The following is a 56,384-nucleotide window of genomic DNA, read 5'->3' on the forward strand; positions in this document are numbered from 1 at the left end:
AAGCGCCGCATCATGATCGGCACCTATGTGCTGTCGGCCGGCTATTACGACGCCTACTATCTGCAGGCGCAGAAGGTGCGCAATCTGATCAAGCGGGATTTCGAGACTGTCTTCGCCGCCGGCGTCGATGTCATCCTGACCCCGGCAACGCCGTCCGCCGCCTTCGGCATCGCCGACGAGGACATGGCTGCCGATCCGGTCAAGATGTACCTGAACGACATCTTCACCGTCACTGTGAACATGGCGGGCCTGCCGGGCATCGCTGTGCCCGCCGGGCTCGACGCCAAGGGCCTGCCGCTCGGCCTGCAGCTGATCGGCCGGCCGTTCGATGAGGAAACCCTGTTCCAGACCGCTGCCGTCATCGAGCAGGCCGCAGGCACGTTCCAGCCGGAGAAGTGGTGGTAGGGACGTCGCTCGTCTAGCGCATGCCCTGAAAGTCGAATCGATTTTCGGAAGGATCCTGCGCAAAATCAAAGTGTTAGCGTCCTTTGAGCGCGCACGCCCGCGCGGCGCTGCAATGGGGTGAGCGATGTTCTTCTACCTGTCCAAGATCTTTTGGTTCTTCATCCAGCCGCTGAACCTGGCGATCTTTCTGCTGCTGGCGGGATTGCTCGCGGCCATGATCGGGCGCCGGCGGCTGGCGGCTACCGGCAGCGTGCTGGCATTTCTGGTCCTTGCGCTGTCAGCGTGGACGTCGCTCGGCGCCATGATGCTCAATCCGCTGGAAGAGCGCTTCGCGCGCCCGCCGCTGCCGGCAAAGGTCGACGGCATCGTCGTGCTCGGCGGCGGCTTCGAGGGCGCCATCAATCTGGCGCGCGGCGGCTATGAGTTGAACAGCAGCGGAGATCGGATGGTCGAGACCGCAGTTCTGGCCCGGCGCTTTCCTACCGCCAAGGTGGTCGTCTCCGGCGGCACCGGCGCGTTGTTTCTCGATGGCGAGGGCGATGCCGCAACCGCGCCGCGCCTGCTCACCGCGCTTGGCGTGGCCGCCGATCGTCTGATCCTGGAGAACAAGTCCCGCAACACCTATGAGAACGCGGTCTTCACCAAGGAGTTGCTAACGCCGAAGCCCGGCGAGACCTGGCTGCTGGTGACTTCGGCCTTCCATATGCCGCGCGCCAAGGCGCTGTTCGACAAGGCCGGCTTTGCGACTGTTCCCTGGCCGGTCGACTATCGCACCTCGGGCAAAGAAGGCATCGGCCTGTTCCGCGACAATCCAGCCGATTCGCTGCAGGCCGCCACCATGGCCATCCGCGAATGGATCGGGCTTTTTGCCTACTGGCTGTCAGGCCGGATCGATCAGCCTTTTCCAGGCGGCTGACCGATCACCGCCTGCCTGGCGGCCGAGAAGAACTGGCGCCGCACCAGAACGGCCAGCAGCAACAGCGTCGACAACACGAACACCATTGGGTCGACGAACCAGCCGAGATAACCGATCGAGAAGAACACGCCGCGCAGGCCGGAGTTGAAGTGCTTTCCGGCCAGCATGTTCATTTGCGCCGCACGCCACACCGCCGTTTCGGTGACCGGATTGCGTGAGGCTTCGCCATGCGGGATCGGCACGGCGCCGATCAGGATCGTGCAATAGTTGAACAGCCGGTACGCCCAGCCGAATTTGAAGAACGAAAACGCCAGGATCAGCACCAGCCCGAACACCTTTATCTGGAAGGCCGCGCGCGACGGCGCGCCACCCAGGGGCAGGTCGCTGAGCACTTCAAGAACCCGGTCGGATGCGCCGAGCAGGGCAAAACAGCCGCCGATGGCGATCAGCGAGCTGGAGGCGAAGAAGGCGGTGCCTTGCTGCAGCCCGCTCATGATGGCGGTATCGACGATGCGGATCTCGCGCTCGGCCATGGTCCGCATCCAGGCTTGCCGCTGTGCATTCATCGCCGTCGTCAGTGACATGCGGCTGACCAGCTTGCCGTCGGAGGCGAACGTGTGCAGCAGCCACGCGACGAGGAAGAAGGCCAGCGCCGCGAGATCGGCTGTCGAAAGATCGAGGGAATCGCCCATGCCTGAATTTAGCACATTCAGCGCGATCGCTTCGATGTCCGCCTACAGCGATAAGGCACCAATGTCGCTGCCGGAGCAAACAAGGTCGGCGGGTGCAGCGCCGCGATTTCCAAAAGAGCGGAAACATCGTGGGAATTCCTATATGTAGTCATCGACCTGACGCCAGGAGACAACGCCGCGTGTTCCTTTCGGTTTTCGACCTGTTCAAGATCGGCATAGGACCCTCGAGTTCGCACACGATGGGGCCGATGACAGCCGCTGCGCGGTTTCTCGACGAGGTCGCGGGAAATGACTGGCCGCGTCCGGCGGGCGTCAAGGTCGATCGGCTTGGCGCAAGTCTGCACGGGTCACTCGCCTACACCGGTATTGGCCACGGCAGTGATCGCGCCGTCATGCTCGGCCTTGCCGGCCTGACGCCGCAGACGGTCGATCCCGACCAGGCCGATGGCATTGCCAGCCGCATCGCCGCCGAAAAGCGCATTTCGCCGCCCGGCCATCCCGCCTATCGCTTCGATCCGGCCACCGATCTGGTGCTGGACCGCAAAACGCCGCTCACCGGTCACGCCAACGGCATGGCGTTCTACGCCTATGATTCCGGCGGCCGCCTGCTGCTCAAGCGCATCTATTATTCGATCGGCGGCGGCTTCGTGGTTTCCGAAGAAGAACTGCAGCGGATGAAAGCCAAAGGTTCGGTGACAACCGAAGGCAAGAAAGTGCCTTATCCGTTCAAGAATGCGGTCGAGATGCTGGCCATGGCCGGCAAAAGCGGCCTTTCCATCGCCGACATGAAACGCGTCAACGAGGAGACGCAGATGACGCGCGAGGAGCTCGACGCCGGCCTCGACGGAATCTGGAGCGCCATGAAGGGCTGCATCGACCGTGGCCTGTCGCAGGATGGCATCATGCCGGGTGGGCTGAAGGTGCGCCGCCGTGCCCGCATGCTGCACGATAAGCTGCAGGAGCAGTGGCAGCAGAACAAGCCCAATCCTTTGCTCGCCAATGACTGGCTGTCGATCTACGCCATGGCCGTGAACGAGGAAAATGCCGCCGGCGGCCGCGTCGTCACCGCGCCGACCAATGGCGCTGCCGGCACGCTGCCGGCGGTGCTGCGCTACTGGCTGCATTTCCATCCCGAGGCGGACCAGCCGAGCATTCGTGATTTCCTGCTGACGGCTGCCGCCGTTGGCGGCATCATCAAGACCAACGCGTCGATCTCGGGCGCCGAGGTCGGCTGTCAGGGCGAGGTCGGCTCGGCATCGGCGATGGCGGCGGCCGGCCTGTGCGCCGTCATGGGCGGCACGCCCGAGCAGGTCGAGAATGCCGCCGAGATCGCGCTCGAACATCATCTCGGCATGACCTGCGATCCGGTCGGCGGGCTGGTGCAGGTGCCGTGCATCGAACGCAATGCGCTGGGCGCGGTCAAGGCGGTGACGGCAGCGTCACTGGCCATCAAGGGCGACGGCATCCATTTCGTACCGCTCGATGCGGCGATCGAGACCATGCGCCAGACCGGCCTCGACATGAACGAGAAGTACAAGGAAACCAGCCTTGGCGGGCTTGCAGTCAACGTCGTGGAGTGCTGAAGGCTGGCCTAAACCGCCACTGTGGAGAAGTCGATCCGGTCGTTGACGCGTTCGCGTGCAGGACTAACCTTAAGCGATGTCTCTCAATCTCATAAAACTCTGTGTCGGCTGCGACAGCGTCGAGGATCTCGAAGAGTGGATCGCCTTCCGCCTCGACGAGCGGCGGCGCGCCGGTGAGCCGGTCGAGCAGTATCACACCACCCGTATGATGCCGACGCGCGGCGCCGAGGTTACCGATGGCGGTTCGCTCTATTGGGTGATCAAAGGCAATGTGCAGTGCCGCCAGTTGATCACCGAAATCCGGCCGTTCACCGACAGTGAAGGCATAGGCCGTTGCCATCTGATACTCGACCCCGAGGTTGTACGCACCGACTGGCAGCCACGCCGGGCTTTTCAGGGCTGGCGCTACCTGAAGCCGGCGGACGCGCCGCTCGATCTGGGTAAGGGCAAGGCCGGATTGATCGAGATGCCGCCGAAACTCAGGCGCGAGCTGGCCGATCTCGGTCTGCTCTGACCCCAGGTGGCATCACCGCCTGGCCCTTTGCACTGCCCGATGTGGGGCTTGCAAGCGATGTGGCAACGCCACATCTTGTTTTTCATGAGCGATAAGAAGCAGCCTGTGCCAGCGGGGACCAATCCTGCGCCGATCAAGCCTCAATCCAACGCCGGCGAGATCGACGCCTTCATTCGTCAGGCGAGGACACTTGCCGCGTCGGCGACCGATTCGGGCAGGCTGATCCTTGCTCTCGACGCAACAATGAGCCGCCAGCCGACCTGGGATCTGGCTTGTGAGCTGCAGGGCCAGATGTTCGACGCTGTCGGCAAGGCCGGAACCCTCAGCGTGCAACTGGTTTATTTTCGTGGTCTCGGCGAGTGCCGTTCGTCCGCTTTCGTGAGCGACACCAATGCCTTGAAGCAGCTGATGACGCGGATCGAATGCCGCAGCGGCCACACCCAGATCGGCAAGGTCCTGACGCATGCGTTGAAACAGACGGCGGCCGCCAAGGTCAATGCGCTGGTCTACATCGGCGACGCGATGGAAGAGAATATCGACGATCTGGCCGAAAAGGCCGGCAGCCTCGGCCTTCATGGCGTTCCCGTCTTCGTGTTTCAGGAAAGCCATGATTCCGGCGCAGAAAAGGCGTTCAAAGAGATTGCGCGGCTGTCCAAGGGGGCTTGGTTTAGATTTGATCGGCGGGCTGCCGCGACCCTGGCAGGACTGCTTTCGGCCGTCGCCGTGTTTGCGACCGGCGGGTTGAAGGCGCTCGAAGCCAGGGGCAGGCCGGAAGACCGGCTGATGATCGAGTATCTGCGGGGCGGCGGAAAATAATGGGCGCGATCATCGCTTTTGGAGCGTTGCTTCTGCTGCTCCTCGGCGCGGTGACGATCTTTCTGCGTGCCGAGCCGGCGAAACTGGCGAGCACGCTGCGAACGCTCGGGCCGGCTCTTCTGGCACTTGTCGGCGTCGCCGTGCTTGTGGTCGGCCGGGAAGGCATCGGCGGCATGATTCTCACCGGCGCAATTGCCTGGTATGGTTCCATGCGCATGAAACGCCAGCCGGCCGGGCTTGCACCGGGCAAACGCTCGACGGTGCGCACAGCGGCATTGGAAATGGAACTCGATCACGATACCGGCGGCCTCGAAGGACTGGTCCTGGCTGGCCGCCACGAAGGCAAGATGCTTGGCGCGATGGGGCTGGCGGAATTGCAACACCTCTACCGCGAACTCTCCGGCGATCCGGAGAGCCGACAGCTGCTAGAGACGTATCTTGACGGCAGATTTCCCGTCTGGCGCAAAAACGCTGAGACGAACGGTGGCGAAGGGCTGGGTGTTGCGCCAGGTCCGGGCGCCATGACTAAGGAGGAGGCCTACAAGGTCCTTGGTCTTGAAGCGGGGGCCGCCGCGGCGGATGTCCGCAAGGCGCACCGCCGCCTGATGCAGCGCCTGCACCCCGATGTCGGCGGCACGTCTTTCCTGGCGGCGCGGATTAACGAAGCCAAGGACGTCTTGCTCTCCAATCACAACTAGTCTCCTTCGACGCAGAATTTTTCCGGGAGATGGCTTGCACGCCGTCCTACTGCTGGACGGCGTAGCACTCGATGTTCTTCTTCTTCAAAGCGGTACAGGCCTTCCAGGCGGCGGTCTTCGAACCGAAGCCACCGAAGCGGGCGCGGTAGTAGGTGACGCCATCCTTGTCGAAGGCGACAGTGAAACCGGAAGCGTCCTCCAGCACCTTGGGCGCCTGCTTGGTGGTCTTGTCGAGAAAGGCCTGGGCCTCGGACTGCTTGGGCGACGAGGCGACCTGAATGGCCCAACCCGAAGGCACCGACGCGGTGTTGACCGGGTCGACAGCCGCCGGCGTCGGCTCGGCATAGGCCGCTACAACCTGGGCCGTCGCGACTTGGGGGGCTGAAACGATGACGGTCTTGACCTTTCTGGTCTTGACGACGGGGGCTGCTTCTCCGGCCTGCGCGGTATCGTCTTCCGCGACCGTGGCGTCCTCGGCAACGGTGACATCGTCCTGCGCTATGACAGGCTTGTCGTCCGGTGTCGGAGCGTCATGCTTGGGCAGGAGAACCTTGGCAAGGGCGGTGATCGGGTTGTTGCCACCGGCCTTGGCGACCAGATCGCCACCACCGCGAGTCGACGCCCTCGGCAGATAGGTGTTGATCAAGCTGGCCATCTGATTGTCGCGGCTGCCGCCCGAGGTGCCGCCCATGACCACGCCGACGATGCGGCGATTGCCATCGGAAACCGATGAGACGAGGTTGAAGCCGGAGGCGCGGGTGTAGCCAGTCTTGATGCCGTCGACGCCCTTGATGCGTCCAAGCAGACGGTTGTGGCCGTTGATGCGCTGGCGCCCATAGAGAAAGGAGCGCTGCGAGAAATAGCCGTAATACTGGGGAAAATGCTCGCGCAGCGCGATGCCGAGCGTCGCCATGTCGCGCGCGGTGGTGAACTGGCCGGGGTCGGGCAGGCCATTGGCGTTGCGGAACACGGTGCCGTTCATCCCCAGCGCACGCGCCTTGGCGGTCATCATGCGGGCAAAAGTGGTTTCATTGCCGCCGAGCATTTCGCCGAGCGCGGTGGCCGAGTCATTCGCCGACTTGGTGACGATCGACAGGATCGCGGTCTCGACCGTGACGGAACCGCCCGGCTTCACGCCAAGTTTCGTCGGCGCCTCGGCGGAGGCCTTGGCGGAAAACACCACTGGCGTGTTCCTGCTGATCTTGCCCTTCGCCATCGCTTCGAAGGTCAGATACAGCGTCATCATCTTGGTCAGCGAAGCCGGATAGCGCCTGCCGTTGGCGTCGGCGGAGTAGAGCACTTTGCCGGTCTTGGCATCCACGACGATGGCCGCCTGCCTGGCCGCCAGCGACGAGGCAACGTCGCCAAAAACGAATGTCATCGCCAGGGCGATGATCATCATCGTTTTGAGAGGGGAGGTAGATTTGGAAACGATGCCCAACAACGCCTTACGCACTGGTACTTCCCTTGGATTTCTTCGTTGCGTTGGAGGCGGCAAAGGGTCCTGCCTCGCTTCCGGCCAAGCTACCGGCGCAGCGTTACCAATCCGTTTATGGTAACCGCCGCGTTCACCATTTTCTTCGGGCTTGTGGCTCTCTTTATTCGATTTTTAGCCATTGGCTGCGCAGGCGGGTCCGCAAGCCCGCGAAATCTTGACTTTTGTGCGGTGCACAATATATTATCTTGCATTGCACAAGGGCGCCCCGAAGAAGGACGCTTCAACCGTCAAGGGAATCGTGAAATGACCCAGACCTATGAGGACTTCAGCAAATACGGCAAAGAGTTCGCCGACACCGGATTGAAGAGCTTTGCGTCGCTGTCCAAGGGCGCGCAGGCGATTGCCACCGAAGCTGGTGAATACACCAAGAAGAGTTTTGAAACCGGCAGCGCCACGGTGGAGAAGCTGTTTTCAGCCAAGTCGCTGGAAAAGGCGATCGAGATCCAGTCGGATTACGCCAAGCAGTCCTATGAGGCGTTCGTCGCCGAGGCCACCAAGATCGGCGATCTCTATGCCGAACTCGCCAAGGAAGCTTACAAGCCATTCGAATCGATCGTTGCCAAGGCAAAGTAATTTTGCCCGGGCGAACTGATTTCGCCTGACGTGACCCCAGATTCAGCCTTTGAACCCGAGAAAAAGCCCGGCCACGGAAACGCGGCCCGGCTTTTTCGTGTCAATTTCCGTTCCAGAGCCTCGCGCCCCTTCACGATTGCGAAAATCGTCCAAGTTTGGTGACCTAGCCATATTGTCAGCTAACCAGAAGGGCTTAAAATCGTACATCGAACACCTACATGTCGAACTCGCATGGGGAATCGAAAGAGGCAGGAATACGTGACGATCGGTTTGACTGCCACGAGACGAGTGGTGCGGATGCAAGACGGCGACGGTAACGGCAATGGGGCCGGCCGTGGGACGGCCGTCATCACGCGCACCAAAACCAAGACCAAGAAGCCCAGCCTTTATCGGGTCCTCATCCTCAACGACGACTACACTCCGATGGAGTTCGTGGTTCACGTGCTGGAGCGTTTTTTCCAGAAGGATCGCGAAGCCGCCACACGCATCATGCTTCATGTTCACAATCATGGAGTGGGCGAGTGCGGGGTCTATACATTCGAGGTGGCCGAGACCAAAGTGTCCCAGGTCATGGATTTCGCCCGACAGAATCAGCATCCGCTGCAATGCGTGATGGAGAAGAAGTGAGGTAACATGCCGGCTTTCTCCCAAGGCCTGGAAAAGGCGCTTCACCAGGCGCTGACGCTCGCCAATGAGCGGCACCATGAATATGCAACCCTAGAACATCTGCTGCTCGCGCTCATCGACGACACCGAGGCGGCCGCCGTCATGCGCGCCTGCAATGTCGATCTCGATGAGCTCAAGCACACGGTTCTCACCTATATCGACACCGAGCTCGACAACCTCGTCACCGGTTACGACGAGGACTCCAAGCCGACCGCCGGTTTCCAGCGCGTCATCCAGCGCGCGGTGATCCATGTGCAGTCGTCTGGCCGCGAGGAGGTTTCGGGCGCTAACGTCCTCGTCGCCATCTTCGCCGAGCGCGAGAGCCATGCCGCCTATTTCCTGCAGGAACAGCAGATGACCCGCTACGACGCGGTCAACTACATCTCGCACGGCATTGCCAAGCGTCCGGGCGCATCGGAGACACGCTCGCCGCGCGGTGCCGATGACGAGCAGGGCGGCCAGAACGGCGCCGAGCCACAAGAGGAAGGCGGCAAGAAGAAGCAGCAGCAGGATGCGCTGACGGCTTATTGCGTCAATCTCAACAACAAGGCCAAGGCCGGCAAGATCGACCCGCTGATCGGCCGCGAGTCCGAGATCAACCGCACCATTCAGGTGCTGTGCCGCCGCTCGAAGAACAACCCGCTCTATGTCGGTGATCCCGGCGTCGGCAAGACGGCGATCGCCGAGGGTCTGGCCAAGCGCATCGTCGAGGGCGACGTTCCCGAAGTGCTGCACAACGCCACCATCTTCGCGCTCGACATGGGCACGCTGCTCGCCGGCACGCGCTATCGCGGCGATTTCGAGGAACGGCTGAAGCAGGTCGTCAAGGAACTCGAGGACTATCCCGGTGCCGTGCTGTTCATCGACGAGATCCATACGGTCATCGGCGCAGGGGCTACTTCAGGCGGCGCCATGGATGCGTCCAACCTGTTGAAGCCGGCGCTGTCATCGGGTGCGATCCGCTGCATCGGCTCGACCACCTACAAGGAATTCCGCCAGTTCTTCGAGAAGGACCGTGCTTTGGTGCGGCGCTTCCAGAAGATCGACGTCAACGAACCGACCATCGCGGACGCCATCGAGATCATGAAGGGCCTCAAGCCCTATTATGAGGAGTTCCACAAGGTGAAGTTCACCAACGAGGCGATCAAGGCCTCGGTGGAGCTGTCGGCACGTTACATCAACGACCGCAAGCTGCCGGACAAGGCGATCGACGTGATCGACGAGACCGGCGCCTCGCAGATGCTGGTTCCGGAAGCCAAGCGCAAGAAGACGATCGGCATCAAGGAGATCGAGGCGACGATCGCCACCATGGCCCGCATCCCGCCGAAGACGGTTTCGGCCGATGACGAGAAGGTGCTGCAGGGTCTCGATATCGAGCTGAAGCGCGTCGTTTATGGCCAGGACACCGCGATCACCGCGTTGACCTCGGCGATCAAGCTGGCGCGTGCCGGCCTGCGCGAACCGGAGAAGCCGATCGGCTCCTACCTGTTCTCCGGCCCGACCGGCGTCGGCAAGACCGAAGTGGCCAAGCAGTTGGCCGCGTCGCTCGGCGTCGAGCTGATCCGCTTCGACATGTCGGAATATATGGAACGCCACACCGTCTCGCGGCTGATCGGCGCTCCTCCCGGCTATGTCGGCTTCGACCAGGGCGGTCTTCTGACGGACGGCGTCGACCAGCATCCGCATTGCGTGCTGTTGCTCGATGAGGTCGAGAAGGCGCATCCGGACCTGTTCAACATCCTGTTGCAGGTTATGGACCATGGCAAGCTGACCGACCACAATGGCAAGCAGATCGACTTCCGCAATGTGATCCTGATCATGACCACCAATGCGGGCGCGTCGGATGCGCAGCGCGCGGCGATCGGCTTCGGCTCGACCAAGCGCGAAGGCGACGATGTCGAGGCGATCAACCGGCTGTTCACGCCGGAATTCCGCAACCGTCTCGATGCGATCATCCCGTTCGGCTCGTTGCCGGTGCCGGTCATTCATCAGGTGGTGCAGAAGTTCGTCATGCAGCTCGAGGCCCAGCTTTCCGAGCGTGGCGTCACCTTCGACCTGTCGGCGGATGCGATCGCCTGGCTCGCCGACAAGGGCTATGATGAGCGCATGGGAGCGCGGCCGCTCGGCCGTGTGATCCAGGAGCACATCAAAAAGCCGTTGGCCGACGAGGTGCTGTTCGGCAAGCTCAAGAAGGGCGGCACGGTGCGTGTCACCGTCGAGAAGAAGGAAACCGGCGAGACCGGCCTGAAGCTCGAATCACTCGCCGACGAGGCGCCGGTGAAGCCGAAGAAGGAAGAGCCGGAAGAAACAACGAAGCCCAGAAAGGCCGTGACGAAAAAGCCCGCGGCCAAGAAGCTGGTGGCGCAGAAGCCCGAAGCCAAGGGCAAGGACGGCGGCAAGCGCAGCCTCGTGCCGCAACTGCCCCGAAAGAACTGACCTTGACGAAAGTCGAAAAAAGCCCCGGAAATGAACTGACCCCATAAAGTTGGACGGTTCATTGAGTTGGTAGGTTTAAGGGCTGGTTCCTGTATTGCACAGGGGCCAGCCCTTTCAGTTTCAGTTTGATGCGGCGGTGGTTGTAATAGTCGATGTAGTCCGTGATGGCGTCGTCCAGGCTTTGAACGGTGTCGAAGGTTCCGGGATGGAAGAGCTCGGATTTGAGGATGGCAAAGAAGCTCTCCATTGGGGCGTTGTCGAGGCAATTGCCTTTGCGTGACATGCTCTGTTGGAGGCCTCTGGCTTCCAGCCTGCGTTGGAATGCCGACATCTGATACTGCCATCCCTGATCGGAATGCAGGATCGGCCTTTCGTTCTCACCAAGCCGGGCGAGGGCTTTGGTCAGCATATTGTCCACCATTTTGAAGCGTGGCCGCCGCGCCGTCTCGAACGCGACGATCTCGCCATTGTAGAGATCCATGACCGGGGACAGATAGAGCTTGTCGCCGGCCAGGCTGAACTCCGTCACGTCGGTCACCCATTTGCGGTTGGCGCGGTCGGCGCCGAACTTGCGCTGCAACAGATCGGGAGCGGTCCGCCCAGCCTCGCCCCTGTAGGAGCGATACTTCTTCGGCCTGACCAGCGACTTCAATCCCATCCCGGCCATCAGGCTCTGGACGGTCTTGTGGTTGACGCGCCGGCCCAACCGGTGCAGTTGCGCAGTCACCCGGCGATAGCCGTAGCGACCCTTGTGGCTGTCGAAGATGGCCTTGATCGCCGCCTTCAGCGCCGCATGGCGGTCCGAGCGCTTCGCTGCTTTCTGTCTGTAATAGAACGTGCTGCGCGCAAGCTTCGCCAGCTCGAGCAGCCCCTCAAGCGAATGCAACGGCCTTAACGCCTGGACGGCTTGCGCTTTTTGAGCGCATGTCCCTGCGTTAAGGCCTCTAGTTTTTTTAGGTAGTCGTTCTCCATCCGCAGATGCTTCAGCTCAGCCAGCAGTTCTTCGCGGCTTTTGGCCTCGTCACTGGCTGCAACAGGCACTGCGGGGGACGGCGGCTTTGACATGGGTCGTCCTCTGGGACGTGGGCCGAGCGCCTCTATCCCGCCCGCATGATAGCGCTTCTCCCAGCCCGTCAGGCAACTGGCATTGCGGATATTGAACAATGCAGCCGTCTGCCGATACGACAGACCTTCCTCCCACATTCGCTCAAGCACCGACAGCCTGAACGCCGCGTCGTAACGACCGTACTTACCAGATAGCCCGGCATCGCCATGCGCCTGGTACAACGCAACCCACTTGCGAACAGTGGCCGCATCAACGCCATGCATCGACGCCGCACTCGCGCAGCTCTCATCCCCGCCTAAATAGCTATCGACAACCGAGCGCTTGAAACTCTCGCTGTATTTGGACATGCAAAACCCCCGAAGGTTGTGTCCAACTTTCGGGGGGTCAGTTCAAAACGGGGCTTTTTTCATTGGAGCGGGAGGACGCATGGCCGGGCAGATCATTATCCTGAACGGCGCGCCGCGATCGGGAAAATCAAGCATCGCGAGGGCTATTCAGGAGAGCTTCGACGGCGTCTGGCTCAATCTCGGCGTCGACGTCTACGAGCAGGCCACGCCGGCACGCTATCGGCCTGGGATTGCGGCCTGGCGGCGAGCGTCCGGACCTTGAGGCCCTCGTGCCCGGATTATACGCCGCGCTCTACGAATCGATAGCCGCTCATAGCCGGTTGGAGCTGAATGTCGTTGCGGATGTCGGCCATCACGATGCCTATTCGAAACCGCTCCACATCCTGGCCGATTGCGCTCGCCGTCTCGCCGGTCTGCCGGTGCTGCTTGTCGGTGTTCGCTGTCCGATCGAAATCATCATGGAGAGGCGAGCGGTGAGCGCGACGGACAAGAGATATGTGACCGGCTCGCCCGACGATCCCGTGCCATTGCCCGTGCGTCTGTGGCAGGAAGAGGTTCACCGGCCAGGCATATACGATCTGGAGGTCGACACCTCGCTTCTGAACCCTGTGCAATGCGCGGATGCGATCCGCCTGTGGCTTTCTTCGGGGCGGCGGAGTTGACGGCGTTTCAAAGGCTTTCGGACCCGTCCTTGTTATGGCATCGGTCGTCCTGGGTCAGAATTGCCATCCGACGGCTTTTTTCACTCCAAATTAACGCCATCCGGCCATTTTTCGACAATGGTCTTACTTCCCGCAGAACGGACGATCCTGACTGTCGCGTTGGCGCTGGTTGCCGTTTGCATGTTCCTTGCCTGGGACAAGAACGTTACCCTCGCGCTTGACAGTTATGGTTTTTCCGTCGGCTTTGCGGTTGTGATGATTGCCATTGGCCAATTCTACCGTCGTGTTCGCAAGGCTGAGCGGATCGCGCTCTCCACACACGTTCTGGCCCTGTTTGTTTTCTATTCAGTGCCGGCCGCGCTTTTCAACCTTCTGCTCTTGCCGCGGCCTTTCGCGCCGATCGACGCTACGCTCGTGCGGATGGATGCTTGGCTCGGCTATTCCTGGCCTGATGCCTGTGCATGGATTTCCCGCTATCCACGCCTCTCGGACATTCTCAGGCAGGTCTATACCCTGACGCTGGCCCAGATCCTGTTTGCCTTTCTCTTCCTGGGTATGGCCAACGATCGGCGGCGCTGCACGCGGCAGCCTTGGCGACGGTATTCGGATCTCTGGCCACCATCTTTTGCTGGGCGCTGTTTCCGTCCAGCGGGGCGTCCGCCTATTGGACCTTGGCGCCTGAAATCGACCGGATCGTTCGGCCGGTGGTCAATTCAGCTTACGGTTCGGAATTGAATCGGCTGCTGGTTGAGGGCGTCACAGACATTTCGGAGTTGCAGGTGACGGGGCTTGTGGGATTCCCTTCATTTCACACGGTGATGGCGCTGATGTCTCTAATCGCAATCTGGCCGTACAGGCTTGCGCGTCTCGCGCTGATTCTCGTCAACACCGCTTTGCTGCCGGCTATTCTGATCCATGGCGGGCACAATCTCATGGATGTGCTCGGCGGAACCGTGATCACGGTGATATCCTGGTGGCTCGGGCTGCGGGTGTTCGAAGCACAAGATCGCCGTCTGCCTCGGCTTGGATACGCCGTGCCGGCGATCGAGACCTGACGTCAATTCGTCGTCAGCGCCGCCCGTATCTCACCGGCGTTTTCGGCCAACACCTCCGGCTTCTCCATCTCGCCCGTGTGCGGCTTCAGCGGGACGCCGTTGAAGCGCGGGATCACATGCACATGCAGGTGGTACACGGTCTGCCCCGAGGCCGGCTCGTTGAACTGCATGACGGTGACGCCGTCGGCACTGAAGGCCTTTTTTACCGCCTGTGCTATCCTCTGAACGACCGTGAAAAGCGGACCGAAAATCGACGGATCGGCGTCAAGCAGGTTGCGCGACGGCACCTTCGGCACCACGAGCGTATGGCCTGGCCCCTGCGGCATCACATCCATGAAGGCTATGAACGCATCGTCCTCGTAGACGCGGTGCGAGGGAATTTCGCCGCGCAGGATTTTCGCGAAAATGTTGTCGGTGTCATAGGCGGTTTCAGCCATGGCAATGCTCCGGATTGTGACTTTCGTGTAGCGAAGCCGTCGAAAGTCGGCAAGGCGATCGTCGACCCTGCCCCTCCGGGCAGCCGGTCGCTACTCTTCTAAATCCTTGCGGAACGGGGTGTGCCCCTCGAGATATTCGCTCATCCGCTCCACCTCGTGGCGTTCACGCTTGAGATAATCGGCGACGGCATTGCGCAGGCCTGGGTGTGCAATGTAGTGCGCGGAATGCATGGTCACCGGCCGGTAGCCGCGCGCCAGCTTGTGCTCGCCCTGCGCGCCCGCCTCCACCACCTTCAGCTTGCGCTCGATGGCGAAGTCGATCGCTTGGTGATAGCAGACCTCGAAATGCAGGAAGGGATGGTCCTCGATACAGCCCCAGTTGCGGCCATAGAGTGCGTCGGAGCCGATGAAATTGATGGCCCCGGCAATGTATCGCCCGTTGCGCCTCGCCATCACCAGCAGGATGTCGTCGGCCATGCGTTCGCCGATCAGCGAAAAGAATTGACGGTTGAGATAGGGCCGACCCCATTTGCGGCTGCCGGTGTCCATGTAGAAGGCGAAGAAATCGTCCCAGGCCTTCTCCGTGAGGTCCTTGCCGGTCAGCCGGTCGATCGAAATGCCTGGGGCAAGCGCTTCACGCCTTTCCTTCTTCATCGCCTTTCGCTTGCGCGAGGCAAGGGTGGCGAGGAAGTCGTCATAGGTCGAAAAGCCTTCGTTGAAGAAATGGAATTGCTGGTCGGTGCGGTGCAGGAAGCCTGCCGCTTCCAGCACCTCCACATCGCTCTCTTGCGCGAAGGTGACATGCGCGGAAGAGACGCCGAGTTTTTGCGTCACCGCCTTCAGGCCCGCCACGAGACCGGCCTTTACTTTGGCGCTGTCCTCGCCTTTGCTGACCAGCAGGCGAGGGCCGGTGACCGGGGAGAACGGCACGGCACTTTGCAGTTTGGGGTAGTAACGGCCGCCGGCGCGCTCGAAGGCATCCGACCAGCCATGATCGAACACATATTCGCCCTGGCTGTGCGATTTGAGATAACAGGGCACCGCGCCCAGCAATCTGCCTTGCCCGTCCTCCAGCCTGAGGTGATGGCCCTGCCAGCCGGTACGCCGCACGGCGCATCCAGAATCTTCGAGCGCACTTAGAAAAGCGAAGGAAACCAAAGGATTGTAACTGGTTTCTGAATCTCCGCGCGCAGTTCCGGCAAAGCCGTTCCATTCATCACAGGTGAAGGCGCCGATGCCCGCGGCGACGCGGATCGAATAGTCCGCATTGGCCGTTTGTCCGTCACCCTCGTCGCCCTGATCCATGAGGCTTATTTAAGCTCCGTCCGGCCTGGTACAAGTCACGTTTCAGACACTCAGGCGACTTTGACCAGATCGGGTTCGAACCCTTCGAACGTCATCTGGTCGGCATATCTGAAGGTCAGGTCGACCGCCGGCTGGTCATGCACCGTCCAGGTGATAACAGGCATTTTCAGCCTTTCACGCACGAAGCTGACAAATGGGTTCGGCAGGTCGCCGGCGGCGTAGGAGGTGAAGGCGATCTCATGCGCCAGCATGGCGAAATGCGCCTCGATCAACCCGACGTCCTTGCCGTAGGCGGTGAGCCCCCCTGGGATACCCGGCGCGTCCTTCGGAAAATCGCGGACCAGCCAGTGGTCGAACGACATGATCGCCGCTTTGCCCTTGTAGCGCTTGAGCATCTTGCCGACGCTTGCCACCAGGCCTTCGTCATAGCCGGGCGTGCCTTTCAACTCGACCACCAATGGCACGCGGCCGTTCACCAGGTCGAGCGCTTCCTGCAGCGTCGGCACATGGTCCGCCGTGCCACCGACCCTGAGCGCCGCGAGTTCAGCTGCGGTACGCTGCCAGACGAAACCATCCTGGCCGGTCAGGCGCTTGAGATCGCCGTCATGGATGATGACGGGAACACGGTCGGACGACAGGTGCACGTCGCATTCGATGGCATAGCCGCGCTCGGCGGCCGCGGCGAAGGCCGACAGCGTGTTTTCCCAGCGCGTCTTGTTCATGTCGTGGAAGCCGCGATGGGCGACGGGCCGGGCGGTCAGCCAGGATAGGTCGGTCATATCTATCCCCTGGCTCATTCGATTTCGAAGACGGCTTCGATTTCCACTGCGGCATTAAGCGGCAGGCAGGCGGTGCCGACGGCGGAGCGCGCATGCTTGCCACGTTCGCCAAGGGCCGCCACCAGGAAATCGGAGGCGCCGTTGGCAACCAGATGCTGCTCGACGAACTCAGGTGCCGAGGCGACGAAAACGGTGATCTTCACCAGACGGCTAATCTTCTCGAGGTCGCCGAGTGCTGCCTTGGCCTGCGCCAGGATGTTGATCGCGCAGTATTTTGCCGCGTCCTTGCCGCCTGCCGTATCCAGATCGCGACCTAACAGCCCGCTCGCCTGCAGCTTGCCGTCCTTGAGCGGCAATTGCCCGGCGGTGAACAGCAGATTGCCGGTCCGGCAATAGGGCACGTAGTTGGCGGCGGGCGCGGCGGCGACGGGAAGCGTCACACCCAGATCACTTAGCCGCTTTTCGATTGTTTCACTCATGGTATTTCCCTATTGCTTGGTGACGCCGCGCCGGCCGGGCCGAAATTGCTATTTTTGCCTCGCTTCCGCCACGACTTTTTTTAAGCTGGACCATCTTTCCCTGCGGCCTGCCATCAGTCGCGACGATCGGAGTACCTCATGCGCGCAACGCGCCTCGCATTCCATGCCGTCCTGTTGTCGGGAGCCCTCTCGATAGGCCCTGCCTTTGCCGCGCCGGCGCTGCAAGCCCACCGCGCCGTCTACGATCTTACCCTGAAAAAGGCTTCCGATCAGTCCGGCATCACGGGCATATCCGGCCGCATGGTCTATGAGTTCAATGGCTCGGCCTGCGAAGGCTATACGGTGAAATTCCGCTTCGTCACCCAGATCGTCACCGCCGACAACACCAGGTTGACCGACCAGCAGACGACCACTTTCGAGGACGCCGAAGGCAAGACTTTTTCGTTCGTGACAAAATCCTTCGTCGACCAGAATCTCGACAAGGAGGTCAAGGGCATCGCCACGAAAGAGACCAAGGGCCTGAAGGTCGACATCGACAAGCCTGAAAAGAACAGCGTCGAGCTGGCGACAACCCAATTTCCGACCCAGCACCTGGTCGAGCTGATCGGCAAGGCCGAAAAAGGCGAGAATTTTTACGAAACGAACCTGTTCGACGGTTCCGAAGACGCCAACAAGGTGATGACCACCACTGTCGTGGTCGGCAAGAAAACCGATGCCGACAAGGCCGACCCGGAAGCTTCGGCACTGGCAAAGCTCGCCACGGACAAATACTGGCCGGTCGACATCGCCTATTTCGACGACACCAACAAGACGGGCGAAGAGGTGCCGGAATACCGTATCAGCTTCAAGCTGCATGAGAACGGCATCACCCGCGATCTCGTCATGGACTATGGCGACTTCTCGATGACCGGCAAGCTGGTCAACCTGTCGCTGTTCGACCAGACGAAACCCTGCCCCGCCAAATAGTGCCGGTCTAGGCAGTTGATTTACCACGACACGGCGTGGTCGTTGCGATCGACTTGAACGTGCCGCAATCGTCTCTCAACCTCTCCCAGCGTCCAGGCGCGAGGGGGATCAGCTTGAGCAGGATCGATACATTCGTCGCGCCGCGGCCCAACCCGGCACTGATCAGGGCCATGACATCCGTCAACCGGATCGTCATGCTGCGCGGCATTCCCGGATTTCGGGATCTGTTGCCGTTCAATCGCCTGGCCGGTCTTCGCGGCGTCGCCAATGTCCGCCATATCGACTTTCCCGACGCCGATCTTGAGCGGCTGAAGGCCAGTTGCGGGGCAGGGAAGGCGACCTTCATCACGCCCAATCATCCCGAGTTCTTCACCGACTGGATGATCGACAAGGAGATTGTGTCGCAGGTCAGCCCGCTCACGGCCTCATGGGCAACCAACGGTGTCGTCAACGGCCTTGGCCGGCTGATGCAGAAGTTCTGGCTGGCCAACAATCTGATCGCCCAGATTCCGGGCAACAGCGGGGCAGCCAAGGAACACTCGATCGCCTGGGCCTTGAAAGGCCATGGCGTGCTGCTGCATCCCGAAGGCGGCGTCGGCTGGCATGCCAATGTCGTTGGGCCTTTGCTGCCGGGTGCCGTCGAGATGGGGCTCGAGGCCCTCAAGCGCGGCCGGGCCACGGATCCGGATTTCAAGGTCTGGATCGCGCCAGTCGTCTGGAAGCTGGCCTTCACCGGGAATGTCGAAGCGGCGCTGGCGAAGGAATGCGCCTATGTCGAGAAAAGCCTGAAAATAGAACGCCTTGCGACCGACACGCTGCCGCAGCGCATCCACCATGTCTATTCGACGCTGCTGGCCCGCGATGAAGCAGCATCGGGCATGCCATCCGACGAAGGCGCAACCTATACCGAGCGTCAGCAGGCATTGGTTGCTGAACTCGGCCGCCGACTCGGCGAAAGCATCTCGCCCGACACTGATGTCACCGACGCAACCGAACTTCTGCGGCGGGCGCGTCGTTGGCAGCGCGAAAACAGTGGCGATGCGGAAGGCCGAAAGCAGGTCCGCGCGCTCGCCGACACGATTCAGAGGCTGCAACGCGTCGGGCCCTGGGCCGCGGCCAACCCGCGCATCAGCCTGGAAGAGATCGCCGAACATCTGAAGCGGGTCCGCAACGACTATTGCCGGGGCGGACTGCGTGACACGATCAACCGGTTCATTCCGCAGCCGGCCGGACCGCGTTGCGCCCATATCCGGGCGCCGGAGGCGCTGGGCCTGCATGAGTATGCCGGCTCGATCGACGATGCGGTTGCCGAGTTGCATCGTCGCATGCAGGACACAATGACCAGCACCGTGGCTGAAGTCGAGGCCGGCGGCGGCTTCATTTTCTATCCGAATCCCTTCTATCATCGCTAGACGAGTGCCTGTCGGCGCAAGATGAAGGAATACGGCAAGCCTCATGGCAGTCTATGTCGACGCAGCGATCTGGAACTGGGCCGGCCATCGCTGGTGCCATCTGTTGGCCGACGACACCGACGAGTTGCATCGCTTTGCCGCCCGGCTCGGCGTCAAGCGTTCATCGTACCAGGGACCGCCCAAGACTTCGGCGCCGCATTATGACATAACGGGCTTCGAGCGTGATCGTGCGGTGCGGCTCGGCGCTATCGAATGCAGCCGCGAGGAGATCGTCGCGGTCTTCCGGCGGGTGCGGGTGCCGAACGGCAAGGTCAAGCGCTGACAGCAGGGCGCGGATCGTCGCACGCAACACCACGGATCCTGCGGCGCTTGCGTTTATCGCGCATCCCCTCTATATGCGCGCTCATTCCACACACGGACTTTGGTGTCTGCCCGGGAGAAATCCGGCTGAAACCTCCGGTGGCGTTCGAGGACAAAGTCCAAAAATGCCTGTGTCCGTGGAGGCTAACCGGAAAGGAACTTTGAATGGCACTGCCTGATTTCAGCATGCGCCAGCTTTTGGAAGCTGGCATTCACTTTGGCCACCAGACCCACCGCTGGAACCCGAAGATGGCGCCCTACATCTATGGCGCCCGCAACAACATCCACATCATCGACCTGTCGCAGACGGTGCCTTTGCTGCACCAGGCGCTGAAGCAGGTTTCCGACACCGTTGCCAAAGGTGGCCGCGTGCTGTTCGTCGGCACCAAGCGCCAGGCCTCCGACATCGTCGCCGATGCGGCACAGCGTTCGGCTCAGTATTATGTCAACTCGCGTTGGCTCGGCGGCATGCTGACCAACTGGAAGACGATCTCGAACTCGATCCAGCGCCTGCGCAAGCTCGACGAGATGCTGGCCGGCGAAGCGCAAGGGTTGACCAAGAAGGAACGCCTCAACCTCGACCGCGAGCGCGAGAAGCTCGACAAGGCGCTGGGCGGCATCAAGGACATGGGCTCGACGCCCGACCTGATGTTCGTGATCGACACCAACAAGGAAGCGATCGCCATCCTCGAGGCCAAGCGCCTCGGCATCCCGGTCGTCGCCATCATCGATTCGAACTGCGATCCGGACAAGATCGACTTCCCGATCCCCGGCAATGACGACGCGGCCCGTGCCATCCAGCTCTATTGCGACCTGATCGCCAAGGCTGCGATCGACGGCATCGCCCGCCAGCAGGGCGCGCTCGGCGTCGACATCGGCGCTTCGGTCGAAGCTCCGGTCGAACCCGCGCTCGACCCGGCTCCGGCCCCGGCGTCGGAAGCTCCCGAAGCTTGATAATCGAAGGCCGGTTGCGGCCTTCATCTTTCTCATATTCTGGCACGCTAAACAGACGCACCATCGAATACCGATGGTGCGTCGGTGCATTTAAAACAAAGAGGCGACAATGAGCATTTCGGCTGCACAGGTCAAAGAACTCCGCGACTTGACCGGCGCGGGCATGATGGATTGCAAGGCCGCGTTGACCGAGACCAACGGCAACATGGAAGAGGCCGTCGACTGGCTGCGCAAGAAGGGTATCTCCAAGGCCGACAAGAAGGCTGGCCGCACCGCGGCTGAAGGTCTGATCGGCGTCGACAATGGCGTGCGCGAAGCTGCCGTCGTGGAAGTCAATTCCGAGACCGACTTCGTGGCCCGCAACGCCGCGTTTCAGGAAATCGTCGCCAACGTTGCCAAGGTTGCGCTGGCCTATGGCACGACGGAGGCTGTGGCCGCCGCAAAGTATCCGGGGTCCGACAAGTCGGTTGCCGACACCATCAAGGACGCTGTCGGCACCATCGGCGAAAACATGGGCTTCCGCCGCTCGGCCAAGCTCACCGTTCCGCACGGCGCTGTCGCTACCTACGTTCACAACGCGGTTGCCGACGGCCTTGGCAAACTCGGCGTGCTGGTCGCGATCGAGACCACGGGCAATGAGCATGCCGCCAACGCCTTTGGCCGCCAGGTGGCGATGCATGTTGCCGCCACCAACCCTCTGGCGCTGACGGCAGAGCAGATCGATCCGGCCGCGGTCGAACGCGAGAAGGCGATCTTCTCCGACCAGGCGCGCCAGTCCGGCAAGCCGGAAGCGATCATCGAGAAGATGGTCGAGGGCCGTCTGCGCAAGTTCTACGAGGAAGTCGTGCTCCTGAAGCAGGCCTTCGTGCTCAATCCCGACATCACTGTCGAGAAGGCGCTGAAGGATGCCGAGAAGGAGATTGGTGCGCCGGCCAAGATCACCGCCTACCTGCGCTTTGCGCTGGGCGAGGGCATCGAGAAGGAAGAGACCGATTTCGCCGCGGAAGTCGCTGCAGCGGTCAAGAAATAGCCCTTTCCAGGGCTCACGAACTCAGGCAACTCGGCCGGGTGTCCGCAAGGAGGCCCGGCCGATTTCTTGTGCGGTGTCGATAAAGGCCCTGAGCTTCGGCGCCATCGCCGCCCGGCGAGGGAAATAGAGGAATAGCCCCGGTTCCTCGATCGCCGTCTGCGGCAGCACCTGGACGAGGCGGCCCGCGGCAAGATCGGCGCGCGCCAGCGGCTCGAACACATAGGCAAGCCCGACGCCTGCAAGCGCAAGATCGATTGCTGCGAGCGAATCCGTCACGACAACGCTGCCCCGCGTCTCCATGGCGATGTCCTTGCCATCCTCGATCAAATCCCAGCGATAGAGCGCACCGGAGCGGACGAGCCGGTAGCCGATACAATTGTGGTTCGCCAGGTCGGCAACGCCGCCGGGACGGCCGTGCCTTCCGATATAGGCGGGCGAGGCGACGATGACGACGGAGAATGGCGGCGTCAGCCGGACCGCAACCATGTCCTGAGCGATCATCTCGCCAAGCCGGACGCCGGCATCGAAGCCTTCGCCGACGATATCAACCAGACCCTGGTCAGCGAAGACCTCGACCGTAACCTCCGGATAGCGCTCGGCCATCGCCGCGACCACCGGCGTCACCGCCAATGGTATCGCTATGTTGGAGGCGTTGATCCTGAGCAGGCCAGACGGCCTGCCTTTGACGCTGCGGATGCGGTCCATCCGCTCGGCAATATCCTGGAGGGCCGGAGCCGCCGTTTCCACCAGCGCCTTGCCGGCCTCGGTGAGCGAAACGCTGCGCGTCGTGCGGGCGAACAAGGGCTGGCCGATCCGCTCTTCGACAATGCGCACCGCATGGCTGACCGCCGAAGGGCTCATGCCGAGTTCGGCGGCGGCAAGCGCGAAGCCGCCACGCCGGGCAACGGCGACCACGACCGGAAGATGGCTGAGCAGATCGCGATCCATTCATGAATGATATCGCATGGTCTTTGCGAACAATGCAACCTTATCGATGCCAAGGCGGTGGTCCACATTGTCGCCAACTCATCGGCGATCGGCTGATGGCACTGAGGAGACGAGACATGAACACGTTAAAGCACGTAACTTTCACGGCAGGCATGGCGTTGGCGCCGATGGATGCCGGTGGGGCGGAGCCATCAGACTGGCGGGCCCTTGCAGACGAACGCGCGGTCATTCGCATTGCCGATGCCATCGACCGGGCCGTTGACGCCCAGGACTGGAAACTTGCACGCGGCTATTTTGCGGATCGGATCACCGCCGACTTCAGCAGTCTCTCCGGACAGCCGGCGGCCAACATCGCTTCCGACGATCTGGTTGGCGCTTGGGCGGCCAACCTCAAGGGCAGCAAGACAAGCCTGCATCTGCGCACCAATCACCAGGTCGCTCTCAAGGCGGACACGGCGACTGTCCTGTCGAACGGCTATGCTTGGAACCGGATGGAAGGCAATGGCGACCCGCTTTGGGAGGTCTGGGGCACCTATGAGCATCACCTGACGCGTTTTGCGGATGGCTGGAAGGTCGATGGCTTCGCGTTCCACATGACACACGAGCGCGGCAATCCCTGGGTCAAGAACACTCCGGGCCAGTGACGCGCGGGGTATCTATCACCAAGCATTGGAAGACGATCATGACCATGACCTACTACACTCTTGGCAACAGCGGCCTTAGGGTCAGCCGACTGGCACTGGGCACGATGACTTTCGGCAAGGAATGGGGCTGGGGAGCCGACAGGGATACGGCGCGGGCGATTTTCGACGCCTATGTCGAGGCGGGCGGCAATGTGTTCGACACGGCGGATCTCTACACAGATGGCACGGCCGAAGCCTGGCTTGGTGAATTCATCGCCGAGCGCGGGCTGCGCGACACGGCGGTGATAGCCAGCAAGTTCACCATGAACATGCAGCCCGGCAATCCGAATGCTGGCGGCAACGGCCGCAAGAACATCATGCGGGCCGTCGATGCTTCGCTGAAACGGTTGGGGACCGACTATATCGATCTCTATCTCATGCATGTCTGGGACAGGCTGACCCCGGCTGAAGAGGTCATGCGCACGCTGGACGACCTGGTCCGGATGGGCAAGGTGCGCCATGTCGGCCTTTCCGATGTGCCCGCCTGGTATGCGGGCCGCGCACAGGCGATCGCCGAATTGCGAGGATATGAGCCGGTTTCGGCGCTACAGCTCGAATATTCGCTGGCCGAACGCGCGATCGAGAACGAGTTCGTGCCATTCGGCACGCGCCATGGCGCCGGCATCATGGTGTGGAGCCCGCTGGCCGGCGGTTTGCTGAGCGGCAAGTATCGACCGGCCCAGACCGGAAACGGCCGCCTCGACGGATTTCGCAACTCGACGCATCCGGGTTTCCAAAAGTTCACGCAACGCAACTGGGCTATCGTGGCCGAACTCGAGAAGGTCGCATCCGAGGTCGGCCGCAGCATGCCTCAGGTCGCGCTCAACTGGGTGGCCACGCAGCCGGGGATCGCAACCGTCATCCTCGGTGCGACGACGCTCAGCCAAATGCGTGACAATCTTGGCGCGCTGGATTTCGAGATTCCGAAAGCGCATCGCGACCGGCTGGAGAGAGCCAGCAGAACTCCAGCGCCGTTTCCCTATTCCTATTTCGGTTCGCAGATACAGGCGCGCGTTACCGGCGGCGCGACAACCGGCGACAAGCCCCCCAACTACGTGTCACCGGTGCTTATCGAAGGAGAGTCGGCCAGCGTGTCCACCAATTGATCAATGGGCAGGAAACCGGCAATTTGCCGTTTGGGCGCCGCGTGACATCGCGGCGCCCTTCGTGTATCGGAACGCCATTGTTTCGGATGGCGCGCCTGCGCCAGAGCAGCCACCCGGAACGCGCCACATGCAAATGAAGAGGCCCAGATGACGGTGAAGCCCCTCTACCGACGTGTCTTGCTGAAAGCGTCGGGCGAAGCACTGATGGGCGAGCAGCATTTCGGCATCGACGTTTCAGTAGTGGATCGCATCGCCGGCGACATCGCCGAGGCGCGTGCATTGGGCATCGAGGTCGGCGTCGTCATCGGCGGCGGCAACATCTTTCGCGGCGTGGCCGTTGCCTCCAAGGGCGGCGACCGTGTCACCGGCGACCACATGGGCATGCTTGCCACGGTGATCAACTCGCTGGCGCTGCGCACGTCGTTGAACAAGATCGGCGTCGACGCCGTGGTGCTTTCGGCGATCGCCATGCCCGAACTTTGCGAGAGCTTTTCGCAGCGCCAGGCGACCGCCTACATGAACCAGGGCAAGGTGGTGATCTTTGCCGGCGGCACCGGCAATCCATTCTTCACCACTGATTCGGCCGCAGCCCTTCGCGCCGCTGAAATCGGCGCCGACGCGCTGTTCAAGGGCACTCAGGTCGACGGCGTCTACTCGGCGGACCCGAAGAAGGACCCGAATGCGACGCGTTTCGAGCGCATCAGCCATGGCGAAGTCATAAATCGCGGCCTTTCCATCATGGATACCGCTGCGATTGCACTTGCGCGCGAAAACAACATTCCGATAATCGTCTATTCGATCCACGAAAAAGGTGGTTTCGGCGATATTCTGAGGGGCGGCGGCCGCTGCACGGTCGTCGCGGACGATTGATCGGCGGCCTGACCCGAAAAGGGAAGCCGGTTTTCGGAAGTTCGATTCGAAGACGGCCCCGAAGCAGTGAGCCCGCATTAGACGGTCGAGGAGATAAAGATGAGTGGTGAGTACGACGATCTCAAGCGGCGCATGGATGGGGCCATTGCCGCGTTCAAGCATGATCTGGCCTCGCTGCGGACCGGTCGCGCCTCCAGCAATCTGCTCGATGCGATCCAGGTGCAGGCCTACGGCACCACCATGCCGATCAATCAGGTCGCCAACGTCTCGGTGCCGGAGCCGCGCATGATCTCGGTATCGGTATGGGACAAGTCGATGGTTGGCGCGGTCGACCGCGCGATCCGCGAATCCAATTTGGGGTTCAACCCGATCGTAGACGGCACCAACCTCAGGATTCCACTTCCCGAACTTAACGAACAGCGCCGCAAGGAACTGGTCAAGATCTCGCACACCTACGCCGAGAACGCCCGTGTCGCCGCGCGCCATGTGCGCCGCGACGGCATGGACTTCCTGAAGAAGGCGGAGAAGGACGGCGACATCAGCGAAGACGATCAGCGCAAGCGCTCGGACCAGGTCCAGAAACTTACCGACGAGACGATCAGCAACATCGACCACCTGCTTTCCGATAAGGAAGCTGAAATCATGCAGGTTTAGGGTCATGGCCGCCGGCTGACCCGAAAGCAAGAACATGGCAACGCCCGCGCATGTCGCGATCATCATGGACGGAAACGGACGCTGGGCCAAGGCGCGCGGCATGCCCCGTCTTGCGGGCCACCGTGCCGGTGTCGAGGCGCTGCGCAAGACGGTGCGCGCGGCACCTGGGCTCGGCATTTCCTACCTGACCGTCTATGCTTTCTCGTCGGAGAATTGGTCGCGGCCGAAGTCCGAGGTCAGCGACCTGATGGGCCTCTTGAAAATGTTCATCCGCCGTGACCTTGCTGAACTGCACCAGAGCGGTGTGCGGGTTAGAATCATCGGCGACCGGGCAGGGCTGCAGTCTGATATCAGGGGACTGCTCGATGAGGCCGAAACGCTGACGGCCGCAAACGAATCGCTGACGCTGGTGATCGCCTTCAACTATGGCGGACGAGACGAAATCGTTCGCACGGCACAAAAGCTTGCGGCGGCCGTGGCGCGTGGCGAACTCGACGCCGAGGCGATATCAGCCGAAAGTTTTGCCGGCGCGCTTGATACGCAAGGCATTCCCGACCCGGAACTCGTCATCCGCACCAGCGGCGAGCTTCGGTTGTCAAACTTCCTTCTGTGGCAAGCCGCCTATAGCGAACTCGTCTTCCTGCCTTGCTATTGGCCCGACTTCAGCCGCGAGCACCTTGCGGAAGCTTTGCGTGAGTTTGCTGGCCGCGAACGCCGTTTCGGCGGACTTGGAGGCCAGGACGTCGCTTCGCGACCGGCCGCGGGATGAGCAATCTTCAACTCCGTATCGTTTCGGCGATCGTGCTCGCCATCATCACTCTCGGCTTGACCTGGATCGGCGGTTTGCCGTTCCGGCTGCTGTGTGCCGTGATCGTAGCGGCGATCTTCTATGAATGGACCCGCATGTCGCGGCCAACCGGGGCAACGGGTCTGGGTTTCCTGCCGGAAGCACTGCTGGTTGTCTTCATTGGCGCCTTGATTGGCGGCCTGGCCTCCTCCTGGCTGCTACCGCTTGTGGCGGCCATTGTTGCCGCAACGGCGATAGCCGCCTCGGTTCGCAAGACCGGACAATGGGATGCGAGCGGCCTTGCCTATGCCGCGGTTTCAGGCCTGTCGCTCGCCTTGCTGCGGGATGGCGATCGTTCAGGCCTCATTGCCATCCTGTTCCTGTTCGCGGTCGTCTGGGCCACCGATATCCTTGCCTATTTCGTGGGGCGCGCCGTTGGGGGGCCGAAACTGGCGCCGGCGATCTCGCCCGGCAAGACGCGCAGCGGCGCACTCGGCGGCGCTGTCGGCGGCGTCGTCGCCGGGCTGGTCCTCGCCGCAGCTGCCGGTGTCGGCAATCTGGTATTGCTCGGCTTGGTCGCGCTCGTGCTGTCGATTGTCTCGCAGGCAGGCGACCTGTTCGAATCCTGGATCAAGCGCCGCCATGGCCGCAAGGATTCGGGGGCGCTCATCCCGGGCCATGGCGGCGTCATGGATCGTGTCGACGGGCTTGTCGCAGCGGCATTCGCCCTATACGTCATCGGCTGGATTTCGGCGAACGCCGATCATCCGGCGCAGGGTCTGTTTCCCGTTTGAGCGATGTCATTTCAGGGTCCTATGCGCGGTGCGCCTTGGATTCGCCCGGATTGGTGTCACAGTCACGGCGCAGTCTGCGCCGTGGAAGAATTTGAGGGTTTGTCTTGAACGAGATTCTTCACGCGCTTTTCAGCACAGAAGGCTTTGTCCTGGGCACGCTGGTGCCATTCCTCTTCGTGCTGACAGTGGTCGTGTTCGTCCATGAAATGGGCCATTACCTTGTCGGGCGCTGGTGCGGCATCGGTGTCAGGGCCTTCTCGATCGGCTTCGGCCCGGAACTTTTCGGCTTCAACGACAGCCACGGCACGCGCTGGAAACTGTGTGCGATACCGCTTGGCGGCTATGTCAAATTCGTCGGCGACATGAACGCCACATCGAGCCAGCCCACGTCGGAAGAAATTGAAACGCTGACCGAGGAAGAGCGCAAGGTCGCCTTCCACACGCAGCCGATCTGGAAGCGCGCGGCAACGGTGGTGGCCGGACCGTTGTTCAATTTCCTGCTGACGATCGTCGTCTTTTCCGTGCTGTTCACCGCCTATGGCCGCTATGTCGCCGAGCCCATGGTGGCCGAGGTGACCGCCGACAGCCCGGCGGCGAAGGCCGGCATTCTTCCCGGCGACCGATTCGTCAGCGTCGACGGCAACAAGGTCGAAACCTTTGGCGACGTTCAACGCCTGGTCTCGGGCCGTGCCGACGACGCAATCACCTTCGTCATGCTGCGCGACGGCCAGGAGGTCACTGTGACCGCGGCGCCGCGGCTGATGGAACAGGAAGACGCGCTCGGCAACAAGGTCAAGGTCGCCGTGATCGGTGTCGTCAATAACAAGGAACTCGGCCAGCCGAGGCTCATCACCTACACGCCGGTCGGAGCGGTCGCGGCGGCGGTCGAGGAAACCGGTCACGTCATCCAGCGCACCGGCCAGTTCCTGCAGCGCTTTGTTGTCGGGCGCGAAGACAAATGTCAGCTGGGCGGTCCGGTGAAGATAGCCGACATGGCGGGCAGGGCTGCGAAACTGGGATTCGAATGGCTCGTGCAGCTGGTTGCACTGCTATCCGTTGGCATCGGAATTCTGAACCTTTTGCCGATTCCCCCCCTCGACGGCGGTCACCTCTTGTTCTACGGGGTGGAGGCTGTCATTCGCCGTCCGGTGTCGGAACGGATGATGGAAATGGCCTATCGGGCCGGGTTGCTTCTGGTGCTGTGCTTCATGGGGTTCGTTTTTTGGAACGATCTGTTTGGGTGCTGAAATCATGAAGAAATTTGGCTTCTGCATGGACGATGTTGAGACGCCGTTTACCATGCAAGGGGATATGAGTGACGCGAAAGCCACGCCGCAGGGTTAAGTAAATACAAATTAACCAGAAGCCTTGCGTGTAGGGAAAATCCGGTTAATACGGTAGGGGAAATTACCGCACGTCCGGTTTTCTCGCCGTGGGGACTACGAGAAAAGGTTATTAAGCCCGATGAAGGCAGCATCCAAGTTTCTAAGCGCCGCGTCCGCGGTGACCCTGTCCGCGGCCATGGTCGTGCCAGGCGCGCTCGCAGTGCAGTTCGTTGCCACATCGGCGGCTGAAGCCGCTGTCGTCAGCAGAGTCGAAGTGAGCGGCAATCAGCGTATCGACGCTGAGACCATCCGCAATTACATCACCATCAAGCCGGGCAAGGCTTTCTCCAGTTCCGATATCGACGGTGCGGTCAAGGCGCTCTTCGGCACAGGCCTGTTTTCGGACGTGCAGATCAACCAGGTCGGCTCGACGCTGGTGGTCAAGGTTGCCGAGTACCAGGTTGTCAACCAGGTGCTGTTCCAGAACAACAAGAAGCTCAAGGACAATGCGCTTGCGGCGGCCGTGCAGCTGAAGCCGCGCGGAACGTTCTCGCAGGCGACGCTCGATGCCGACGTGGAATCGGTCAAGGCTGCATACAGGCGCATTGGTCGCGACGATGTGACCGTGACCACGCAGGTCATGCAGCTTGGCGACAATCGCGTAAATGTTGTCTTCAACATCGCTGAAGGCGATCGCACGCAGATCGCGGCGATCAATTTCGTCGGCAATAGCGCCTATTCCAGCCGCCGCCTGTCGGATATCATCAACACCAAGCGTTCGTCCTGGGTTTCCTTCATCCTGCGCGACGACGTCTATGACGACGACAAGCTGCGCGCCGACCAGGAGCTGCTGCGTCGCTTTTACTACAATCATGGGTATGCCGACTTCCAGGTCGTGTCCGCTGTCGGTGAACTCGACAGTGCGACGAACAAGTACACGGTCACCATCACCGTCCAGGAAGGCGACCGCTACACGTTCGGTGACGTCAGCGTCGAGAGCTCGATCCCTGAAGTCGACGGCAAGTCGCTGGAATCGGTGATCGAGACCCACAAGGGTGACGTCTACAACGCCAAGAACGTAGAGGATTCCATCATCGCGCTGACCGAGAAGGTGGCCGGTTCCGGCTATGCCTTCGCGCAGGTCACGCCGCGCGGCGACCGCAATTTCGAGAACCACACCATTTCGGTTGTCTATACGATCGACCAGGGCACCAAGGCCTATATCGAACGCATCGAGATCCGCGGCAACGATCGCACGCGTGACTATGTCATTCGCCGTGAGTTCGACGTCAGCGAAGGCGATGCCTTCAACCAGGTGCTCATCCAGCGCGCGAAGAAGCGTTTGGAAAACTTGAATTACTTTGAGAAAGTCGACATCTCGACCGTGCCGGGCTCGCAGCCTGACCAGGTCGTTCTGGTGGTCGATGTGGTCGAGAAATCGACCGGCGAGTTCTCGGTAGGCGCTGGTTATTCGACCGGTGGCGACACGGCCGGTCCGTCGGTCGAAGGCTCGGTGACCGAGCGCAACTTCCTCGGTCGTGGCCAGTTCATCAAGCTGTCGGCGGGCGGCGGCAAGAATTCACGCGACTACAGCCTGTCCTTCACCGAGCCTTATTTCCTCGGACGGCGCATCGCTGCCGGTTTCGACATCTTCAAGCAGACCAGGGAATACGACAACTACGAAAGCGACACTGTGGGCGCGACGGTGCGCTTCGGTCTGCCGATCACCGACAGCATCTCGACCCAGTTGGCGTACAACATCTCGCAAGAAAAGTATAAGCTGGAAGACGATTGCGTGACCGGCGGCGTTTACGATCCGGCGAAGTGTGACGTTTCCACGGCTATCCTGGATGGCATCGAACAAAGCCCTTGGATCAAGTCGTCGGTCAGCCTCGGGCTGGTCTACAACACCATCGACGATATGAAGAGCCCGCACGAGGGTATCTACGCCACCACGACGGTAGAAGTCGCAGGCCTCGGCGGTGATGCCAAGTTCGTGAAGGTCACGGGGCGCGGCAGCATCTACCAGACGTTGTCGGAGCAGTACGACCTAGTCGGGCTCATTTCAGGTGGCGCTGGCCATGTTGAAGGATACGGCAGCGATGGTCTGCGGATCTTCGATCAATTCCAGAGCACCGATCGCATGATCCGTGGCTTTGCCTATGGCGGCATCGGTCCTGTCGATATTGCTACGGGCGACCATCTCGGCGGCACGACCTATTTCAATGCGTCCGCAGAAGCTCAGTTTCCGTTGCCGGTCGTACCGGAAAGCTTCGGCTTGCGTGGCGCTGTCTTCGCGGATGCGGCAACGCTCTATGGAAGCAAGGTCGACACCGCTGGCGTCACCCAGGACTCGGTCGGCATGAAGTTGCGTGCCTCGGTCGGCCTCGGCCTGATGTGGGCGTCGCCGTTCGGTCCGATCCGTATCGACTATGCGATCCCGGTCAAGAAGGAAGCGCGCGACGACGTGCAGGAATTCAACTTCGGCATATCGACCCGCTTCTGATCGGCGGCCAACGATGCTCCCGGGTCTTCAGGGTCCGGGAGAAATGTTCCGACCTAGCTGGATATAGCTTCTGGAATGACCGATCCGGTGTTCTTCGCGCCATCACGCCGGTATACGGCGGGCGAAGTCGCGAATCTGACCGGCTCGGTGCTCGTCGATTCCGGCCACTCAGATATTTCGATCGAAGCACTCGCGCCAGCCAGCGAGGGCGGCGAGAATGCGCTCGTCTTTGTCGACGGCAAGCGCAATTCCGCGCTGATGCCGTCGCTGCGGGCAGCCGCGGTCCTGTGCCCGGCGGAATTTGCCGGCAAGGCGCCGGCCGGCGTTGCCGTTCTGGTTCATCCGCGTCCGCAACAGGCCTTCGCGTTTGTCGGGCGTCTGCTGTTTCCGAGGGCGGCGACACCAGGGCCGATGACCAGTGAAACCGGCGTCTCGCCGCACGCTCATGTCGATGCGACCGCGCATGTCGAAGCCGGTGCCGTCATCGAGGCCGGCGCGGTCATCGGGCCAGGCGCTTCGATCGGCAGCGGTACCGTCATCGCCCCAAATGCGGTCATCGGACAATCCTGCCAGATCGGCCGCGACGGCTATGTCGGTCCAGGCGCGAGCGTCCAGTATGCCTTGATCGGCAATCGCGTCATCATTCATGGCGGTGCCAGGATAGGCCAAGATGGTTTTGGGTTCGTCGGCGGGGCCAAGGGGCCCGAGCGCGTGCCGCAGATCGGTCGTGTCGTTATCCAGGACGACGTCGAGATCGGCTCCAACACCACCGTCGATCGCGGCGCCATGTCCGATACGGTCATCGGCCAGGGCACCAAGATCGACAATCTCGTGCAGATCGCCCATAACGTCCGCATCGGCCGCAATTGCATAATAGCCGGGCTTTCGGGTATTTCGGGTTCTGTGATCGTGGGTGACAATGTCACCATGGGCGGCGGCGTCGGGCTTGCGGATCACCTGACCATAGGGACAGGGGCCAAGCTTGCCGCCAGAAGTGGATTTATGAGCAATGTCCCTGCAGGCGAGATCTGGGGCGGCTATCCGGCACAGCCGATGGCGGAAGCCATGCGGGAGATAGCCATGCTGCGCAAGCTCGCCAGGACCCGCAAACAGGGCGAGGGAGGCAATGGCTGACATGATCGCGTCGACGACGCTGGAAGCGGTCGACATCATGGGGCTGATGAAGCTCCTGCCGCACCGCTATCCGTTCCTGATGATCGATCGTATCGTCGACATCGATGGCGACGAATCCGCCATCGGCATCAAGAACGTGACCATAAACGAGCCGCATTTTCAGGGCCATTTCCCTGAGCAGCCGGTCATGCCGGGTGTGCTCATCGTCGAGGCGATGGCGCAGACGGCCGGCGCCATCTGTATCCGCAGCCTGGGCACCGAAAAGCCGTCGCTGGTCTATTTCCTGACCATCGACAACGCCAAATTCCGCAAACCGGTCGTTCCCGGCGACCAGTTGAAGATCTATGTCAAGAAAATCAAGAAACGCGGCAACCTGCTCAAATTCGCTTGTGAAGCCATGGTCGACGGCGCCAAGGCGGCCGAGGCCGAGATTTCAGCCATGATGGTCACCAGCGACTGACGATCGAGTGCTTATGAAAATCAGAACATCCATTCATGCTTCCTCCATTGTCGAGGAAGGCGCCCAAATCGGCCAAGGCGCGCGCATCGGGCCGTTCTGCCATGTCGGGGCCGATGTGGTGATCGGCGACGACGTCGAACTGGTCAGTCATGTCTCGGTGATGGGCGCGACGTCGATCGGCGCCTCGACCAAGGTCTACCCGATGGCGACATTGGGCGCGCCGCCGCAAAACACCAAGCACAAGGGCGGCCGAACCACCTTGGTCATCGGCAGGAACTGCACGATCCGCGAAGGCGTGACCATGCATCTCGGTACCGATTCCAGCCGCGGCGAGACCACGGTCGGCGACAATGGCAATTTCCTTGCCTACGCCCATATCGCCCATGATTGCGTCGTCGGCAACAATGCGACGTTCGCCAATGGCGCAACGCTGGGCGGCCACTGCGAGGTCGGTAACAATGTCTATATCGGCGGCCTGACCGCAGTGCATCAGTTCGTCCGCATCGGCGACAACGCCTTTCTGGGCGGTTGCTCCGCGATCGTCGGCGATGTCATCCCCTTTGCCATCGCGGTCGGTAACCGCGCCAGCCTGCGCGGTCTCAACATCATCGGCCTCAAGCGCTCCGGTCTGCCGAGGTCCGAAATCCTTGTGCTGCGCAAGGCTTACAGGATGATCTTCGATCGTTCCCGCACCGTTGGCGAGAACATCGAATTCGCCAAGGCGGAGTTCGTGTCGTCGCCGACCGCCATGAAGATCATCGATTTCATTACCAGTCGCGGCAAGCGGCACTATGCTGTGCCGTCGCTCAAGGGCGGCGATGGCGACGATGTCGATGACGAAGACTGAGACAGCGGCAGCGCGTCTTGATCTTCCGCCGGGCTCCAGGGTCGGCATCATTGCCGGCGGCGGCAGTCTGCCGGTCGAAGTCGCGGCCGGTTCGGCTGAACAAGGTTATCCGCCCTTCGTCATCCTGATGGAAGGCGAAGTCGACCGCATCGCGGAACTCTCCCGATACGATCACGAAAACCTCGCTCTGGAAGGTATAGGCTCGCTCGTCCCATTGCTGCGGCGGCACCGGATCACCCATCTGGTGCTTGCAGGCGAGATCAAGCGCCGGCCGCGATTGCTTGCGCTGCGCCCCAGTCTCAGCCTGCTCGCGGTGATTCCTTTGGTCGTCATGGCGCTCGCGCGTGGCGATGATGGTCTTCTAAAGATCTTGGCACGGGGCCTCGAAGCGCGTGGAATAAAGGTCGTTGGCGCCCACGAAGTAGTGCCGAATCTTGTCGCCGCCGAAGGCGTGCTGACCAAGGCCGAACCGCGAAAATTGGACTGGCGTGATATTGAGGCGGGCCTTGCGGCAGCAAAGGCCATCGGGGCGCTGGATGTCGGCCAGGCGGCGATCGCGGTTGGCGGCCGGGCAATCGCGCTGGAAGGCATCGAAGGAACAGCCGGCCTGCTTGATCGTGCGAAGCTGCTGCGCGGCCACGGCCGTATTGCGGGCAAGACCCGCGGCGTCCTCGTCAAGTGCGCCAAGCCTGGTCAGGAACTGCGCGCCGATCTTCCATCCATCGGTCCGCAGACGGTCGAGGCAGCGCACGCGGCCGGGCTCGCCGGCATTGCCGTCGAGGCGGGACGCTCGCTGATCCTCGAAGGTCCTGGAACCATCGCACGCGCCAATGCACTCGGCCTGTTCGTCCTTGGCCTGCCTGTCGCCACGGAGCCGCGCAATGGCTGACAGGGCATTGAAGATCGCGATCGTTGCCGGAGAGGAGTCCGGCGACCTGCTCGGCGCCGACATAGTACGCTCGCTCAGGCAGGCGGCCGGGCGCGAGGTGCAACTCGTCGGCCTCGGCGGCCGTCATTTGCAGGCGCTGGGACTGGTCTCGCCATTCGATGCCGGTGAGATCGCCCTCATGGGGTTCAGTGCCGTCCTGCGCGACCTGCCGCGCCTGATACGGCGGATCAGCCAACTGGCCAAGACCGTTGCCGACGAAAAGCCGGACTGCCTTGTCACCATCGACAGTCCGGACTTTTCGTTGCGCGTCGCCAAAAAGGTGCGTGCGGCCAACCCGTCGATTCCAATCATCCACTATGTCTGCCCGAGCGTATGGGCGTGGCGGCCGGGCAGGGCGGTGGCGATGAAGCCCTATGTCGACCACATCCTCTGCATCCTGCCTTTCGAGGTCAAGGAGCTCGATCGGCTCGGCGGGCCGCCGGGCACTTATGTCGGGCATCGCCTGACCCACGATGCGGGCTTGCTGGCCGCAGCCAAGGCGCAGGAGCTGCCGCGCGACCTTTCTCCTGATCGCGTCAAGACCCTGCTCGTCCTGCCCGGTTCGCGGCGTGGCGAGGTACGGCGGCTGCTCGACCCGTTCGGCGAGACGGTGTCGATTCTGCGTGCGCGTGGCCACCGCCTACGGCTGCTGCTGCCGACCGTTCCGCATGTCGCCGACCTCGTCAAATCCTCCGTCAACCGCTGGGATGAAAAGCCTGAGATCATCGTCGATCCCCAACGCAAATGGCAGGCTTTCGGCAAAGCCGATGCGGCGCTGATCGCGTCCGGGACGGTATCGCTGGAACTGGCGCTGGCCGGCGTGCCGATGATTTCCTGCTACAGGCTCGACCCGGTCGCGCGCGTCTTGGCGCCGTACCTCGTTTCCGTCTGGTCGGCGCTGCTGCCCAATCTGATATCGGATCGAGCGCTTATTCCGGAATTCTACGACGGCTACATCAAGCCGAACAATCTGGCCCGGCAATTGGAAGCCCTGTTCGCCGACAGCGGCATGCGCGCCTGGCAGAAGAATGGATTTGCAGAGATCACGCGGCGCATGGCGACGGATAGACCGTCCGGCGAGATCGCCGCGCAGGTGGTGATGCGGTATATCAAGAGAGGGAATAGTCAGTAGGGAGTAGGGAAGTTGACCGTGCCTACTGCCTACTGCCCAATCCCCAATCCCCAATCCCTACTCCCAATTCACCGCTTGGCGATCGGCACGTAGTCACGCTCGGGTGCGCCGGTATAGAGCTGACGCGGGCGGCCGATCTTCTGGCGCGGATCCTCGATCATCTCTTTCCACTGGGCGATCCAGCCGACGGTGCGGGCGACCGCGAACAGCACGGTGAACATGGTGGTGGGAAAGCCCAGCGCCTTCAGCGTGATGCCGGAATAGAAGTCGACATTCGGGTAGAGCTTCTTCTCGATGAAATAGGAATCGGTCAGCGCGATCTTTTCCAGCTCCATGGCGATGTCGAGCAGCGGATCGTCCTTGATGCCGAGCTCGCCCAGAACCTCATGTGCCGTCTTCTGCATGATCTTGGCGCGCGGATCGTAGTTCTTGTAGACGCGGTGGCCAAAGCCCATCAAGCGGAACGGGTCGTCCTTGTCCTTGGCGCGGGCGATGAATTCGGGGATATGATCGACATGGCCGATCTCGCCAAGCATGTTGAGCGCCGCTTCATTGGCGCCGCCATGCGCCGGTCCCCACAGGCAGGCTATACCGGCGGCGATGCACGCAAACGGGTTGGCGCCCGACGAGCCGGCGAGACGAACGGTCGAGGTCGAGGCGTTCTGCTCGTGGTCGGCGTGCAAAATGAAGATGCGCTCCATGGCGCGCGCCAGCACCGGGTTGATCTTGTATTCCTCGCACGGCACGGCAAAGCACATGTGCAGGAAGTTGGCGGCGAAGTTGAGCTCGTTCTTCGGGTAAATGAACGGCTGGCCGATGTGGTATTTGTAGGCCATCGCCGCGATCGTCGGCATCTTGGCGATCAGCCGCATGGAGGCAACCATGCGCTGGTAGGGGTCGGAGATGTCGGTGGAGTCGTGGTAGAAGGCCGACAGCGCGCCGACCACGCCGCACATCACCGCCATCGGATGCGCGTCGCGGCGGAAGCCGGTGAAAAAGCGCGACATCTGCTCATGCACCATGGTGTGGCGCGTCACGCGATAGTCGAAGTCGTCCTTCTGCGCCTTGGTCGGCAATTCACCGTAGAGCAGGAGATAGCAGACCTCGAGGAAATCGCCATGTTCGGCCAACTGGTCGATCGGATAGCCGCGGTGCAGGAGGATGCCGGCGTCGCCGTCGATGAAGGTGATTTCGGACTCGCAGCTTGCCGTCGAGGTGAAGCCGGGATCGTAAGTGAAGGCGCCGGTGGTTGAGTAGAGCGAGGCGATATCGATGACATCAGGCCCGACCGAACCACTTCGCACCTTGAATTCATGGGTCTTGCCGGCGAATGCAAGCGTTGCCGTGGCCTCCTGGGTCTTGCCGCCCAAATCCATTTTTTTCGCAGCTTCGGTCATTGCAAACTCCTTCTTGTTTCCTCATGCCGGCAAAGGCAAAATTCTGCAGAGCGACACGTCGAAAATCACCGCAATGCGCGTATTCGCCACCGCATCTCAGGAGGTGCGTGCCAGATTGGGCCAAGGCCTAATGTTGCACTGCGAAACCCGCCTTTCAATGCCAATCTTCTTGGGCCAGTTTGCTCCTAATCGATTTGATCTGAGATGCGCGCCAGGCTTTCCTCGCGGCCGAGCACGGCGAGCACATCGAACACGCCCGGCGAGGTGCTTTTGCCGGTCAACGCAGCGCGCAAAGGCTGGGCCACCGCGCCGAGCTTGTGACTGCCGGCCGCTGCCACCTCGCGGATCGCCGCCTCCGCCGAGGCGGCTGTCCAGTCACCCGCAAGCCCGTTCAAAGCTTCGTGAGCACTGCGCAGGATCTTGCGGGCATCGTCGGTAAGCAGAAGGGCCGCCTTGTCGTCGATCGGCAGGGGGCGCGTGGCGAACAGGAAGGCCGCGCCATCGACGAGCTCGACCAGTGTCTTGGCGCGCTCCTTCAGGCCCGGAAGCGCTGCCAGCAACTGCGCCTTGGTGCTGTCGTTCAGGCGCGCGGCGATCGCCGGGCCACCTTCGAGATAGGGCAGGGTGGCGATGAAGATGTCGAACAGTTCGGCATCGCTCATGCGGCGCATATGCGCGCCGTTGATCGCCTCCAGCTTGGCGAAGTCGAAGCGCGCCGCGCCCTTGTTGACATCGCCGATGTCGAACCACGAGATCATATCCTTGATCGACATGATCTCGTCGTCGCCATGGCTCCAGCCAAGGCGCGCCAGGTAGTTGAGCAGCGCCTCCGGCAGGTAGCCCATGGCGCGATAGGCCTCGACGCCAAGCGCGCCGTGCCGCTTCGACAGCTTGGCGCCATCGGCGCCGTGGATCAGGGGGATATGCGACATGGACGGCACGTCCCAGCCCATGGCGTTGTAGATCACGGTCTGGCGAGCGGCATTGGTCAGATGATCGTCGCCGCGAATGATATGGGTGACGCCCATATCATGATCATCGACGACGACGGCATGCATGTAAGTGGGATTGCCGTCAGAACGCAGGATGATGAAGTCATCGAGATCCTTGTTGGGAAAGCGCACCTCGCCCTGGACACGGTCATGGACGATGGTCTCGCCTTCGGTCGGCGCCTTGATGCGGATGGCGCCCTTGACGCCTGCGGGCGCCTCAGAGGGGTCGCGGTCGCGCCAGCGGCCGTCATAGCGGGGCGGCAGCCCCTTGGCTCTGGCAGCCTCGCGCATGGCCTCCAGTTCGGCTGGCGTGGCATAGCAATAATAGGCCATGCCCATGCGCACGAGCTCCTCGGCCACCTCGCGGTGGCGCGGCGCACGCTCGAACTGTGACACCGGCTCGCCGTCCCAGCTCAGGCCAAGCCAGGAAAGCCCGTCGAGGATGGCAGCCGTCGCGGCTTCATTGGAGCGTTCACGGTCGGTGTCTTCGATGCGCAGCAGCATCGTGCCGCCAGTGTGCTTTGCATACAGCCAGTTGAACAGCGCCGTGCGCGCGCCGCCTATGTGCAGATAGCCGGTGGGCGAGGGGGCAAAACGGGTGACGACCTTGTCGGACATGGAACTCTCGGAAACCATCTGAAGCGGGTGCGGTTGCGCGGACTTTCGCGCGCCCGGCGTTCATGTAGCATAGGGTGTCGAGGGCGCAAGGGGCAGACCCGATGGCTGGACGAGGCTGGGGCTCGGATCAGGGCGAGGACGCTGCCATCGGCGTCAGCGAACGGTCCCTCTTTGCGCCTCTGCCATTGCCGTCGCCCCTCCTGCCGGATCCCGGCCAAGCGCCGTTACAAGCGGATGTCGCCGCCTCTGTTCCTGTTGCCGAAACCGGCAGGATCGTTCGCGTGCGCCGGCAAATCAGCCTGACATCACTGCCTCGCCTGCGCCACAGCGTGAACACGGCGGCGAGCCTGGAACTCGACCGGGGCGTGGCCTTCCTGCTGGTGCCGGTCTGCCTGGCGATCGGAGCGATCGGCTATTTTTCGCTGACGGCTGAACCCGACTTTGCGAGACCTGTCGCGGTTGTCATTCTGACGGGGATCTGTGCGCTGGTCTCGCGCTCATGGCCAAAGACCCATCTGTGTTTCATGGCGGCACTTTTGTGCGCCCTAGGACTGCTTGCTGCCAAGGTCGAGACGTGGCGTGCGGGCACACAAATGTTGGGCTCGGAAATTTCGACGCAAGTCACCGGCCGCGTCGTCTCGCTCGACCGGATGGAAACCGGCCGTATCCGGCTGACCATCGACGTGACATCGACCGCAAGACCGAAACTGCGCTATGCGCCGGAACGGGTGCGGCTTTCGGCACGCAAGATCCCGGCTGACGTGACCGCCGGCTCCCTCATCACCGGATATGCCAAGCTCTTGCCGCCGACCGGGCCGGTGCGGCCGGACAGCTATGACTTCTCCTTCGACAGCTACTTTGCCGGCATCGGTGGCAGCGGGTTCTTTCTCGGCAATCCAAAGCTTGTCGTCAACGATGACGGCGACATGCCGCTGCCGGCCCGAATTTCCTCTAGCGTGGAAAATGCCCGTGAAGGCATCGCCGACCATATCAGGGCGAGCGTCGGCGGCGCCGAAGGCGAGATCGCCGCGGCGCTGATCGTCGGCGTGCGCGCCGGCATTCCCGATGACATCAATGAGGCGATGCGACGTACCGGCATCTACCACATCATCTCCATTTCGGGACTGCACATGGCTCTGGTCGCAGGCACCATCATGGGTTTGCTGCGCGGCGCCTTCGCCTTGTTTCCCGACTTTTCCGCGCGTCGCCCGGTCAAGAAGTATGCCGCCGCCGCCGCACTGTTCTCGATCGCGGCCTATCTCATCATCTCGGGAGTCGTCGTTGCCGCCGAGCGCAGCTTCATCATGCTGGCGGTGATGCTGATTGCCGTGCTGTTCGATCGAGCAGCACTCACCATGCGCAATCTGGCGATCTCGGCGATCGCCGTCATCGTGGTGTCGCCGCATGAGGTGGTCGGCCCGAGTTTTCAGATGTCGTTCGCCGCGACCGCGGCTCTGGTCGGCGCCTATGCCGGCTGGGCGGATCACCGCGCGGGAAAAGCAAGACCGCCGCCGCCAAAGCGATCCGTGCCCGGTTTCCTGACGCGAAAATTCCTGCTGGCGGCAACCGGCCTTGCCATGACCTCGATCATCGCGGGAAGCGCGACGACGCTGTTTGCCATCTGGCATTTTCAGCGTGTCTCGCCGCTCAGCCTGTTTGCCAATCTCGCGGTAATGCCGATCGTCACCGTCGTCATGTTCCTGGCCGTCGCCAGCGCGCTGTTGATGCCTTTCGGATTGGATTGGCCGGCTCTCTACCTGATGGGTAAGGGTCTGACGATGATGATCGCCATATCAAGCTGGATCTCCGAGCGTTCGCCTGTCGATGGGGTCGGGCTGATTTCGCAGCAGTCGGTCCTGTTGGTGGCAATTGCCCTGGTCATCGCGACGATGGCGACAACTTGGCTGCGGCTCGCTGCTCTGCCATTCGCGCTGGCAGGCTTGCTGACCGTCTCGGATACGCGCACGCCGGATGTGCTGATCTCGGAAGACGCCCGGCTGGTGGCGTTGCCGATCGGTGGCGGTGAGCTTGCCGTCAGCCGGGAACGGCCGAACGAATTCACCGTCGACAACTGGAAACGCGCCCTGACATCAGAAACCATCGTCGTTCCGGAGGTGTTCGACAACAGCGACGGGCAATTCGACGTCGCGGATGCCGTTGAGCTACCGCCGGGATCGCCGTTCTATTGCTCCTCAGACGTTTGCGTGGCCAGGCACATGTCCGGTGCGATCATTGCCTATGTCGAGGACCGCAAGGACACCTGGAAAGCCTGCGGCTTCGCCGAGCTGATCGTCATCAATGACGCCACCGCGTATGACGCCTGTCACAATCCGCTGGTTCTCGTCATCACCAAGCGGCAACTGGCTCGCAAAGGCAGTGCCGCGGTCTTCTTCGATCGCCAATCGGCGACCACGCCGGCGACGATCAGCTTCGCGGTGGACAGCCCATATCGGCCCTGGCACACGCAACGCAAATACTCTCGTGAGGCGAGGGGGCTGGCACCCTTTAAGAAACCGGAGAAGCCAGCGGCCAACCCACAGCCGCCTCAGTAGCGGCGGATCAGGCCGACGAGCTTGCCTTGCACCTTGACCCTGTCCGGGCCGAAAATACGGGTTTCATAGGCCGGATTGGCGGCTTCGAGAGCAATCGAAGCGCCCTTGCGGCGGAACCGCTTCAGCGTCGCTTCCTCTTCATCGACCAGCGCCACGATGATCTCGCCGGGGCTCGCCGTGTCGGCATTGCGGATGATGACGGTGTCGCCGTCGAAGATACCGGCCTCGATCATCGAGTCGCCCTTGACCTCCAGCGCATAGTGGGCGCCGCCCATGATCATGTCCGGCGGCACCGAGATCGAATGCGTCTGATGCTGGATGGCATCGATCGGCACACCGGCGGCGATACGGCCCATGACCGGGATCGACACGGCGGAGACCGCATCGTCATCATTGCCGGGCGAGGGCATCCGCGAAGGCGCCGGCTTGATCTGCCGGCCAAGGGCGCCACCCTGACCGAGACTGCCCTGGATGACGCTTGGCGAAAACTTCTTTGCCGCGTTGAGACCGGGCGCGATCGAGTCCGGCAATCGCAGCACTTCCAGCGCGCGTGCCCGGTTGGGCAACCGGCGAATAAAGCCGCGCTCCTCAAGTGCGGTGATCAGCCGATGAATCCCGGATTTGGAGGCAAGGTCAAGCGCCTCCTTCATCTCGTCGAAGGATGGCGGAATGCCGCTCTCCTTCAGGCGTTCATGGATGAACATCAGCAGTTCATGTTGCTTGCGCGTCAGCATGGCGGCCCCCAGGTTACCTGAAACCAGAATCGAAAAACAAACCCAGAACAAACCCTATCTGTTCCAGTTGTGTTCTGCAACCGTTTAAAGTTTAATGAATTTGTTAAGGCTGCTGAAATTATTTGGCGCTTGCCAGCAGGTCGCGATCAACAGGCGCTAGGCACGGCGATGCGCCTGCTCACATTGAAATTATTATGGTTAATGACCTGTGGCTCATCCTCGACCCAGGCTTGGCATTATCAGTCTATCGACCCCCACAAAGGACGATATCAATCTTCGGGACGTTCGTTTGCCGTGAACGAAACGGAGCCAAAACGCCAACGTCTGTTGGCATTTGTGGCTGGAAATTCAGCCCTCCGTCATCTGCCAGGCAGTGAGGGCGGCGGCGGTGGATCGCGGGGATCGTTGCGTCAGGTAACGGCTTCCTTGACCGCGAAACGGCGGTCCTTCCATGCGCCCGTGCGCAGAATATCCTCCAGCACCTCAACCGCCAGCCACACATCCTTGTAGCCGACATAGAGCGGCGTGAAGCCGAAACGGATGGTCGATGGCGCACGAAAGTCACCGATGACGCCGCGCTCGATCAGCGCCCGCATGATTTGATAGCCGTGATCGTGAAGGAACGACACCTGGCTGCCGCGCCTGGTCGCGTCGCGGGTGGTCTCCAGCGTGAGACCGTAGGCGCCGCACCTGGCTTCGACGAGCTGGATGAACAGTTCTGTCAACGCGACACTCTTCTTTCGCAATGCCGCCATGTCGACGTCATTCCAGATGGCAAGCGCGCCTTTGAGCGCCCCCATCGACAGGATCGGCTGAGTGCCGCACAAAAAGCGGCGGATGCCGGTGCCGGCAACATAACCCCGTTCGAAGGCAAAGGGCCGCGCATGGCCCCACCAGCCGCTGAGCGGCTGGCTGATATCGCCGTGGTGGCGCTGCGCGGCATAGATGAAGGCCGGTGCGCCCGGACCGCCGTTGAGGTACTTGTAGGTGCAGCCGATGGCGAAATCGGCATTTGCGTGATCGAGCTCGACGGGCAGGGCGCCGGCGGTGTGGCAAAGATCCCAGACGATCAGCGCTCCGGCCGCATGAGCTTTGCGCGTCAGCGCCGACATGTCGCGCAGTTCACCCGATTTGTAATTGACGTGGTTGACCAGCACCACCGCCACGTTTTCGTCGATCAGCTCTTCGATGGTCGGCGCGTCGACACCCGCGAGGCGCAGCAGGACGCCGTCCCGGGTCGAGGCCACGCCTTCGGCGATGTACAGGTCGGTGGGGAAACTGTCACCTTCGGCGACAATGACCGACCGGTCTGGCCGCATCTCCAGCGCCGCATGCAGCACCTTGTAGATGTTGGTCGATGTCGTGTCGCAGACAACGGTCTGGCCGACCGCGGCTCCTATCAGGCGTCCGAGCTGGTCGCCGAGTTCGATTGGCATCTCGAACCATCCGGCGGTGTTCCAAGCTCGGATGAGATCCTGGGCCCATTCTTGGGTCGCCGCCTGCTGCAGCTCGCTGAAAACGGCATGAGACGCTGCCCCCAGTGAATTGCCGTCGAGATAGATCATCCCCTCCGGCAGAATGAAACGGTCGCGCATGGCCCGCAGCGGATCCGTGGCATCCATCGCTTCGACTGCGGCGAGATCAGGAATTCCACTCATGGTCGGTCAGTCCCGGTTGTTCGCGAAGGGTTTTCCGCTACAGGCGCGTCCCCTCGGTGTGCCTGTTTCCATTTCGACGTCAGAGCCGGGTGCGGACCGTCCACAGCTCCGGGAACAGCACGACCTCGAGCATTTTCTTCAGATACGAAGCACCCGACGTGCCGCCGGTGCCGCGTTTCAGGCCGATGATGCGCTCCACCGTGGTGACGTGGTTGAAGCGCCAGCGGCGGAAGTAGTCCTCGAAATCGACCAGCTTCTCGGCCAGTTCGTAGAACATCCAGTAGCGCTGCGGATCGCGGTAGATGGTCTGCCAGGCGACCAGCACCTCTTCATTCTCGGTTCGCGTCTCACGCCAGTCCGTGCGCCTGGCATCGGCACCGATGTCGAATCCGTTGCGCGCCAAAAGCAGCAGTGCCTCGTCATAGAGCGACGGCTCGGCCAGGATCGCTTCCAGCTTCCCGCTCAGGTCGGGCCGGTGCTTGTGCGGCCCGAGCATTGCCAGGTTTCGGTTGCCGGCCATGAACTCGATGGCGCGATACTGCCAGGACTGGAAGCCCGAGGACTGGCCGAGCGCGTCGCGGAACTCGGTGTATTCGCTGGGCGTCATCGTCCGCAGCACATCCCAGGCATTGTTCAGCTGCTCGAAGATGCGCGCAACGCGCGACAGCATCTTGAAGCTCGGCTCGAGCCGGTCGGCGCGGATCGAGCGGATCGCGGCGCCGATCTCGTGCAGAGCGAGCTTCATCCAGAGCTCGGAGGTCTGATGCTGGATGATGAACAGCATCTCGTCATGCGCCGATGACAGCGGCGTCTGGGCCTCCAGCACTTTCTCCAGGTGCAGATAGTCGCTGTAGGACATGCGCTCCTTGAACGACATCTGGGCGCCTTCGGACGCCGGATCGTATGGCTCGCTCAATTGATTTTCTCCGTGCGCAGCCGGAAGCGCTGGATCTTGCCGGTCTGGGTCTTGGGCAGAGCGGCGATGAATTTTACCGATCGCGGATATTTATAGGGCGCGATCGTTGCCTTGACATGGTCCTGCAGGCGCTTGGTGGTGAGGGCGTCGGGCGCGACGCCCTGCACCAGCACGACATGCGCCTCGACGATCTGGCCGCGTTCGGCGTCCTCTGCACCGATCACCGCGCATTCGGCGACATCCGGATGCGATAACAGTGCTGCCTCGACCTCGGGTCCGGCGATGTTGTAGCCGGCGCTGACGATCATGTCGTCGGAGCGCGCGGCGAAATGGAAGAAGCCGTCTTCGTCCTGCGTGAAGGTGTCGCCGGTGATGTTCCAGCCGTCGCGCACATATTCCTTCTGCCTGTCATCGGCCAAGTAGCGGCAGCCGGTCGGGCCACGCACCGCCAGCCTGCCGGTCGTGCCGCGCGGCACCTCGCGCATCTCGTCGTCGAGGATGCGCGCCTCGTAGCCGCCCACCGGCTTGCCGGTCGACGCAGGCTTCATGTCGCCAAAACGGTTGGAGATGAATATGTGCAGCATTTCGGTGGCGCCGATGCCGTCGAGGATCGGCTTGCCGGTCTTTTTCGTCCACTCTTCGAAAACCGGAGCGGGCAAGGTTTCGCCGGCCGAAACTGCAACGCGCAGCGACGACAGGTCGGCACCTTCATCCATGGCCTTCAGCATGGCGCGGTAGGCAGTCGGCGCGGTGAAGGAGATCGTCGCTTTGTAGGTCTCGATGATGTGGATCATGTTGGGTGGCGTCGCCTGCTCCAGAAGCGTCGCCGCCGCACCGAAGCGCAGCGGAAAGATAGCGAGCCCGCCAAGGCCGAAGGTGAAGGCCAGCGGCGGCGAGCCGACGAAGATGTCGTCCGGCGTCACCTCCAGGATTTCGCGAGCATAGGCGTCGGCGATGATCAGCAGGTCGCGGTGGAAATGCATCGTCGCCTTCGGAACGCCTGTCGTGCCCGAGGTGAAGCCGAGCAGCGCGACATCGTCGCGGCCGGTGTCAACTGCGGTGAACGTTACCGGCTTGTCGAGAGCGGCACGATCGAGTTCGGCATCATGGTTGGCGGTGCCGTCGAAACCGATGACCTGCTTGAGGAACGCGCTGTCCTTGGCGCAGGCAGTCATCTCGTCCATCAGTCTGGTGTCGCACAGCGCGACGGTAATCTCGGCCTTGTCGACGATCTTGGCGAGTTCGCCGGCGCGCAGCATCGGCATGGTGTTGACGACCACGGCGCCAACCTTGGTGGCGGCCAGCCAGCAGGCGACCATGGCGGGGTTGTTGGCGGAGCGGATCAGCACCCGGTTGCCGGGCTCGACGCCATAATTCTCGACCAGCGCGTGGGCCAGCCTGTTCGTCCAGTCGGACAGTTCCTTGTAGGTGCGGCGGCGGCCATTGCCGATCAGCGCGGTGTGGTCGCCCAGACCTTTCTCGACCAGCTTGTCGGTCAGTTCGACGCCGGCGTTGAGGCGTTCGGGATAGTCAAAGCCATCGAGCAGGATATCGGGCCATTGCTCCGGCGGCGGCAGGTGATCGCGCGTGAACGTGTCGATATGCGCTGAAGGCCCAAGCATGTCGCCGCTCTCCCGTCTGCTGCCTGGCCAGTGCGCGATGCGCCTTGGCCGGATGTAGTGGATCCTAAGGTCCTGCTCTGAGGAAGCTTCGTACTACCCATCGCACCTGCTGAGATGCGCCCAGAAAGGGTGAACATCTGCAGGTTCGGGCAGCACAGCAGACCTCCCATTGTCGGCTGTTCGTTGGGGCAGGATCGCACCAGTCGAAATTTGTTTCAAGCCTAAAATGTTTTTGCTCAGGGCATTGACGCATGGCATGGCGGTGGCCATTGCTAGCAAGTAGCGATGCCGTCTTGGGGAAGGGCGCAGATGTTCGAACGTCACATCGTCGATTGGGATGATGCCTATGCCAACGGCGCCAACATCGCGGGCAGTGATCGCTGGCCGTCTGCATGGGCGGAGCCAGCGCAAGCATTCCGCGATGCGCTGTCGGCGCAGGGCCGGGCGCGGCTCGACATCGCCTATGGCGACGGACCGCGCAATCGGCTCGATCTTTTCCTTCCCAGGGCCGCGCCCAAAGGGCTGGTGGTGATTATCCATGGCGGTTACTGGCTGGAGACCGACAAGAGCTTGTGGTCGCACCTCGCCAATGGCGCGGTCGGCAGTGGCTTCGCCGTGGCGATGCCCTCCTACACGCTGTGCCCGAACATACGCATCGCCGGCATCGTCAGCGAGATTGGGGCGGCAATCGGCGAGGCAGCGGCAATGGTCGACGGACCGCTGATGCTGACCGGACATTCGGCCGGCGGCCATCTCGCCACCCGGATGGTGACGACAAGCACGCCGCTGGCCGCCGATGTGGCGCGGCGCATACGCCATGTCGTCTCGATTTCAGGCTTGCATGACCTGCGTCCGATCATGCGCACCGGGATGAACAAGGAACTGGCAATCGACGAAGAGGAGGCGCTGACTGAAAGCCCGGCGCTGCTGCGGCCGATGGATGGTGCCCGCATCACTTGCTGGGTCGGCGGTGGCGAGCGCGCCGAGTTCCTGCGTCAGAATGCGTTGCTTGCCAACATCTGGACCGGCCTCGGCGCCACCACCAGCGTCGTGGTCGAGCCCGACCGGCATCATTACAGCATTGTCGATGGCCTTGCCGATTCGGCGCATCCGCTGACGCAGAGCCTGATCTCGAACTAGGGCCGGGATCATTTTCTCGTCTGTTATGAATGGCTTGTTCGGGTTCCTCAGCGCAGCATCAAAACGCTGCAAGCCTCGCCCGCGGCTGCTGCAGGGGCAAACGGCGCCCGCACGATCAGCCCGTTGGCGTCGGCCAGCATTCTCAGCATCGAGGAATCCTGGATGCCGAAGGGCGTCGCCACCAGCGCGCCGTCGTCTTCCCTGACCACGGCTCGGACATAGTCCTGGCGCAAATCATTGGCCGGCATTGCGGCGCCCAATCGCGCCGGACGTATATCCTGGCGATAATCGCGGCCGCCGAGCCGCGCCAGCAGCGGCTTCAGGAACAGTTGCGAGCAGACCAGGCTTGCCACCGGATTGCCGGGCAGGCCGATGCACCTGATGTCGCCGAGGCGGCCGAACATCAGGGGCTTGCCCGGGCGCATGGCGATCTTCCAGAAGCCGAGCGTCATGCCTTCGCCGGTCAGCACGTCGTGGATCAGGTCGTGATCGCCGACCGAGGCGCCACCAAGCGTGACGATGACATCCGCACCGGCCGCGACCGCTTGTCTGATCAGCGCAGCGATAGCCTCCTTGCGATCGGCGGCAATGCCGAGATCGAGCGCCCGGGCGCCGACCGAGTGTGCGGTGGCAGCGACGCCATAGGCATTGGACGAGATGATCTGGTCCGGGCCGAGATCACTGCCCGGCGGCAGCAATTCGTCGCCGGTGGCGATGATGGCGACCAGCGGCCGTTTCACCACGCTGACCCGGGGATGGTTGGCCGATGCTGCCAGCGACAGTGCCGCCGGGTTGAGCAAGCGGCCTTTCTCCAGCAGCATGTCGCCTGTTGAAAAATCGAGCCCGATGCGGCGGATATTGCGCCATTGCGCTGTCGGCTCGATCACTTCGATATCGCCGCCGCCGAGGTCGCGGACATTCTCCTGGATGACGATGGTGTCGGCGCCTTCGGGCAGCGGCGCGCCGGTGAAGATGCGCACGGCCTGCGTCTGGCCGACCGTGCCGTCGAAGCCACGTCCAGCCGGCGCTATGCCGATCACCGACAGCCTGGATGGGACCGACGTGACGTCGGCGGCGCGCGCCGCATAGCCGTCCATGGCGGAAGCATTGAAAGGCGGCTGGGTGCGAAGAGCAACGACCGGTTCCGCCAGAACACGATCCACCGCCTCGAACAGAGGAACGCTTTCGCCGGCTAGAGGTGCCGCACCATCGAGCAGGCGTTCAAGCGCCTCCGCGATAGGAACCAGCGCCATCAGGCGCTCGCCTTGTAGTCACCCGACTTGCCACCCGTCTTTTTGACCAGGCGGATGCCGGTGATGACCATGGCGCGGTCGACTGCTTTCGCCATGTCGTAGATGGTCAGGCAGGCTACCGAAGCGGCGGTCAGCGCTTCCATCTCGACACCCGTCTTGCCGGTGACGCGCGCCAGCGCGGTGACCTTCAGGCCCGGCAAAGCATGGTCGGGCTCGATGTCGACGGAAACCTTGGTCAAAAGCAGCGGGTGGCAGAGCGGGATTAGTTCATGCGTCTTCTTCGCCGCCATGATACCGGCGATGCGCGCGGTGCCGAGCACATCGCCCTTCTTGGCGTTGCCGGCGAGGATCATCTTCAGCGTCTCGGGCTGCATCGCGACAAAGCCTTCGGCGATCGCCGTGCGCGTTGTTTCTTCCTTGTCGCCGACATCGACCATGTTGGCCTCGCCCTGCGCGCCGAGATGGGTAAGGCCTGATACCATCGTCAGATAGCCTCGGCCAAAGCCTTGCCTGTCAGAAGCAGGCACGTCGCCGCGGTGACGTCCTGTTGCCGCATCAGGCTCTCGCCGACAAGAAAAGTGCCGATGTCGCTCTTTTGCAGCCTGAGGCAGTCGTCATGCGAGAAAATACCACTCTCGCTGACCAGCAAGCGGTCGGCCGGCACCATTGTCGCCAGCCGCATGGAAGTGTCGAGGCTGGTCTCGAATGTACGCAGATTGCGGTTGTTGATGCCGATCAGTCGCGACGACAATTTTAGCGCGCGCTGCGTCTCGGTCTCGTCATGCACTTCGACCAGTGCATCCATGCCGAGTTCGAACGCCGTCGCCTCGAGTTCGCTCGCCAGGGCGTCGTCGACGCTGGCCATGATGATCAGGATGGCATCCGCGCCCCAGGCGCGGGCTTCGTAGACCTGATACGGATCGAACAGGAAATCCTTGCGCAGCGCCGGCAGCGCGACGGCGGCTCGCGCCCGGGTGAGAAATTCAGGCGCACCTTGGAAGGACGGTGCATCGGTCAGCACCGAAAGACAGGCAGCACCACCCTTGGCATAGGCCTGCGCCAGAGCCGGTGGATCGAAATCGGCACGGATCAGACCCTTGGAGGGGCTCGCTTTCTTGATCTCGGCGATCAGCGCGAAGGCGCCGGATTTGCGCTTCGCTTCCAGTGCGGCAAGAAAACCGCGCGGTGCGTCGGCATCTTTTGCCCGGACCTTGATTTCGGCCAACGGCACGCGTGCCTTTGCCGCCGCGATCTCGTCGCGCTTGTAGGCCTCGATCTTGCGAAGAATGTCAGACACGCTCTATCCGTTATCCGTTCGAAATCTCGACCAGCCTGTCGAGCACTTGCAGGGCACGGCCGCTATCGATGGCTTGCGCCGCCGCCGCGATGCCGTCGCCAAGCGTCGTCGCCTTGCCGGCCACAACCAGTCCGGCACCGGCGTTCATCAGCACGGTGTCGCGATAGGCGCCGGCGCCGCCGCCCAGCATATCGCGCAAGGCCTTGGCGTTGTAGTCCGCATCGCCGCCGCGCAACTCATCCTTGCTATGGCGCGCCAGCCCAACCGCTTCAGGGGTCAGCGTGAAGCTGCGGATTTCGCCGCCGATCAGTTCGGCGACCTGCGTCTCGCCGGTGGTGGTGATCTCGTCATAGCCGTCGCCATGGGCGACCCAGACATGCTCGGCACCCAGCGCCTTCAGTGTCTCGGCAACCGGCAGGATCCATTCCGGCAGGAACACACCGACCAGCTGCCGCTTGACGCCGGCCGGATTGGAGAGCGGCCCGAGCAGGTTGAATATGGTGCGGGTGCCGAGTTCGACGCGGGTCGGGCCGACATGCTTCATCGCAGGATGATGCGCGGGCGCGAACATGAAGCCAACGCCTGCCTCGTGGATGCAGCGGCCGATGAATTCGGGCGAGATGTCGATCTTGACGCCGAGCGCAACCAGCACGTCGGCTGCCCCCGTCAGCGACGACAGGCCGCGATTGCCGTGTTTGGCAACCGGCACGCCGCTGCCGGCAACGACGAAGGCCGATGCCGTCGAAATGTTGACGCTGTGAGAATTGTCGCCGCCGGTGCCGACGATGTCGACGGCATCGGTGGGCGCGTCGACGTGCAGCATCTTGGCCCGCATGGTTGCGACGGCGCCGGAAATCTCGCTCACCGTCTCGCCGCGCACGCGCAGCGCCATCAGGAAACCGCCGATCTGGCCGGGGGTCGCGTCACCCGACATGATGATGTCGAAGGCCTCGCGCGCTTCCTCAAAGGAAAGCGCGCTACCGGTCGCGATCTTGGCGATATGGGTTTTCAGCGCGCTCATCTTGTCGAGGCTTGGGCGACGGCGGCCTGGTCGATGCGAACGTCGTACTGTGTCTGCAACTGTGCCACCAATTGGTCGAGCAGATCATCCGACATGCCGGAGGTGAAGGATTTTTGTGCGTCATCCGGCACCGAGCTGGCATCGGCTCCGGCGGGCTCGAACACTTCGGTGACCTTGTACAGGATCTGCCCGTCGCCGGTCGGCGAGGGGATCAGGCCGGTGCCGCCTTCGCCAACGCCGAACATCGCTGCCGCACCCTCCTTACCGAAGTCGACGTCGTCAGCCTCACGCTTGACACCGCGCTTGGTCTGCTTTTCGAGCTTCAGTTCGCTGGCGATGACATCGAGCGTTGCGCCGGCCTTGAGCCGCTTTTCCAGCTCGTCAGCCTTGGCGGCCAGCCGCTTGCTTATTTCCGCCGCGGTCCAGTCGGTGACGGCTTTCTGACGAACCTCATCCAGCGTGCGGTCGCGAGCCGGCGTGATGGACGCCACCTCATAGAAGACGAAGCCGTTGTCGGCTGTGGTCAAGGCATCGTTTTCCGTGTTGGGTTCGGCGTCGAAGACCGCTTTGATCAGCTCCGGCGATTGCGGCAGGTCCTTGACGATGCTTGCATCTGGCCGCAGCCCACTGCGATCGATGGCGTCGATGGTGACGACCTTCAGCTTCAGCTTGGCCGCGGCCTCTGCCAGCGAACTGCCGGCGGCGCGGGTGTCATCGTAATTGTCGCGCACGTCCAGAAGGATGCGGCTTGCCTCGCCCAGCGCCAGATCCTTGCGGATCTGATCGGACACCTCGGCCAGTGGCTTCACCACCTCGGGCTTGATCTCGGTGACGCGCAGCAGCACCGGACCGAAGGCGCCTTGCACGACCTGGCTGACTTCATTGGCGTTGAGCGAAAAGGCCGCGTCGGCGACCGCCTTGTCGGCGATCTTGTCCTTGGCAAGCGTGCCGAGCAGCGTGTCGGCCGGGGTCTTGCCTTCCGCTGTGACCAGCTTGTCGAAAGTAGCGCCGGCCTTGAGCGAATCGAGTGCGGCCTTGGCCGCATCCGACGTCTTGAATACAAGCTGCTCGACGGTGCGCAGTTCCGGCGTGGTGTAACGCGCCTTGTTCTTGTTGTAGTCGTCGCTGACCTGGCTGTCGGTGACGGCGGTCGTGTCCATGATGTCGACGGGTTCAAGGCGGACATAGGAGAATTTGCGGTATTCGGGTGCCGCATATGTCTTCTTGTTGGCTTCGAAATAGGCCAAGAGCACGCTATCGGACGGTGCCGCGATCGGTTCGACCAGTGCCTTGGGCAGCGTCAAATAGTCGATGGTGCGGTCCTCGCCGCGATAGAGCGCAACCGCCTTGAAGAAAGTGTCCGGAGCCTTGAGGCCATCCGAGACAGCCTCGACGATCTGCTGGCGCACCGCCACCTGGGCACGGTTCTTCAGATAGTCCTCGGGCCGCATGCCAATCTGCTGCAGCATGTATTCGAATGTTCTGCGGTCGAACTGGCCGCCCGGGCCCTTGAATGCCGGGTCTTCGCGCGTCAACTCGGCCAACCGGTCCTTGGAAAGTCCGAGGCCCAGCTTGCGGGCCTGTTCGTCGAGAACGGCGCCCGAGACGAGTTGCGCCAGCACCTGGTTGTCGACACCGAGTGCCTTTGCCTGTTCGTGGCTGAGACGCTGGCCGAACTGCTGCGACATGACAGCGAGTTGGCGATCATAGGCGAGACGGTATTCGTTGATCGACACTTTGGTGCCGCCGGCGGCAATGACCGAATCATGGCCGGCCAAACCGCCCATCAGCCGTCCGGAAACGCCCCAGACCAAAAAGCTGAGCACCAGTAGCACCAACAGCCCTTTCGCGACCCAGGTGCCTGCCGCGCTTCTCAATATACCAAGCATTTTTACTTCCGATTTATGCGCATTTTCGCATGCGCCGAGTCTGAAACAAGCGCAATAGCGCCCTTCCGGCCCACTGTCGATTGCTTTGTGGCCTGATTTTGGTAGTGAGGGCCAGAGCCCCGATATCATCCGGAGAAGCAAACCCATGACGCCAGGAATTCGCCCGCTCGTCGCCGGTAACTGGAAAATGAACGGCACCAGCGCCTCCCTCAACGAGCTCCGGATGATCGGCAACGGTTTCATGAGCGGACTTGACGCGGAGACCGAAGCGCTGGTTTGCGTTCCCGCAACCCTGCTTGCCCACGCTGCGGAGATCCTGTCACGCACGCCGGTGCATGCCGGCGGTGAGGATTGCCATACCAAGGAGAGCGGCGCCTACACCGGCTGCATCTCGGCGGAAATGCTCAGGGATGCCGGTGCGAGCCATGTCATCGTCGGCCATTCCGAATGCCGCGAGCAACGCGGCGAGGATGACGCCACAGTCCAGGCCAAGGCATCCGCCGCATGGCGTGCCGGGCTTGTTGCCATCATTTGCATTGGCGAGACGCAGCGGCAGCGCGAAGCGGGCGCGACGCTGGACGTGCTGTCGCGGCAGGTCGACGGCTCGGTGCCGCCAAGCGCCACACCGTCCAACACCATCATTGCTTATGAGCCGGTATGGGCGATTGGCACCGGCCTGACGCCGACCGCCGCCGATGTGGCCGAAGCACACGCGCATATTCGCGAAAAGCTGTCGGAAAAGCTCGGCGGCTTTGCGGCCAAGGTGCGCATTCTCTATGGCGGCTCGGTCAAGCCTTCCAACGCGGTCGAATTGCTCGGCGTCAGGAATGTCGACGGGGCGCTGGTCGGCGGCGCCAGCCTGAAAGCGGCGGATTTCCTAGCTATTGCCGAGGCCTATCGCAATATTGCTTGAAGACATTCGCCACGCCGGACAGGGCTTCCGGTGCCTGAAATCGTTGCAAAGGACGGGTTGCTTCCCATATTCCGGCCACGGGCTTGGAAATGCCGTCAAAGCATTGTATTGAGCCGCCTCCAATTCACCGGTCGTGTCCGCGGCCGGGCAAGGCCTTGCCAGGATAAACTATGGAAACCGTACTGATCGTCATCCATCTCATGGTTGTGCTCGCCCTTGTCGGCGTGGTGCTGCTGCAGCGCTCCGAAGGCGGCGGCCTCGGCATCGGTGGCGGCTCCGGCTTCATGACCGCGCGTGGCGCTGCCAATGCGCTGACGCGTGCGACGGCGATCCTGGCGGCCGCCTTCTTCGCCACCTCCTTGACCCTGTCGATCGTCGCCCGCTACGGCGAGAAGCCGATCGACATCCTCGACCGCGTGCCGGCGACATCGGACGGTGCAGGCAAAGGCGTGCTCAACCAGTTACCCGGCACGACCACCCCGGCGCCCGCAGGCACCACCACGCCGACGCCGCCGTCAGGCAACGATGCCGCGGCTCCGGCGACCGCGCCGGCCACGGCGCCTGCCGCCGGTTCGACGCCGCCGGCAACCAATGGCGCCGCTCCCGCCGCGCCGGCGGCCCCGCAGGTTCCAAACCAGTAGTCTTCGGCGGCTGAAGCCGCGATCTGTGCTCGTTTGAACACAGTCGCGGCAAATGCAGCGAGATCACAAAGATTCGACTGGGTGAGGTACGACCTCACGCTTGAGGCCCCCGCGCTTATTCGACTATAGATTGCGCGCGGCACTTCCGGCGCCCTTGGGGGGCGCTGGGCGACGCCGTGGGCAACAAGCATAGAACGATCGGATCTTCGCCATGCAGCTTCGCAGCTTCATTTTCCTGGGACTTTGTGCCGCAATCGGCATCAGTTCCCCCGCTTTCGCTGGCGTTCCAGCCAATATGGCCGCACAGCCTTCGGTTGAAACAACCTCCGCCATCAACGTCGCCGTCAAAAGTGACGCGTCGCAATTGAAGCTTCTCAAGAAGAAGAAAAACCCGACGCCCGACGACCTCGCCCAGATCAAGAAGATCGAGGCCAAGATCGTTGCCGACAAGGAGGCCGCCAAAGCCAAGGCGCTCGAAGCCAGGAAACTGGCGATGCGCGAGGCGGCCAAGGCCAAGGCCGACGCTGAACGGCAGGCGTTCCTTGCCAAGAAGGGCAAGAGCGCGCCGGCAACCGAGGTGGCCGATGCCAAGCCGGCCAAGAAGCAGGTTGCCAAGATCATCGAACCGATCGCGCCGATCCAATCGGCAGAGCCGCTTCCGGCAGAGGCGATGAACGTCGCCTTGACCGGCAACAATGGCGAGCTGCGCAGCGAGGTCATCGGCCAGAAGCAGCCGAGCAACGGTGGTCTGTTCGCCGGTCTCTTCGGCGGGACCTCGTCCGGGTCTTCGATAAGCTATCTCCCTGAGACACGGGCTCTCGACCAGGTGCTCGCCAAGAGGGAAGCCAAGAAGCAGTTCAAGGTGAAGCCGGAATTCGTGCCGCAGGACGTGGAATTCAGCGGTTACGATGCGGGAACCATCGTCATCGACACCAGTGCGCGGCGCCTCTACCTCGTCGAATCGTCCTCCACCGCCCGCCGCTACGCCATTGCGGTCGGCCGCGAGGGTCTGCAGTACAAGGGTACGGTTGCGGTCGGCGACAAGCAGGAATGGCCGCGCTGGATCCCGACGCTGGACATGCAGAAGCGTGAGCCGAAGCATTATGGCCAGTACAAGGACGGCATGCCCGGCGGTGGCCAGAACCCGCTCGGCGCCCGCGCCATCTACCTCTATGACGGCAAGAAGGACACGCATCTGCGTATCCACGGCACAATCGCGCCGCAGTCGATCGGAACCAGCGCCTCGAATGGCTGCTTCCGCATGATCAACGAGCACGTCATGGACCTCTACAGCCGCGTCAGGGTTGGCACCAAGGTCGTTATCATCTGACGTTTTCGTCATCCTGCCGAAAGGGCCGGCTCAGCCGGCCCTTTTGTTTTGCCCTGTTCACGATCCGAGCGCCTTCTTGGGAAAAAACCTTCGCGGTGGTTTTTTCTCTGGCGGAATCAATCCGGCCGCGTTAAGCGATGACTCCCATGGCGCGATATGTATTCATCACAGGCGGCGTGGTTTCCTCACTTGGAAAAGGCATAGCCGCAGCGGCCCTTGGGGCTCTCCTGCAGGCGCGAGGCTATCGCGCACGCATCAAAAAACTCGACCCCTACCTCAATGTCGATCCGGGCACGATGTCGCCGTACCAGCATGGCGAGGTTTTCGTCACTGATGATGGCGCGGAAACCGATCTCGATCTTGGCCATTACGAGCGCTTCACCGGCCGCTCCGCCAATCAGCAGGACAACATCACCACCGGCCGCATCTACAAGAACATCATCGAGCGTGAGCGGCGCGGCGATTATCTCGGCGCAACCGTGCAGGTCATTCCGCACGTCACCGACGAGATCAAGAATTTCGTCCTCAACGGCAATGACGACTATGATTTCGTGCTTTGCGAGATCGGCGGCACGGTCGGCGACATCG

54 protein-coding genes and 1 pseudogene (2 of these 55 running past the window's edge) are annotated in these 56,384 nt (G+C 62.2%); 36 read left to right on the forward strand and 19 right to left on the reverse strand.

Features of this window, described 5'->3' with window-relative positions:
- Together NKJ37_RS15330 and NKJ37_RS15335 are read left to right on the forward strand one after the other, a co-directional pair.
- Window positions 1-405, forward strand: the final stretch of a protein-coding gene (locus tag NKJ37_RS15330; protein ID WP_352774239.1) for an amidase. 1,161 nt of this gene lie to the left of the window's left edge; 405 of the gene's 1,566 nt are visible here — the last part of the coding sequence; its start codon lies beyond the left edge, outside the window; it ends in the stop codon at window positions 403-405.
- A gap of 124 nt (window positions 406-529) precedes the next feature.
- A complete protein-coding gene (locus tag NKJ37_RS15335; RefSeq protein ID WP_352553072.1) occupies window positions 530-1,321 on the forward strand; it encodes a YdcF family protein in 792 nt (263 codons plus the stop codon).
- Here NKJ37_RS15335 and NKJ37_RS15340 read toward each other — a convergent pair.
- Window positions 1,300-2,013, reverse strand: a complete 714-nt coding sequence (locus NKJ37_RS15340) for a DUF599 domain-containing protein (protein WP_027161543.1) — start codon at window positions 2,011-2,013, stop codon at window positions 1,300-1,302. The genes NKJ37_RS15335 and NKJ37_RS15340 overlap by 22 nt on opposite strands.
- A 179-nt stretch (window positions 2,014-2,192) precedes the next feature.
- On the opposite strand from NKJ37_RS15340, the gene NKJ37_RS15345 reads away from it, so the two are divergent.
- The 4 genes from NKJ37_RS15345 (at window position 2,193) to NKJ37_RS15360 (ending at window position 5,624) form a co-directional block, all read left to right on the forward strand.
- On the forward strand, window positions 2,193-3,596 hold the full coding sequence (locus tag NKJ37_RS15345; protein WP_127295570.1) for an L-serine ammonia-lyase: 1,404 nt from the start codon (window positions 2,193-2,195) through the stop codon (window positions 3,594-3,596).
- Window positions 3,597-3,672: 76 nt separating this feature from the next.
- Window positions 3,673-4,110 (forward strand): DUF1489 family protein, encoded by a 438-nt coding sequence (locus NKJ37_RS15350; protein WP_013531780.1) that lies wholly within the window; start codon window positions 3,673-3,675, stop codon window positions 4,108-4,110.
- Window positions 4,111-4,194: 84 nt separating this feature from the next.
- Entirely contained in the window at window positions 4,195-4,926 is a 732-nt protein-coding gene (locus tag NKJ37_RS15355; RefSeq protein WP_023812953.1) for a hypothetical protein, read from the forward strand.
- Window positions 4,926-5,624 carry a DnaJ domain-containing protein gene (locus NKJ37_RS15360; protein WP_023812952.1) on the forward strand — a complete coding sequence of 233 codons (699 nt, stop codon included), beginning with the start codon at window positions 4,926-4,928 and terminating at the stop codon, window positions 5,622-5,624. The genes NKJ37_RS15355 and NKJ37_RS15360 overlap by 1 nt, the downstream gene beginning before the upstream one ends.
- 46 nt (window positions 5,625-5,670) lie before the next feature.
- On the opposite strand, the gene NKJ37_RS15365 is transcribed toward NKJ37_RS15360, so the two are convergent.
- On the reverse strand, window positions 5,671-7,080 hold the full coding sequence (locus NKJ37_RS15365) for an SPOR domain-containing protein (protein ID WP_352774241.1): 1,410 nt from the start codon (window positions 7,078-7,080) through the stop codon (window positions 5,671-5,673).
- Window positions 7,081-7,365: 285 nt separating this feature from the next.
- On the opposite strand from NKJ37_RS15365, the gene NKJ37_RS15370 reads away from it, so the two are divergent.
- From NKJ37_RS15370 to clpA, 3 genes are all read left to right on the forward strand, one after another.
- Window positions 7,366-7,695, forward strand: a complete 330-nt coding sequence (locus NKJ37_RS15370) for a phasin family protein (protein WP_013531776.1) — start codon at window positions 7,366-7,368, stop codon at window positions 7,693-7,695.
- Between the two features lie 297 nt (window positions 7,696-7,992).
- Window positions 7,993-8,322, forward strand: coding sequence for an ATP-dependent Clp protease adapter ClpS (gene clpS, locus NKJ37_RS15375; protein WP_023812950.1), 330 nt, complete (start codon window positions 7,993-7,995; stop codon window positions 8,320-8,322).
- A 6-nt stretch (window positions 8,323-8,328) separates the two neighbouring features.
- Window positions 8,329-10,797 carry an ATP-dependent Clp protease ATP-binding subunit ClpA gene (gene clpA / locus NKJ37_RS15380; RefSeq protein ID WP_023812949.1) on the forward strand — a complete coding sequence of 823 codons (2,469 nt, stop codon included), beginning with the start codon at window positions 8,329-8,331 and terminating at the stop codon, window positions 10,795-10,797.
- A 58-nt stretch (window positions 10,798-10,855) separates the two neighbouring features.
- Here the strand turns inward: clpA and NKJ37_RS15385 are convergent.
- A protein-coding gene (locus NKJ37_RS15385) for an IS3 family transposase (RefSeq protein ID WP_502895240.1) occupies window positions 10,856-12,210 on the reverse strand; the annotation gives its coding sequence in 2 pieces (ribosomal slippage) (window positions 10,856-11,745 and window positions 11,745-12,210; 1,356 coding nt in all).
- A 79-nt stretch (window positions 12,211-12,289) separates the two neighbouring features.
- On the opposite strand from NKJ37_RS15385, the pseudogene NKJ37_RS15390 reads away from it, so the two are divergent.
- The 3 genes and pseudogenes from NKJ37_RS15390 to NKJ37_RS15395 form a co-directional block, all read left to right on the forward strand.
- Window positions 12,290-12,860: pseudogene (locus NKJ37_RS15390) on the forward strand (chloramphenicol phosphotransferase CPT family protein); the annotation flags it as partial.
- 72 nt (window positions 12,861-12,932) lie between these two features.
- On the forward strand, window positions 12,933-13,607 hold the full coding sequence (locus NKJ37_RS31985) for a hypothetical protein (RefSeq protein ID WP_502901999.1): 675 nt from the start codon (window positions 12,933-12,935) through the stop codon (window positions 13,605-13,607).
- The gene (locus NKJ37_RS15395) at window positions 13,493-13,927 is read left to right on the forward strand and encodes a phosphatase PAP2 family protein (RefSeq protein ID WP_502901998.1); all 435 of its coding nucleotides are present in this window, start codon (window positions 13,493-13,495) and stop codon (window positions 13,925-13,927) included. Before NKJ37_RS31985 ends, NKJ37_RS15395 begins: the two co-directional genes overlap by 115 nt.
- Before the next feature lie 2 nt (window positions 13,928-13,929).
- Here NKJ37_RS15395 and NKJ37_RS15400 read toward each other — a convergent pair whose 3' ends face one another.
- From NKJ37_RS15400 to NKJ37_RS15415, 4 genes are all read right to left on the reverse strand, one after another.
- Window positions 13,930-14,364, reverse strand: a complete 435-nt coding sequence (locus tag NKJ37_RS15400; RefSeq protein WP_023812944.1) for an HIT family protein — start codon at window positions 14,362-14,364, stop codon at window positions 13,930-13,932.
- Between the two features lie 90 nt (window positions 14,365-14,454).
- The gene (locus NKJ37_RS15405; protein WP_352442393.1) at window positions 14,455-15,669 is read right to left on the reverse strand and encodes a GNAT family N-acetyltransferase; all 1,215 of its coding nucleotides are present in this window, start codon (window positions 15,667-15,669) and stop codon (window positions 14,455-14,457) included.
- Window positions 15,670-15,719: 50 nt separating this feature from the next.
- Window positions 15,720-16,448 carry a glycerophosphodiester phosphodiesterase gene (locus tag NKJ37_RS15410; RefSeq protein WP_023812942.1) on the reverse strand — a complete coding sequence of 243 codons (729 nt, stop codon included), beginning with the start codon at window positions 16,446-16,448 and terminating at the stop codon, window positions 15,720-15,722.
- Between the two features lie 14 nt (window positions 16,449-16,462).
- Window positions 16,463-16,927 (reverse strand): RidA family protein, encoded by a 465-nt coding sequence (locus NKJ37_RS15415; RefSeq protein WP_023812941.1) that lies wholly within the window; start codon window positions 16,925-16,927, stop codon window positions 16,463-16,465.
- Between the two features lie 138 nt (window positions 16,928-17,065).
- Here NKJ37_RS15415 and NKJ37_RS15420 point away from each other — a divergent pair, with 138 nt between their 5' ends.
- The 5 genes from NKJ37_RS15420 (at window position 17,066) to tsf (ending at window position 21,649) form a co-directional block, all read left to right on the forward strand.
- Window positions 17,066-17,893, forward strand: coding sequence for a cell envelope integrity EipB family protein (locus NKJ37_RS15420; protein ID WP_023812940.1), 828 nt, complete (start codon window positions 17,066-17,068; stop codon window positions 17,891-17,893).
- 113 nt (window positions 17,894-18,006) lie between these two features.
- Window positions 18,007-19,305 (forward strand): lysophospholipid acyltransferase family protein, encoded by a 1,299-nt coding sequence (locus NKJ37_RS15425; RefSeq protein ID WP_352774244.1) that lies wholly within the window; start codon window positions 18,007-18,009, stop codon window positions 19,303-19,305.
- 43 nt (window positions 19,306-19,348) lie between these two features.
- A complete protein-coding gene (locus NKJ37_RS15430; RefSeq protein WP_023812938.1) occupies window positions 19,349-19,627 on the forward strand; it encodes a DUF4031 domain-containing protein in 279 nt (92 codons plus the stop codon).
- A gap of 203 nt (window positions 19,628-19,830) precedes the next feature.
- Window positions 19,831-20,619: a 30S ribosomal protein S2 gene (gene rpsB / locus NKJ37_RS15435; RefSeq protein ID WP_023812937.1), complete on the forward strand. Its 789-nt coding sequence runs from the start codon at window positions 19,831-19,833 to the stop codon at window positions 20,617-20,619.
- 109 nt (window positions 20,620-20,728) lie between these two features.
- Complete coding sequence (tsf, locus tag NKJ37_RS15440; RefSeq protein WP_023812936.1) at window positions 20,729-21,649, forward strand: translation elongation factor Ts; 921 nt, start codon at window positions 20,729-20,731, stop codon at window positions 21,647-21,649.
- A 21-nt stretch (window positions 21,650-21,670) separates the two neighbouring features.
- On the opposite strand, the gene NKJ37_RS15445 is transcribed toward tsf, so the two are convergent.
- Window positions 21,671-22,597 carry a LysR family transcriptional regulator gene (locus NKJ37_RS15445; protein WP_127295546.1) on the reverse strand — a complete coding sequence of 309 codons (927 nt, stop codon included), beginning with the start codon at window positions 22,595-22,597 and terminating at the stop codon, window positions 21,671-21,673.
- A gap of 116 nt (window positions 22,598-22,713) precedes the next feature.
- On the opposite strand from NKJ37_RS15445, the gene NKJ37_RS15450 reads away from it, so the two are divergent.
- The 13 genes from NKJ37_RS15450 (at window position 22,714) to lpxB (ending at window position 35,823) form a co-directional block, all read left to right on the forward strand.
- A complete protein-coding gene (locus tag NKJ37_RS15450) occupies window positions 22,714-23,241 on the forward strand; it encodes a nuclear transport factor 2 family protein (RefSeq protein WP_128303617.1) in 528 nt (175 codons plus the stop codon).
- Window positions 23,242-23,279: 38 nt separating this feature from the next.
- Entirely contained in the window at window positions 23,280-24,386 is a 1,107-nt protein-coding gene (locus NKJ37_RS15455; RefSeq protein ID WP_352442394.1) for an aldo/keto reductase, read from the forward strand.
- A gap of 147 nt (window positions 24,387-24,533) precedes the next feature.
- A complete protein-coding gene (pyrH, locus tag NKJ37_RS15460) occupies window positions 24,534-25,256 on the forward strand; it encodes a UMP kinase (RefSeq protein ID WP_013531760.1) in 723 nt (240 codons plus the stop codon).
- 99 nt (window positions 25,257-25,355) lie between these two features.
- Window positions 25,356-25,910: a ribosome recycling factor gene (frr, locus tag NKJ37_RS15465; protein WP_023812931.1), complete on the forward strand. Its 555-nt coding sequence runs from the start codon at window positions 25,356-25,358 to the stop codon at window positions 25,908-25,910.
- Between the two features lie 34 nt (window positions 25,911-25,944).
- Window positions 25,945-26,679: an isoprenyl transferase gene (locus NKJ37_RS15470; protein ID WP_023812930.1), complete on the forward strand. Its 735-nt coding sequence runs from the start codon at window positions 25,945-25,947 to the stop codon at window positions 26,677-26,679.
- Window positions 26,676-27,491, forward strand: a complete 816-nt coding sequence (locus tag NKJ37_RS15475; RefSeq protein ID WP_023812929.1) for a phosphatidate cytidylyltransferase — start codon at window positions 26,676-26,678, stop codon at window positions 27,489-27,491. The genes NKJ37_RS15470 and NKJ37_RS15475 overlap by 4 nt, the downstream gene beginning before the upstream one ends.
- A gap of 104 nt (window positions 27,492-27,595) precedes the next feature.
- Complete coding sequence (gene rseP / locus NKJ37_RS15480; protein WP_023812928.1) at window positions 27,596-28,738, forward strand: RIP metalloprotease RseP; 1,143 nt, start codon at window positions 27,596-27,598, stop codon at window positions 28,736-28,738.
- A 217-nt stretch (window positions 28,739-28,955) separates the two neighbouring features.
- The gene (gene bamA / locus NKJ37_RS15485; RefSeq protein WP_352442395.1) at window positions 28,956-31,322 is read left to right on the forward strand and encodes an outer membrane protein assembly factor BamA; all 2,367 of its coding nucleotides are present in this window, start codon (window positions 28,956-28,958) and stop codon (window positions 31,320-31,322) included.
- A 75-nt stretch (window positions 31,323-31,397) separates the two neighbouring features.
- A complete protein-coding gene (gene lpxD, locus NKJ37_RS15490) occupies window positions 31,398-32,456 on the forward strand; it encodes a UDP-3-O-(3-hydroxymyristoyl)glucosamine N-acyltransferase (RefSeq protein ID WP_352442396.1) in 1,059 nt (352 codons plus the stop codon).
- Window positions 32,449-32,916 carry a 3-hydroxyacyl-ACP dehydratase FabZ gene (gene fabZ / locus NKJ37_RS15495; protein WP_013531753.1) on the forward strand — a complete coding sequence of 156 codons (468 nt, stop codon included), beginning with the start codon at window positions 32,449-32,451 and terminating at the stop codon, window positions 32,914-32,916. The genes lpxD and fabZ overlap by 8 nt, the downstream gene beginning before the upstream one ends.
- A 13-nt stretch (window positions 32,917-32,929) precedes the next feature.
- On the forward strand, window positions 32,930-33,763 hold the full coding sequence (gene lpxA, locus NKJ37_RS15500) for an acyl-ACP--UDP-N-acetylglucosamine O-acyltransferase (protein WP_352442397.1): 834 nt from the start codon (window positions 32,930-32,932) through the stop codon (window positions 33,761-33,763).
- Window positions 33,735-34,652 (forward strand): LpxI family protein, encoded by a 918-nt coding sequence (locus NKJ37_RS15505; protein ID WP_352442398.1) that lies wholly within the window; start codon window positions 33,735-33,737, stop codon window positions 34,650-34,652. Before lpxA ends, NKJ37_RS15505 begins: the two co-directional genes overlap by 29 nt.
- Entirely contained in the window at window positions 34,645-35,823 is a 1,179-nt protein-coding gene (gene lpxB / locus NKJ37_RS15510; protein WP_128303625.1) for a lipid-A-disaccharide synthase, read from the forward strand. The genes NKJ37_RS15505 and lpxB overlap by 8 nt, the downstream gene beginning before the upstream one ends.
- 68 nt (window positions 35,824-35,891) lie before the next feature.
- Here lpxB and gltA read toward each other — a convergent pair whose 3' ends face one another.
- Both gltA and gltX read right to left on the reverse strand, forming a co-directional pair.
- Window positions 35,892-37,220 (reverse strand): citrate synthase, encoded by a 1,329-nt coding sequence (gltA, locus tag NKJ37_RS15515; RefSeq protein ID WP_027036654.1) that lies wholly within the window; start codon window positions 37,218-37,220, stop codon window positions 35,892-35,894.
- 185 nt (window positions 37,221-37,405) lie between these two features.
- The gene (gene gltX / locus NKJ37_RS15520; protein WP_023812921.1) at window positions 37,406-38,830 is read right to left on the reverse strand and encodes a glutamate--tRNA ligase; all 1,425 of its coding nucleotides are present in this window, start codon (window positions 38,828-38,830) and stop codon (window positions 37,406-37,408) included.
- A gap of 101 nt (window positions 38,831-38,931) precedes the next feature.
- Between gltX and NKJ37_RS15525 the strand changes: the two genes are divergently transcribed.
- Entirely contained in the window at window positions 38,932-41,382 is a 2,451-nt protein-coding gene (locus NKJ37_RS15525; protein WP_352774249.1) for a ComEC/Rec2 family competence protein, read from the forward strand.
- Here NKJ37_RS15525 and lexA read toward each other — a convergent pair.
- From lexA to NKJ37_RS15545, 4 genes are all read right to left on the reverse strand, one after another.
- On the reverse strand, window positions 41,376-42,116 hold the full coding sequence (gene lexA / locus NKJ37_RS15530; RefSeq protein WP_013531746.1) for a transcriptional repressor LexA: 741 nt from the start codon (window positions 42,114-42,116) through the stop codon (window positions 41,376-41,378). The genes NKJ37_RS15525 and lexA overlap by 7 nt on opposite strands.
- A 410-nt stretch (window positions 42,117-42,526) precedes the next feature.
- The gene (gene kynU, locus NKJ37_RS15535; RefSeq protein WP_352774251.1) at window positions 42,527-43,774 is read right to left on the reverse strand and encodes a kynureninase; all 1,248 of its coding nucleotides are present in this window, start codon (window positions 43,772-43,774) and stop codon (window positions 42,527-42,529) included.
- 79 nt (window positions 43,775-43,853) lie between these two features.
- Window positions 43,854-44,690: a tryptophan 2,3-dioxygenase gene (gene kynA, locus NKJ37_RS15540; protein ID WP_027036649.1), complete on the reverse strand. Its 837-nt coding sequence runs from the start codon at window positions 44,688-44,690 to the stop codon at window positions 43,854-43,856.
- Window positions 44,687-46,312, reverse strand: a complete 1,626-nt coding sequence (locus NKJ37_RS15545) for an AMP-binding protein (protein ID WP_352774253.1) — start codon at window positions 46,310-46,312, stop codon at window positions 44,687-44,689. The genes kynA and NKJ37_RS15545 overlap by 4 nt, the downstream gene beginning before the upstream one ends.
- 309 nt (window positions 46,313-46,621) lie before the next feature.
- Here NKJ37_RS15545 and NKJ37_RS15550 point away from each other — a divergent pair, with 309 nt between their 5' ends.
- The gene (locus tag NKJ37_RS15550; RefSeq protein WP_352774255.1) at window positions 46,622-47,452 is read left to right on the forward strand and encodes a hormone-sensitive lipase; all 831 of its coding nucleotides are present in this window, start codon (window positions 46,622-46,624) and stop codon (window positions 47,450-47,452) included.
- A 47-nt stretch (window positions 47,453-47,499) separates the two neighbouring features.
- Here NKJ37_RS15550 and NKJ37_RS15555 read toward each other — a convergent pair whose 3' ends face one another.
- The 5 genes from NKJ37_RS15555 to NKJ37_RS15575 are packed head-to-tail and all read right to left on the reverse strand — an operon-like array spanning window position 47,500 to window position 52,912.
- Complete coding sequence (locus NKJ37_RS15555; RefSeq protein ID WP_352774257.1) at window positions 47,500-48,705, reverse strand: molybdopterin molybdotransferase MoeA; 1,206 nt, start codon at window positions 48,703-48,705, stop codon at window positions 47,500-47,502.
- A complete protein-coding gene (gene moaC / locus NKJ37_RS15560; protein WP_352774259.1) occupies window positions 48,705-49,187 on the reverse strand; it encodes a cyclic pyranopterin monophosphate synthase MoaC in 483 nt (160 codons plus the stop codon). Before moaC ends, NKJ37_RS15555 begins: the two co-directional genes overlap by 1 nt.
- 2 nt (window positions 49,188-49,189) lie before the next feature.
- On the reverse strand, window positions 49,190-50,002 hold the full coding sequence (trpC, locus tag NKJ37_RS15565) for an indole-3-glycerol phosphate synthase TrpC (RefSeq protein WP_352774261.1): 813 nt from the start codon (window positions 50,000-50,002) through the stop codon (window positions 49,190-49,192).
- Window positions 50,003-50,012: 10 nt separating this feature from the next.
- A complete protein-coding gene (trpD, locus tag NKJ37_RS15570; protein WP_352774263.1) occupies window positions 50,013-51,023 on the reverse strand; it encodes an anthranilate phosphoribosyltransferase in 1,011 nt (336 codons plus the stop codon).
- On the reverse strand, window positions 51,020-52,912 hold the full coding sequence (locus tag NKJ37_RS15575) for a peptidyl-prolyl cis-trans isomerase (RefSeq protein ID WP_352774265.1): 1,893 nt from the start codon (window positions 52,910-52,912) through the stop codon (window positions 51,020-51,022). Before NKJ37_RS15575 ends, trpD begins: the two co-directional genes overlap by 4 nt.
- Before the next feature lie 145 nt (window positions 52,913-53,057).
- Here NKJ37_RS15575 and tpiA point away from each other — a divergent pair, with 145 nt between their 5' ends.
- From tpiA to pyrG, 4 genes are all read left to right on the forward strand, one after another.
- Window positions 53,058-53,825 (forward strand): triose-phosphate isomerase, encoded by a 768-nt coding sequence (tpiA, locus tag NKJ37_RS15580; protein ID WP_352774267.1) that lies wholly within the window; start codon window positions 53,058-53,060, stop codon window positions 53,823-53,825.
- A 170-nt stretch (window positions 53,826-53,995) separates the two neighbouring features.
- The gene (secG, locus tag NKJ37_RS15585; protein ID WP_128303636.1) at window positions 53,996-54,466 is read left to right on the forward strand and encodes a preprotein translocase subunit SecG; all 471 of its coding nucleotides are present in this window, start codon (window positions 53,996-53,998) and stop codon (window positions 54,464-54,466) included.
- Window positions 54,467-54,677: 211 nt separating this feature from the next.
- Entirely contained in the window at window positions 54,678-55,796 is a 1,119-nt protein-coding gene (locus tag NKJ37_RS15590) for a L,D-transpeptidase (protein WP_352774268.1), read from the forward strand.
- Window positions 55,797-55,933: 137 nt separating this feature from the next.
- Window positions 55,934-56,384, forward strand: the start of a protein-coding gene (gene pyrG / locus NKJ37_RS15595) for a CTP synthase (protein WP_127810447.1). It continues 1,187 nt past the right edge of the window; only the first 451 of its 1,638 coding nucleotides appear in the window; its start codon is at window positions 55,934-55,936; the stop codon falls past the right edge of the window.

This window comes from Mesorhizobium sp. M0140 (genome assembly GCF_040322475.1).
Classification (GTDB): domain Bacteria; phylum Pseudomonadota; class Alphaproteobacteria; order Rhizobiales; family Rhizobiaceae; genus Mesorhizobium.

What these genes read in the sequence shown, in the direction of transcription:
- NKJ37_RS15335 (WP_352553072.1), top strand. Translation starts at nt 530, where the DNA reads ATGTTCTTCTACCTGTCCAAGATCTTTTGGTTCTTCATCCAGCCGCTG.
- NKJ37_RS15340 (WP_027161543.1), bottom strand. Translation starts at nt 2,013, where the DNA reads ATGGGCGATTCCCTCGATCTTTCGACAGCCGATCTCGCGGCGCTGGCC.
- NKJ37_RS15350 (WP_013531780.1), top strand. Translation starts at nt 3,673, where the DNA reads ATGTCTCTCAATCTCATAAAACTCTGTGTCGGCTGCGACAGCGTCGAG.
- NKJ37_RS15355 (WP_023812953.1), top strand. Translation starts at nt 4,195, where the DNA reads ATGAGCGATAAGAAGCAGCCTGTGCCAGCGGGGACCAATCCTGCGCCG.
- NKJ37_RS15360 (WP_023812952.1), top strand. Translation starts at nt 4,926, where the DNA reads ATGGGCGCGATCATCGCTTTTGGAGCGTTGCTTCTGCTGCTCCTCGGC.
- NKJ37_RS15370 (WP_013531776.1), top strand. Translation starts at nt 7,366, where the DNA reads ATGACCCAGACCTATGAGGACTTCAGCAAATACGGCAAAGAGTTCGCC.
- clpS (WP_023812950.1), top strand. Translation starts at nt 7,993, where the DNA reads ATGCAAGACGGCGACGGTAACGGCAATGGGGCCGGCCGTGGGACGGCC.
- clpA (WP_023812949.1), top strand. Translation starts at nt 8,329, where the DNA reads ATGCCGGCTTTCTCCCAAGGCCTGGAAAAGGCGCTTCACCAGGCGCTG.
- NKJ37_RS15400 (WP_023812944.1), bottom strand. Translation starts at nt 14,364, where the DNA reads ATGGCTGAAACCGCCTATGACACCGACAACATTTTCGCGAAAATCCTG.
- NKJ37_RS15405 (WP_352442393.1), bottom strand. Translation starts at nt 15,669, where the DNA reads ATGGATCAGGGCGACGAGGGTGACGGACAAACGGCCAATGCGGACTAT.
- NKJ37_RS15410 (WP_023812942.1), bottom strand. Translation starts at nt 16,448, where the DNA reads ATGACCGACCTATCCTGGCTGACCGCCCGGCCCGTCGCCCATCGCGGC.
- NKJ37_RS15415 (WP_023812941.1), bottom strand. Translation starts at nt 16,927, where the DNA reads ATGAGTGAAACAATCGAAAAGCGGCTAAGTGATCTGGGTGTGACGCTT.
- NKJ37_RS15420 (WP_023812940.1), top strand. Translation starts at nt 17,066, where the DNA reads ATGCGCGCAACGCGCCTCGCATTCCATGCCGTCCTGTTGTCGGGAGCC.
- NKJ37_RS15430 (WP_023812938.1), top strand. Translation starts at nt 19,349, where the DNA reads ATGGCAGTCTATGTCGACGCAGCGATCTGGAACTGGGCCGGCCATCGC.
- rpsB (WP_023812937.1), top strand. Translation starts at nt 19,831, where the DNA reads ATGGCACTGCCTGATTTCAGCATGCGCCAGCTTTTGGAAGCTGGCATT.
- tsf (WP_023812936.1), top strand. Translation starts at nt 20,729, where the DNA reads ATGAGCATTTCGGCTGCACAGGTCAAAGAACTCCGCGACTTGACCGGC.
- NKJ37_RS15445 (WP_127295546.1), bottom strand. Translation starts at nt 22,597, where the DNA reads ATGGATCGCGATCTGCTCAGCCATCTTCCGGTCGTGGTCGCCGTTGCC.
- NKJ37_RS15450 (WP_128303617.1), top strand. Translation starts at nt 22,714, where the DNA reads ATGAACACGTTAAAGCACGTAACTTTCACGGCAGGCATGGCGTTGGCG.
- NKJ37_RS15455 (WP_352442394.1), top strand. Translation starts at nt 23,280, where the DNA reads ATGACCATGACCTACTACACTCTTGGCAACAGCGGCCTTAGGGTCAGC.
- pyrH (WP_013531760.1), top strand. Translation starts at nt 24,534, where the DNA reads ATGACGGTGAAGCCCCTCTACCGACGTGTCTTGCTGAAAGCGTCGGGC.
- frr (WP_023812931.1), top strand. Translation starts at nt 25,356, where the DNA reads ATGAGTGGTGAGTACGACGATCTCAAGCGGCGCATGGATGGGGCCATT.
- NKJ37_RS15470 (WP_023812930.1), top strand. Translation starts at nt 25,945, where the DNA reads ATGGCAACGCCCGCGCATGTCGCGATCATCATGGACGGAAACGGACGC.
- NKJ37_RS15475 (WP_023812929.1), top strand. Translation starts at nt 26,676, where the DNA reads ATGAGCAATCTTCAACTCCGTATCGTTTCGGCGATCGTGCTCGCCATC.
- bamA (WP_352442395.1), top strand. Translation starts at nt 28,956, where the DNA reads ATGAAGGCAGCATCCAAGTTTCTAAGCGCCGCGTCCGCGGTGACCCTG.
- lpxD (WP_352442396.1), top strand. Translation starts at nt 31,398, where the DNA reads ATGACCGATCCGGTGTTCTTCGCGCCATCACGCCGGTATACGGCGGGC.
- fabZ (WP_013531753.1), top strand. Translation starts at nt 32,449, where the DNA reads ATGGCTGACATGATCGCGTCGACGACGCTGGAAGCGGTCGACATCATG.
- lpxA (WP_352442397.1), top strand. Translation starts at nt 32,930, where the DNA reads ATGAAAATCAGAACATCCATTCATGCTTCCTCCATTGTCGAGGAAGGC.
- NKJ37_RS15505 (WP_352442398.1), top strand. Translation starts at nt 33,735, where the DNA reads ATGGCGACGATGTCGATGACGAAGACTGAGACAGCGGCAGCGCGTCTT.
- lpxB (WP_128303625.1), top strand. Translation starts at nt 34,645, where the DNA reads ATGGCTGACAGGGCATTGAAGATCGCGATCGTTGCCGGAGAGGAGTCC.
- gltA (WP_027036654.1), bottom strand. Translation starts at nt 37,220, where the DNA reads ATGACCGAAGCTGCGAAAAAAATGGATTTGGGCGGCAAGACCCAGGAG.
- gltX (WP_023812921.1), bottom strand. Translation starts at nt 38,830, where the DNA reads ATGTCCGACAAGGTCGTCACCCGTTTTGCCCCCTCGCCCACCGGCTAT.
- NKJ37_RS15525 (WP_352774249.1), top strand. Translation starts at nt 38,932, where the DNA reads ATGGCTGGACGAGGCTGGGGCTCGGATCAGGGCGAGGACGCTGCCATC.
- lexA (WP_013531746.1), bottom strand. Translation starts at nt 42,116, where the DNA reads ATGCTGACGCGCAAGCAACATGAACTGCTGATGTTCATCCATGAACGC.
- kynU (WP_352774251.1), bottom strand. Translation starts at nt 43,774, where the DNA reads ATGAGTGGAATTCCTGATCTCGCCGCAGTCGAAGCGATGGATGCCACG.
- NKJ37_RS15545 (WP_352774253.1), bottom strand. Translation starts at nt 46,312, where the DNA reads ATGCTTGGGCCTTCAGCGCATATCGACACGTTCACGCGCGATCACCTG.
- NKJ37_RS15550 (WP_352774255.1), top strand. Translation starts at nt 46,622, where the DNA reads ATGTTCGAACGTCACATCGTCGATTGGGATGATGCCTATGCCAACGGC.
- NKJ37_RS15555 (WP_352774257.1), bottom strand. Translation starts at nt 48,705, where the DNA reads ATGGCGCTGGTTCCTATCGCGGAGGCGCTTGAACGCCTGCTCGATGGT.
- moaC (WP_352774259.1), bottom strand. Translation starts at nt 49,187, where the DNA reads ATGGTATCAGGCCTTACCCATCTCGGCGCGCAGGGCGAGGCCAACATG.
- trpD (WP_352774263.1), bottom strand. Translation starts at nt 51,023, where the DNA reads ATGAGCGCGCTGAAAACCCATATCGCCAAGATCGCGACCGGTAGCGCG.
- NKJ37_RS15575 (WP_352774265.1), bottom strand. Translation starts at nt 52,912, where the DNA reads ATGCTTGGTATATTGAGAAGCGCGGCAGGCACCTGGGTCGCGAAAGGG.
- tpiA (WP_352774267.1), top strand. Translation starts at nt 53,058, where the DNA reads ATGACGCCAGGAATTCGCCCGCTCGTCGCCGGTAACTGGAAAATGAAC.
- secG (WP_128303636.1), top strand. Translation starts at nt 53,996, where the DNA reads ATGGAAACCGTACTGATCGTCATCCATCTCATGGTTGTGCTCGCCCTT.
- NKJ37_RS15590 (WP_352774268.1), top strand. Translation starts at nt 54,678, where the DNA reads ATGCAGCTTCGCAGCTTCATTTTCCTGGGACTTTGTGCCGCAATCGGC.